The 56,432-nt window shown below is 72.5% G+C and carries 51 protein-coding genes and 1 tRNA gene (2 of these 52 running past the window's edge); 20 read left to right on the forward strand and 32 right to left on the reverse strand.

The window, feature by feature from the left end:
* Positions 1 to 324 carry the 5' portion of a MaoC family dehydratase gene (locus ASD48_RS15055; RefSeq protein WP_057602094.1) on the reverse strand. It extends 138 nt beyond the left edge of the window, so the window shows 324 of its 462 coding nt (coding positions 1-324); its start codon is at positions 322 to 324; the stop codon falls past the left edge of the window.
* 130 nt (positions 325 to 454) lie between these two features.
* On the opposite strand from ASD48_RS15055, the gene soxR reads away from it, so the two are divergent.
* Positions 455 to 1,075, forward strand: a complete 621-nt coding sequence (gene soxR, locus ASD48_RS15060; protein ID WP_242432592.1) for a redox-sensitive transcriptional activator SoxR — start codon at positions 455 to 457, stop codon at positions 1,073 to 1,075.
* Positions 1,076 to 1,117: 42 nt separating this feature from the next.
* On the opposite strand, the gene ASD48_RS15065 is transcribed toward soxR, so the two are convergent.
* From ASD48_RS15065 to ASD48_RS15075, 3 genes are all read right to left on the reverse strand, one after another.
* Positions 1,118 to 2,185, reverse strand: coding sequence for an RNA ligase (ATP) (locus ASD48_RS15065; protein ID WP_057602095.1), 1,068 nt, complete (start codon positions 2,183 to 2,185; stop codon positions 1,118 to 1,120).
* A gap of 124 nt (positions 2,186 to 2,309) precedes the next feature.
* Positions 2,310 to 3,020 (reverse strand): 3-keto-5-aminohexanoate cleavage protein, encoded by a 711-nt coding sequence (locus ASD48_RS15070; protein WP_057602096.1) that lies wholly within the window; start codon positions 3,018 to 3,020, stop codon positions 2,310 to 2,312.
* 178 nt (positions 3,021 to 3,198) lie between these two features.
* Positions 3,199 to 3,801 carry a hypothetical protein gene (locus ASD48_RS15075; protein WP_057602097.1) on the reverse strand — a complete coding sequence of 201 codons (603 nt, stop codon included), beginning with the start codon at positions 3,799 to 3,801 and terminating at the stop codon, positions 3,199 to 3,201.
* Between the two features lie 210 nt (positions 3,802 to 4,011).
* On the opposite strand from ASD48_RS15075, the gene ASD48_RS15080 reads away from it, so the two are divergent.
* Entirely contained in the window at positions 4,012 to 6,798 is a 2,787-nt protein-coding gene (locus ASD48_RS15080; protein WP_057602098.1) for a penicillin acylase family protein, read from the forward strand.
* A 121-nt stretch (positions 6,799 to 6,919) separates the two neighbouring features.
* Here the strand turns inward: ASD48_RS15080 and ASD48_RS15085 are convergent, their stop codons facing one another.
* Positions 6,920 to 8,200 carry a hypothetical protein gene (locus ASD48_RS15085; RefSeq protein WP_057602099.1) on the reverse strand — a complete coding sequence of 427 codons (1,281 nt, stop codon included), beginning with the start codon at positions 8,198 to 8,200 and terminating at the stop codon, positions 6,920 to 6,922.
* A gap of 222 nt (positions 8,201 to 8,422) precedes the next feature.
* Here ASD48_RS15085 and ASD48_RS15090 point away from each other — a divergent pair, with 222 nt between their 5' ends.
* From ASD48_RS15090 to ASD48_RS15100, 3 genes are all read left to right on the forward strand, one after another.
* Positions 8,423 to 9,187 (forward strand): SDR family oxidoreductase, encoded by a 765-nt coding sequence (locus tag ASD48_RS15090; RefSeq protein WP_057602100.1) that lies wholly within the window; start codon positions 8,423 to 8,425, stop codon positions 9,185 to 9,187.
* Positions 9,184 to 10,857, forward strand: coding sequence for an AMP-binding protein (locus ASD48_RS15095; RefSeq protein WP_057602101.1), 1,674 nt, complete (start codon positions 9,184 to 9,186; stop codon positions 10,855 to 10,857). The genes ASD48_RS15090 and ASD48_RS15095 overlap by 4 nt, the downstream gene beginning before the upstream one ends.
* A gap of 75 nt (positions 10,858 to 10,932) precedes the next feature.
* Positions 10,933 to 11,526, forward strand: coding sequence for a TetR/AcrR family transcriptional regulator (locus ASD48_RS15100; protein ID WP_020128252.1), 594 nt, complete (start codon positions 10,933 to 10,935; stop codon positions 11,524 to 11,526).
* Between the two features lie 59 nt (positions 11,527 to 11,585).
* Here the strand turns inward: ASD48_RS15100 and ASD48_RS15105 are convergent, their stop codons facing one another.
* The 3 genes from ASD48_RS15105 to ASD48_RS15115 all read right to left on the reverse strand — a co-directional run bounded on the left by ASD48_RS15105 (position 11,586) and on the right by ASD48_RS15115 (position 14,416).
* The gene (locus ASD48_RS15105) at positions 11,586 to 12,800 is read right to left on the reverse strand and encodes an acyl-CoA dehydrogenase family protein (protein ID WP_057602102.1); all 1,215 of its coding nucleotides are present in this window, start codon (positions 12,798 to 12,800) and stop codon (positions 11,586 to 11,588) included.
* A 5-nt stretch (positions 12,801 to 12,805) separates the two neighbouring features.
* Positions 12,806 to 13,837, reverse strand: a complete 1,032-nt coding sequence (locus ASD48_RS15110; RefSeq protein WP_057602103.1) for a phosphotransferase family protein — start codon at positions 13,835 to 13,837, stop codon at positions 12,806 to 12,808.
* Between the two features lie 282 nt (positions 13,838 to 14,119).
* Positions 14,120 to 14,416: a hypothetical protein gene (locus ASD48_RS15115; RefSeq protein WP_057602164.1), complete on the reverse strand. Its 297-nt coding sequence runs from the start codon at positions 14,414 to 14,416 to the stop codon at positions 14,120 to 14,122.
* 114 nt (positions 14,417 to 14,530) lie between these two features.
* On the opposite strand from ASD48_RS15115, the gene ASD48_RS15120 reads away from it, so the two are divergent.
* Positions 14,531 to 15,490 (forward strand): NADP-dependent oxidoreductase, encoded by a 960-nt coding sequence (locus ASD48_RS15120; protein WP_057602104.1) that lies wholly within the window; start codon positions 14,531 to 14,533, stop codon positions 15,488 to 15,490.
* A gap of 96 nt (positions 15,491 to 15,586) precedes the next feature.
* On the opposite strand, the gene ASD48_RS15125 is transcribed toward ASD48_RS15120, so the two are convergent.
* The 4 genes from ASD48_RS15125 to ASD48_RS15140 form a co-directional block, all read right to left on the reverse strand.
* The gene (locus ASD48_RS15125; RefSeq protein WP_057602105.1) at positions 15,587 to 15,913 is read right to left on the reverse strand and encodes a DUF202 domain-containing protein; all 327 of its coding nucleotides are present in this window, start codon (positions 15,911 to 15,913) and stop codon (positions 15,587 to 15,589) included.
* A complete protein-coding gene (locus tag ASD48_RS15130) occupies positions 15,910 to 16,302 on the reverse strand; it encodes a DUF202 domain-containing protein (RefSeq protein ID WP_057602106.1) in 393 nt (130 codons plus the stop codon). Before ASD48_RS15130 ends, ASD48_RS15125 begins: the two co-directional genes overlap by 4 nt.
* A 70-nt stretch (positions 16,303 to 16,372) precedes the next feature.
* Positions 16,373 to 16,888, reverse strand: coding sequence for an NUDIX domain-containing protein (locus tag ASD48_RS15135; RefSeq protein ID WP_057602107.1), 516 nt, complete (start codon positions 16,886 to 16,888; stop codon positions 16,373 to 16,375).
* A 37-nt stretch (positions 16,889 to 16,925) separates the two neighbouring features.
* A complete protein-coding gene (locus ASD48_RS15140) occupies positions 16,926 to 17,819 on the reverse strand; it encodes a DMT family transporter (protein WP_057602165.1) in 894 nt (297 codons plus the stop codon).
* Between the two features lie 452 nt (positions 17,820 to 18,271).
* Between ASD48_RS15140 and ASD48_RS15145 the strand changes: the two genes are divergently transcribed.
* Together ASD48_RS15145 and ASD48_RS15150 are read left to right on the forward strand one after the other, a co-directional pair.
* A complete protein-coding gene (locus ASD48_RS15145; protein ID WP_057602108.1) occupies positions 18,272 to 19,042 on the forward strand; it encodes a molybdopterin-dependent oxidoreductase in 771 nt (256 codons plus the stop codon).
* Positions 19,026 to 19,649 carry a cytochrome b/b6 domain-containing protein gene (locus tag ASD48_RS15150; protein WP_057602109.1) on the forward strand — a complete coding sequence of 208 codons (624 nt, stop codon included), beginning with the start codon at positions 19,026 to 19,028 and terminating at the stop codon, positions 19,647 to 19,649. Before ASD48_RS15145 ends, ASD48_RS15150 begins: the two co-directional genes overlap by 17 nt.
* A gap of 106 nt (positions 19,650 to 19,755) precedes the next feature.
* Here the strand turns inward: ASD48_RS15150 and ASD48_RS15155 are convergent, their stop codons facing one another.
* From ASD48_RS15155 to ASD48_RS15170, 4 genes are read right to left on the reverse strand one after another with little or no spacing between them, the layout of a single operon-like run.
* On the reverse strand, positions 19,756 to 20,796 hold the full coding sequence (locus ASD48_RS15155) for an L-idonate 5-dehydrogenase (RefSeq protein ID WP_057602110.1): 1,041 nt from the start codon (positions 20,794 to 20,796) through the stop codon (positions 19,756 to 19,758).
* 16 nt (positions 20,797 to 20,812) lie between these two features.
* Positions 20,813 to 21,571 (reverse strand): SDR family oxidoreductase, encoded by a 759-nt coding sequence (locus ASD48_RS15160; RefSeq protein ID WP_057602111.1) that lies wholly within the window; start codon positions 21,569 to 21,571, stop codon positions 20,813 to 20,815.
* Between the two features lie 37 nt (positions 21,572 to 21,608).
* Positions 21,609 to 23,006 carry a gluconate:H+ symporter gene (locus tag ASD48_RS15165; RefSeq protein WP_057602112.1) on the reverse strand — a complete coding sequence of 466 codons (1,398 nt, stop codon included), beginning with the start codon at positions 23,004 to 23,006 and terminating at the stop codon, positions 21,609 to 21,611.
* Positions 23,007 to 23,056: 50 nt separating this feature from the next.
* Positions 23,057 to 23,572, reverse strand: a complete 516-nt coding sequence (locus tag ASD48_RS15170) for a gluconokinase (RefSeq protein ID WP_057602113.1) — start codon at positions 23,570 to 23,572, stop codon at positions 23,057 to 23,059.
* A 140-nt stretch (positions 23,573 to 23,712) separates the two neighbouring features.
* Between ASD48_RS15170 and ASD48_RS15175 the strand changes: the two genes are divergently transcribed.
* Positions 23,713 to 24,414 (forward strand): FadR/GntR family transcriptional regulator, encoded by a 702-nt coding sequence (locus tag ASD48_RS15175; protein WP_057602114.1) that lies wholly within the window; start codon positions 23,713 to 23,715, stop codon positions 24,412 to 24,414.
* A 4-nt stretch (positions 24,415 to 24,418) separates the two neighbouring features.
* Here the strand turns inward: ASD48_RS15175 and ASD48_RS15180 are convergent, their stop codons facing one another.
* From ASD48_RS15180 to ASD48_RS15190, 3 genes are all read right to left on the reverse strand, one after another.
* Positions 24,419 to 24,829, reverse strand: a complete 411-nt coding sequence (locus ASD48_RS15180; RefSeq protein ID WP_057602115.1) for a YchJ family protein — start codon at positions 24,827 to 24,829, stop codon at positions 24,419 to 24,421.
* A 195-nt stretch (positions 24,830 to 25,024) separates the two neighbouring features.
* Positions 25,025 to 26,377 carry a M1 family metallopeptidase gene (locus tag ASD48_RS15185; RefSeq protein WP_057602116.1) on the reverse strand — a complete coding sequence of 451 codons (1,353 nt, stop codon included), beginning with the start codon at positions 26,375 to 26,377 and terminating at the stop codon, positions 25,025 to 25,027.
* A 77-nt stretch (positions 26,378 to 26,454) separates the two neighbouring features.
* Complete coding sequence (locus ASD48_RS15190) at positions 26,455 to 30,321, reverse strand: Pls/PosA family non-ribosomal peptide synthetase (protein ID WP_057602117.1); 3,867 nt, start codon at positions 30,319 to 30,321, stop codon at positions 26,455 to 26,457.
* 624 nt (positions 30,322 to 30,945) lie between these two features.
* On the opposite strand from ASD48_RS15190, the gene ASD48_RS15195 reads away from it, so the two are divergent.
* The gene (locus ASD48_RS15195; protein ID WP_242432593.1) at positions 30,946 to 31,824 is read left to right on the forward strand and encodes an ABC transporter substrate-binding protein; all 879 of its coding nucleotides are present in this window, start codon (positions 30,946 to 30,948) and stop codon (positions 31,822 to 31,824) included.
* 80 nt (positions 31,825 to 31,904) lie between these two features.
* Here ASD48_RS15195 and ASD48_RS15200 read toward each other — a convergent pair whose 3' ends face one another.
* Both ASD48_RS15200 and ASD48_RS15205 read right to left on the reverse strand, forming a co-directional pair.
* Positions 31,905 to 34,685, reverse strand: a complete 2,781-nt coding sequence (locus tag ASD48_RS15200; protein ID WP_079073769.1) for a SpoIIE family protein phosphatase — start codon at positions 34,683 to 34,685, stop codon at positions 31,905 to 31,907.
* 219 nt (positions 34,686 to 34,904) lie between these two features.
* A tRNA-Leu gene (locus tag ASD48_RS15205) sits at positions 34,905 to 34,989 on the reverse strand.
* Positions 34,990 to 35,197: 208 nt separating this feature from the next.
* Between ASD48_RS15205 and ASD48_RS15210 the strand changes: the two genes are divergently transcribed.
* From ASD48_RS15210 to ASD48_RS15220, 3 genes are all read left to right on the forward strand, one after another.
* A complete protein-coding gene (locus ASD48_RS15210) occupies positions 35,198 to 36,526 on the forward strand; it encodes a M20/M25/M40 family metallo-hydrolase (RefSeq protein WP_057602120.1) in 1,329 nt (442 codons plus the stop codon).
* A gap of 177 nt (positions 36,527 to 36,703) precedes the next feature.
* The gene (chpH, locus tag ASD48_RS15215) at positions 36,704 to 36,937 is read left to right on the forward strand and encodes a chaplin ChpH (protein ID WP_028806602.1); all 234 of its coding nucleotides are present in this window, start codon (positions 36,704 to 36,706) and stop codon (positions 36,935 to 36,937) included.
* A 188-nt stretch (positions 36,938 to 37,125) separates the two neighbouring features.
* On the forward strand, positions 37,126 to 38,031 hold the full coding sequence (locus ASD48_RS15220) for a chaplin (RefSeq protein WP_057602121.1): 906 nt from the start codon (positions 37,126 to 37,128) through the stop codon (positions 38,029 to 38,031).
* A gap of 69 nt (positions 38,032 to 38,100) precedes the next feature.
* Here the strand turns inward: ASD48_RS15220 and ASD48_RS15225 are convergent, their stop codons facing one another.
* Positions 38,101 to 38,289: a DUF5703 family protein gene (locus tag ASD48_RS15225; protein ID WP_005485166.1), complete on the reverse strand. Its 189-nt coding sequence runs from the start codon at positions 38,287 to 38,289 to the stop codon at positions 38,101 to 38,103.
* Positions 38,290 to 38,336: 47 nt separating this feature from the next.
* Between ASD48_RS15225 and ASD48_RS15230 the strand changes: the two genes are divergently transcribed.
* Positions 38,337 to 39,041: a hypothetical protein gene (locus ASD48_RS15230; protein ID WP_057602122.1), complete on the forward strand. Its 705-nt coding sequence runs from the start codon at positions 38,337 to 38,339 to the stop codon at positions 39,039 to 39,041.
* Positions 39,042 to 39,174: 133 nt separating this feature from the next.
* Here the strand turns inward: ASD48_RS15230 and ASD48_RS15235 are convergent, their stop codons facing one another.
* Complete coding sequence (locus ASD48_RS15235; protein WP_057602123.1) at positions 39,175 to 41,565, reverse strand: helix-hairpin-helix domain-containing protein; 2,391 nt, start codon at positions 41,563 to 41,565, stop codon at positions 39,175 to 39,177.
* Positions 41,562 to 42,548, reverse strand: a complete 987-nt coding sequence (locus ASD48_RS15240) for an aldo/keto reductase (RefSeq protein WP_057602124.1) — start codon at positions 42,546 to 42,548, stop codon at positions 41,562 to 41,564. The genes ASD48_RS15235 and ASD48_RS15240 overlap by 4 nt, the downstream gene beginning before the upstream one ends.
* Positions 42,549 to 42,747: 199 nt before the next feature.
* Here ASD48_RS15240 and ASD48_RS15245 point away from each other — a divergent pair, with 199 nt between their 5' ends.
* Both ASD48_RS15245 and ASD48_RS15250 read left to right on the forward strand, forming a co-directional pair.
* Complete coding sequence (locus ASD48_RS15245) at positions 42,748 to 43,803, forward strand: LLM class F420-dependent oxidoreductase (protein WP_057602125.1); 1,056 nt, start codon at positions 42,748 to 42,750, stop codon at positions 43,801 to 43,803.
* 241 nt (positions 43,804 to 44,044) lie between these two features.
* Positions 44,045 to 44,833, forward strand: a complete 789-nt coding sequence (locus tag ASD48_RS15250) for a ferritin-like domain-containing protein (protein ID WP_057602126.1) — start codon at positions 44,045 to 44,047, stop codon at positions 44,831 to 44,833.
* Positions 44,834 to 44,924: 91 nt separating this feature from the next.
* On the opposite strand, the gene corA is transcribed toward ASD48_RS15250, so the two are convergent.
* A complete protein-coding gene (corA, locus tag ASD48_RS15255; protein ID WP_057602127.1) occupies positions 44,925 to 45,920 on the reverse strand; it encodes a magnesium/cobalt transporter CorA in 996 nt (331 codons plus the stop codon).
* Positions 45,921 to 45,982: 62 nt separating this feature from the next.
* Between corA and ASD48_RS15260 the strand changes: the two genes are divergently transcribed.
* The 4 genes from ASD48_RS15260 to mshC all read left to right on the forward strand — a co-directional run bounded on the left by ASD48_RS15260 (position 45,983) and on the right by mshC (position 49,528).
* The gene (locus tag ASD48_RS15260; RefSeq protein WP_057602167.1) at positions 45,983 to 46,669 is read left to right on the forward strand and encodes a histidine phosphatase family protein; all 687 of its coding nucleotides are present in this window, start codon (positions 45,983 to 45,985) and stop codon (positions 46,667 to 46,669) included.
* 111 nt (positions 46,670 to 46,780) lie between these two features.
* Positions 46,781 to 47,371 (forward strand): DUF3090 domain-containing protein, encoded by a 591-nt coding sequence (locus ASD48_RS15265; RefSeq protein WP_057602128.1) that lies wholly within the window; start codon positions 46,781 to 46,783, stop codon positions 47,369 to 47,371.
* Complete coding sequence (locus ASD48_RS15270; RefSeq protein ID WP_079073770.1) at positions 47,335 to 48,168, forward strand: SCO1664 family protein; 834 nt, start codon at positions 47,335 to 47,337, stop codon at positions 48,166 to 48,168. Before ASD48_RS15265 ends, ASD48_RS15270 begins: the two co-directional genes overlap by 37 nt.
* Positions 48,169 to 48,298: 130 nt before the next feature.
* Positions 48,299 to 49,528, forward strand: coding sequence for a cysteine--1-D-myo-inosityl 2-amino-2-deoxy-alpha-D-glucopyranoside ligase (gene mshC, locus ASD48_RS15275; RefSeq protein ID WP_057602130.1), 1,230 nt, complete (start codon positions 48,299 to 48,301; stop codon positions 49,526 to 49,528).
* 85 nt (positions 49,529 to 49,613) lie between these two features.
* Here the strand turns inward: mshC and ASD48_RS15280 are convergent, their stop codons facing one another.
* From ASD48_RS15280 to ASD48_RS15310, 7 genes are all read right to left on the reverse strand, one after another.
* Positions 49,614 to 50,549, reverse strand: coding sequence for a PAC2 family protein (locus tag ASD48_RS15280; RefSeq protein ID WP_057602131.1), 936 nt, complete (start codon positions 50,547 to 50,549; stop codon positions 49,614 to 49,616).
* Between the two features lie 192 nt (positions 50,550 to 50,741).
* Complete coding sequence (locus ASD48_RS15285; RefSeq protein WP_057602169.1) at positions 50,742 to 51,413, reverse strand: FadR/GntR family transcriptional regulator; 672 nt, start codon at positions 51,411 to 51,413, stop codon at positions 50,742 to 50,744.
* A gap of 114 nt (positions 51,414 to 51,527) precedes the next feature.
* Positions 51,528 to 52,823, reverse strand: coding sequence for an amidohydrolase (locus ASD48_RS15290; RefSeq protein ID WP_057602132.1), 1,296 nt, complete (start codon positions 52,821 to 52,823; stop codon positions 51,528 to 51,530).
* Positions 52,820 to 53,578, reverse strand: coding sequence for a nucleoside phosphorylase (locus tag ASD48_RS15295; RefSeq protein WP_057602133.1), 759 nt, complete (start codon positions 53,576 to 53,578; stop codon positions 52,820 to 52,822). Before ASD48_RS15295 ends, ASD48_RS15290 begins: the two co-directional genes overlap by 4 nt.
* Positions 53,575 to 54,441: an ABC transporter permease gene (locus ASD48_RS15300; RefSeq protein WP_078890338.1), complete on the reverse strand. Its 867-nt coding sequence runs from the start codon at positions 54,439 to 54,441 to the stop codon at positions 53,575 to 53,577. Before ASD48_RS15300 ends, ASD48_RS15295 begins: the two co-directional genes overlap by 4 nt.
* Positions 54,441 to 55,487: an ABC transporter permease gene (locus tag ASD48_RS15305; protein ID WP_057602135.1), complete on the reverse strand. Its 1,047-nt coding sequence runs from the start codon at positions 55,485 to 55,487 to the stop codon at positions 54,441 to 54,443. Before ASD48_RS15305 ends, ASD48_RS15300 begins: the two co-directional genes overlap by 1 nt.
* Positions 55,484 to 56,432: the 3' portion of an ABC transporter ATP-binding protein gene (locus ASD48_RS15310; protein ID WP_057602136.1), read on the reverse strand. The gene runs 584 nt beyond the window's last position; only the last 949 of its 1,533 coding nucleotides appear in the window; its start codon lies beyond the right edge, outside the window; the stop codon is at positions 55,484 to 55,486. Before ASD48_RS15310 ends, ASD48_RS15305 begins: the two co-directional genes overlap by 4 nt.

The raw sequence follows: 56,432 nt of genomic DNA on the forward strand, positions 1-56,432 counted from the left end.
GCGCGAGCCCACGGGTACCGGGGCGGGGAAACGGACCTTGTTCGTCCCGTAGTTGACGCCCATCTTCACGTTCTCGACCTTGATCAGCTGCGGGCCGAAGAGCGGCAGCAGGGAGAGCGTGAGGTAGCCGTGCGCGATGGTGGTGCCGAAGGGGCCCGCGGCGGCCTTCTCGGGGTCGACATGGATCCACTGGTGGTCTCCGGTGGCCTCCGCGAAGAGGTCGACCCGCTTCTGGTCGACCTCCAGCCAGTCGGTGTACCCCAGCTGCTCGCCCACCGCCGCCTTCAGGTCGTCGGCGGACGTGAAGATCCTCGGCTCTGCCATGTCTGCTGCCCTCTCGCCTCACTAGCTGCCCATGTCACCATGCCATAGGTCTAAGCGACTGCTTAGCATGGTCGGGAGCCGGGCCGATGTCAACGGACCCGGGGACGAGGCGATGGGTAGGCTTCCAGGGGTGCCCCAGATTCCCGAGAAGATCCACGAGCTCACGGTCGGCCAGCTCGCCGCGCGCAGCGGCGCCGCCGTCTCCGCCCTGCACTTCTACGAGACGAAGGGGCTGATCAGCAGTCGTCGTACGGCGGGCAACCAGCGCCGCTACCACCGCGACACGCTGCGTCGCGTCGCCTTCGTCCGCGCGGCGCAACGCGTCGGCATCCCGCTGGCCACGATCCGCGAGGCCCTCGCCGAACTCCCCGAGGAACGCACCCCGACCCACGAGGACTGGGCCCGTCTCTCGGCGGCATGGCGCACGGAGCTGGACGAACGCATCAAGCAGCTCAACCGACTCCGCGACCACCTCACCGACTGCATCGGCTGCGGCTGCCTGTCCCTCGACACCTGCGTCCTGTCCAACCCGGACGACGCCTTCGGCGAACGGGCCTCCGGCTCGCGCCTGCTGGTGGAGAAGAGGACGGGCGAGAAGAAGGCGGCCGAGCGGCGGTCGGGGGACCGGCGGCCGGAGGGGCGGCGGCCGGAGGGCCAGCGGCCGGGCGACCCGCGGCCGGAGGGGCGGCGGTCGGGGGACGAGCGGCCGGAGGAGCGGCGGGAGCGGGAGGAGGCGGCCGGCTGCTGCTGAGCAGGGCCGTGCCTCCGTCCTCTCGCACCCACACCCGGTTGCTCACTCGTACTCGGTTCCGCCCTTGCGGGTCAGATACGCGCCGCTCACCGCCTTGGCGATCGCCCGTCCGCCCGTCACCGGGCTGTACCGCTCGACGGCCGGCCGGATCACCACACCCTCGCGCAGGTGCAGTCCGCGTCCGGACACCGTCTCGCGGCCGGTCGCGATCTCCAGGACCCGCTCGCTGTCGTAAGGACCCTCGAACAGGCGTGGGACGAGAGGCAGTTCGCCGTCCAGCAGCTCCGCCGCGTCCAGCCAGCGCACGACGCCGTCGATCTCGGCGGACACGTCGAACACCGCGTATCCGAGGGTTTCGCGTCGGCCGTCCGCGCCGTACGTCAGGTCCTGCACACCCGCTCCGTACACCTCCGCGAAGACACCGATCCGGCGCGCGCCCAGCCGCTCGGCGAGACGGGCCGCCGCCTCGGGGACGCCGTGGGCGCGTACGGCCCGCCAGTACAGGTTCCTCGGATCCTCCGTCAGGGCGAGGGACTTGGAGCCGAAGCCCTTCGAGGAGACGTACACCCGCTCCTCGTCGGCGACATACGTCAGCAGGCACGCCGTCCCGTGCAGTTTCTCGGTCAGGACCACCGGCTCGCCGGGTTCGAAGATGCCGGGGTAGCGCTGGATGTTCTCGATGTCGACCCAGGGCAGCAGATCCGGCGCGGCCTCGACGTCGCCGCTCATGGTCGGCGGGATGGGCGGCACCCACTTGACGATGCCCAGTCGCTCCGCGAAGTCCGTGCCCTCCGCGGCGGCCAGCGCCAGGTCGACGCCGGCCAGCGCCTCGGGCCGGCACACGATCCCCTGGGACAGCTCGCCCCGCAGCCGTACCGCCTTCACCCGGTCCGACCTGCTGCCCGCCAGCCGCCCGGTCAGCCCCAGTTCCTCGACGAGCCCGGCGGGGAGCACCGACTGTTCGGGGATGTACACGGCGGCCTCGCCGGTGCGGTACGCGCCCTTGGCGACGACGGCCCGGTACAGGCCGACCTGGGCCAGTTCGAGGGCGTCGGCGTTGGGGTGTTCGTGGACGGTCAGCACTTCGGCGGTGACGCGCAGCGTCGACATGAGGGCTCCTTCAAGTCCTGCGGGGCCTGGCCCGGTGGGGTTTCATCCCCTCGACTCTCCCCGCCGGAAAAGGCTGGAGCGACCCGATTTCCGGCTGGTAGCGTCGCTCCTCCGGCCGGCGGTCTCACCCGTGCCTGGCCAGTGCCTCCGTCACCAACTGGGCGTTGGAAAGCGCCCGTTCGCCGTTCGGCAGGGTCAGAGTGTCCTCCAGGCCCACTCGGGTCGGCAGACCCAGCCGCGCCGCCAGCCGCAGGACCGGCCAGGCGCCGCCGTCCTCACCGTGCAGCAGAACCGGACGGCCGGACGCCGTGCCGAGCTCGGTCAGAAGAGCGCGCGCCGTCGACTCGGCCGTGTCCGGGGCGGTGTCCGTCACCTCCGCGAGCACCCGCAGCACCCGGGGGCCGAGGGTTGAGCGGGCGAACCGCGCCGCCCCGTCCGTGCCGGACCAGATGCCGGCCTCCACGCCCACGCCTCTGCGGAGAAGGGCGGTGGCCAGCTCCTCCGCGCCCGGCTCGTGCCAGTTGACGGAGGCGTGGTCGGGCAGCACCGTCCAGTCGCGCACCCGGGTGAGCCGGGCCGCCGGGTCCGGGTACGCCCAGGCGCCGGTCGTCACACCGACCGGCACCGCCACCCGCGCCCGGATCGCGTCGAGGGTCGCCGCGACCACCCGCGGCGACATCGTGTCCCGGCCGCACGGCGTCTTGGGATGGACATGGACATCCGTGGCCCCCGCCGCGACGGCCTCGGCCGCCGCGTCCGCCATCGCCTCGGGCGTCAGGGGTACTACCGCGCCGTCCGCGGCGCCGCGCGCTCCGTTGAGACAGACCTGCACCATGTCCCGATGGTGACACCCGCCACCGACAACGCCTTCGGCCAACGCCTTCGGCCAACGGCGTCGGTCAGGGGACGGCCGACCGTTGCACCGGCAAAAAGGGGGTGCGGCATCCCCGGCGCACCCCCGCCGTGCTCTCAGGCCGGCCGTGGGCCGACCTTGGGCAGAGCTCGGGCCGGTGTCAGGCCGACACCAGGAGTCGTCCGCTCCTGGCGTTCGCCAGGGCCTCGGGCGTAAGCACGGGGCGCGGTACGAGAATTCCGCAGTCCGCGCAGACCGGGCCGGCCGACGGCTCGTGATCCAGGTCGTACTTCCACGGCAGTCGCTCGCCGCCGCACACCGGGCAGCCGGAACCCGGTGCGCGCTCCAGCGCGGCGATCAGCTTGCGCAGCACGTCGGCCAGCGGCTCACGGGGGTGGAGCCGCGGATCGTCGCACCAGGCGACGCCGAATCCGCCCCAGGTCAGCCGGTGCCAGTCGTCCACGGTGCCGGGCCTGCGCAGCCCGTCGTGCTTCTCCTTCTTGCGGCGCTCGGCGAACTCGACCTCGTAGGCCAGCCATACCGCCCGTGCCTCCTCCAGCTCGTCCAACGCGGCCACGAGCCGCGCCGGATCGGGGGAGCGGTCCTCCGGACCGAACCCGGCCCGGGAGCACAGGTGGTCCCAGGTCGCGCGGTGTCCGTAGGGGGCGAACCGTTCAAGGCACTTGCGCAGTGAGTACCGCCGCAGTGCCAGATCGCACCGGGGGTCTCGCACCTGTCTCGCCAGACTCCGGAAACCGGCCATCGCCTTGCACCTCCGTCACATCTGCATCTGCACTTCGGTCACTTCGGCGTCGTCGTACGGACGTCGTCGAATAGACGTATCGACATGCGATTCGGCTCCATCCGATTTCCGAGGACCTCCCTCTGCCGAAAACTTGACGCATGTTCATCTTCAATCCCGGGGATACCGGCGGTAACCTTCCGCCGACCCCCCCGTCGCTAGGAGCAGCCGATGCCACGGCGAACCCCCCGCTTCACTCTCGACAAACTGAGAACTCCCGGCAGATTCCCCGGGTTCCTGAAGACAGCCTCCGTATGCGCCCTGATTGCCGGTCTTTTGTCGCCGCTTTCCCAAGTGGCGGCAGCCGCCGAGGTCACGGCGGCGAACGACTACTGCGGCGGCCAGTGTTCCGACATCCTGCCGCCCGGCGAGAACGGCAACGCGACCCTGGCGCAGATCCTCCTCAACCAGGCCTTCGGCACCCAGCCCGACCACGCCGAGGACCAGCTCGGCCCCTACGCCAACCTGGCCAAGGGCTACCCCACGCTCACCAACGCCACGATCAACACGTTCTTCAACGACGCGTCGTTCGGTGTCGCTTCCGATCAAGTCGCCTCCACCCTGAGTCCCGCGGGCCGCAGCGACGTGACGATCGTCCGCGACAAGAAGACGGGCGTACCGCACATCACCGGTACCACGAGATACGGCACCGAGTTCGGCGCCGGGTATGCGGCGGCCCAGGACCGGCTGTGGCTCATGGACGTCTTCCGGCACGTCGGCCGTGGCCAGCTCACCGCCTTCGCGGGCGGCGACCCCTCCAACCAGGGTCTTGAACAGCAGTTCTGGCGCAACGCTCCGTACACCGAGGCAGACCTCCAGGCCCAGATCGACAACGCGGTGGCCACCAACGGCACCCGCGGCCAGCAGGCCCTCGCCGACGCCAACGCCTACCTGGCAGGCGTCAACGCCTACATCGACGCCTCCGACAGCGGCCGCTACTTCCCCGGTGAATACGTCCTGACCGGACACAAGGACTCAATCACCAACGCGGGTACCATCGACCACTTCAAGATCACCGACCTGGTGGCGCTGGCCTCGGTCATCGGCGCGCTCTTCGGCTCGGGTGGCGGCGGCGAGGTCAACAACGCGGTGTCGCTGCTCGCCGCGCAGGAGAAGTACGGGGTGGAGCAGGGCACCCAGGTCTGGGAGGCGTTCCGCGAGCGCAACGACCCCGAGGCCGTGCTCACCCTCCACAACGGCCAGAGCTTCCCCTACGCCGGCAAGCCCGCGAGCCCGCAGGGCGCGGCACTGCCCGACGGCGGCTCGGCGACGGCGGAGCCGCTGATCTACGACGCCACGGGCACCGGGGCCGACGCCTCGGCCACCGCCACCTCCGCCACGGCGACCGCGACCGCGCTCAGCTCTGCCAGGCGCGGTATGTCCAACGCCCTCGTCGTCAGCGGCCAGGCCACCGCGAGCGGCCACCCGATCGCCGTCTTCGGCCCGCAGACCGGCTACTTCGCCCCGCAGCTGCTCATGCTCCAGGAGATCCAGGGCCCGGGCATCAGCGCCCGCGGCGCCTCCTTCGCGGGTCTGAGCATGTACGTCGAACTCGGCCGCGGCCAGGACTACGCGTGGAGCGCCACGACCTCGGGCCAGGACATCATCGACACCTACGCGGTCGAACTCTGCCAGGACGACTACCACTACCTGTTCCACGGCACCTGCACGGCCATGGACGTGGTGGAGCAGAAGAACGCCTGGAAGCCCACCACCGCCGACGGGACGGCCGCCGGTTCGTACACGATGCGCGTGTACCGCACCAAGTACGGCCCCGTGGAGTACCGGGCGACGGTGGGCGGCAAGAAGGTCGCCTACACGACGCTGCGCTCCTCCTTCATGCACGAGGCCGACTCGATCATCGGCTTCCAGATGCTGAACGACCCGGACTACGTGAAGAGCCCGCAGACCTTCCAGAGCGCGGTGCAGCACATCAACTACACCTTCAACTGGTTCTACGCCGACTCCACGCACACCGCGTACTACAACAGCGGCGACAACCCGGTGCGGGCGAGCGGCGTCGACGCCGAGTTCCCCGTGTGGGCGCAGTCGGCCTACGAGTGGAAGAGCTGGGTGCCGGCCACCAACACGGCCGCGTACACACCGGCCTCGGCGCATCCCAACTCCATCGACCAGGACTACTACATCTCCTGGAACAACAAGCAGGCCAAGGACTACTCGACGGCGTCCTGGGGCGACGGTTCCGTGCACCGCGGCAACCTGCTGGAGGACCGGGTGAAGAAGCTGGTCGCGGCCGGCGGCGTCACACGCGCGTCCCTGACGAAGGCGATGGCGGAGGCGGCCCTCGCCGACCTGCGCGCCGAGGACGTCCTGCCCGACCTGCTGAAGGTGATCAACAGCTCCACGGTCACCGACTCCACGGCCGCGGCCGCGGTGGCCAAGCTCCAGACCTGGCTGACGGCGGGCGGCAGGCGGACGGAGACGACGGCCGGCTCCAAGACGTACGCCGACGCCGACGCGATCCGCATCCTGGACGCCTGGTGGCCGCTGCTGGTGAAGGCCGAGTTCGAACCCGGCCTCGGCACAGGCCTGTACACGGCGTTCACCGCGAACCTTCCGATCGACGAGGCTCCTTCGGCCGCCCACGGCCCGACCGGGGCGCACGCCGGAAGCTCCTTCCAGTACGGCTGGTGGAGCTATGTCGACAAAGACATCCGGGCCGTGCTCGGCGAGTCGGTGCAGGGCGCGCTGCCCCAGAAGTACTGCGGCGGCGGCACCGTCGCCGGCTGCCGGGACATCCTCATCAGCACCCTGAAGACGGCGGCCGGCAAGACCGCGGCCCAGGTCTACCCCGGCGACACCCTGTGTGCGGCGGGCAACCAGTGGTGCGCCGACTCGATCGTCCAGCGCACCCTGGGCGGCATCAAGCACGGCAACATCAGCTGGCAGAACCGGCCGACCTTCCAGCAGGTGGTGGAGTTCACCTCACACCGGTAGTCACGCCACGGCGGTAGTCACGTCACGCCGGTAGCCACGCCACACCGGTGGTCGTGTGACACCGGTGGTCACGTCACGGCGGTCGCTCGACGCCGTCGGTCCCCGCGGCGGCGGGTCGCGTCTAGCGGATCCGGCCCGCCGCCAGCACCAGCCGCGCCAGCTCGGGGTGCACGATGTCACTGTGCGCCCCGGCCGGCGCCCCACCGCGCCGGACCACCGCCGCCGCGTCGACGTTCACGCACCCCGACGTCGGCAGCGGCCGGGACAGCGCGTCGGCCAGCACGCGCGCGTGGGTGCCCGGCACGGCCTGCACCCCGTCGTATCCCAGGGCACCCCACTCGGCCCCCAGCACCTCCCCGACGAGCCCCCGGGCGTCGCCCGCCATCCGCGAGGCCAGCGGGTACATCGTGCGCAGCGCCTGGTCGAACCGCGAGTAACAGCACACCAGGGGGCCGTCGATCCGGTTCTGCTGGCCCTGGAGCACCCCTCGCGGGGCGAACGCGTAGTGCGAGAAGGCCCCTTGGAGCAGCGTCACGGACTTCACCGTGCGCACCCCGTCGGGCAGCCCCCGCAGCGCGAACGACACCAGCCGCCCGCCGAAGCTGTGCCCCACCAGATGCACCCGGACGGCCGGCGCCACCGCCGCCAACCGCCCGACGAGCGGGCCGAGTCCACGCTCGCCGACCGTCCCGGCGCGCCGTTTCATGGCGTAGTACGTCGCCTGCCGCAGCAGCTCGTGCGCCCCGTCCCACGGGTTGGGCAGCGCGAACTCCCCGGCCCCCGGTGCGGAGTCGAGGCCGGACAGGGCCCGCGCGAACTGCTCGCAGGCCACCGCCGTCGGACAGGCGAACATCTCCGGCTCGTCCTGCGGCACACCCTCCGCCAGGGTGTCCGCCCCGAACGGGGCCTGCGGTCCCGGCGGCACGACGTCCACCAGCAGCCGCACCAGCCGGCCGAACTCCTCGAGCTCGGCCTCCTCGGGCGGCCGCTGCTCCAGCAGCCGGGCGATCCGGTCGACCACCGTGGCCCGGCCGGGGAACGTCTCGAGGAGCGCGTGCCGGGTGTCCGCGTCCAGGGCCGGACGCCGGCACTCCTCGGCGGCCGCGGAGTGCGGGAAGTCGGGGATCGGCTCGTCCGAGAACCGCATCGACGGCCACACGACGCCCACGTAGCCGATACGGGCCGCCGGGGCCAGCGCGGGGATCGGGGCGAAGAAGCGGCTGTAGAGCCGGGTCGCGCCGGTGCGGTCGCTGTTCCAGCCGTGCGAGAAGACGATCAGGTCACGGACACCGCTCCGCCTCACCCCGGTCAGCAGCCGGTCCCGCCGACCGCCGTCGGCGTCCCCGTCGGCGTCGAAGGCCAGCTCCCAGTAGGGAGTCACGCTCATCGCCGGATCCGCCATGACAGGCCCCCTCGTTCCCCGAGCGGTGCGCCAAGTGCGCGTATCGTCCTGCGAACGGGGGCAATTGGCCATACGTCACGGCTCATCCGTACAAGAGGCAATCCCGTCCCGTCCGCCGGAACAGGTCCGAGCGGATCCAGGGCACCCCTTCCGTCGCAACATACCGACCGGTTAGTCTGGCGGGAGAGCCGATTCGTGCCGCAGTCGCGTCGAAGGAGACCGATGGTGGAAGCCGTGCAGGATGCCGGAGTGGTCGTGACCGGAGCGGGAGGCGGTATCGGGGCCGCGCTGGCCCGCCGCTTCGCCGAGGAGGGAGCCCGGGTCGTCGTCAACGACCTGGACGCGGACCGGGCGCACGCCGTCGCCGACGAGATCGGCGGGATCGCGGTCCCCGGCGACGCCTCCGAGATCGTCGACCGGGCCCGGGAGGCGCTCGGCGGCACCGTCGACGTGTACTGCGCCAACGCCGGAGTCGCCTCGGGCGGCTCGGAGTCGGCCGAGGAGGCCGTCTGGGCGCTCGCCTGGGACGTCAACGTCATGGCCCATGTCCGCGCGGCCCACGCGCTGCTCCCGGACTGGCTGGAGCGCGGCCGGGGCCGGTTCGTGTCGACCGTGTCCGCCGCCGGGCTGCTCACCATGATCGGCGCCGCCCCGTACAGCGTCACCAAGCACGGCGCGTACGCCTTCGCCGAGTGGCTGTCGCTGACCTACCGCCACCGGGGGATCAAGGTGCACGCGATCTGCCCCCAGGGCGTGCGCACCGACATGCTGGACGCCACCGGCAGCGCGGGCGACCTGGTGCTCAAGCCGACCGCGATCGAGCCGCGGGACGTGGCGGACGCCCTGTTCAAGGGCATCGCCGAGGACCGTTTCCTGATCCTGCCGCACCCCGAGGTCGCCGGGTACTACCAGGTGCGGGCCGGGGACCCCGACCGCTGGCTGACCAACATGAACCACCTCCAGCAGAAGTGGGAGACCGCCGAATGACCGGGCCCGCCTCCCGCTACGCGGCCCGGCCCTGGGTGGCCCTCCTCGACGAGGCCCAGCGCGCCCCGATCGACCCCGCCGACTCCCTCGTGCACGCCTTCCGCAGGTCCGTCGCCGAGGCCCCCGACCGCACCTGCCTCGCCTACTTCGACGGGCGGCTCAGCTACCGCGAGGTGGACGAGCTCAGCGACTCCGTGGCCGGTCACCTCGCCGCCCGTGGCCTGGAGCCCGGCGACCGGGTCGCCGTGCTGCTGCAGAACTCCCCGCTCTTCGTCCTCGCCCTGCTCGGCGCCTGGAAGGCGGGCGCGACGGTCGTCCCCGTCAACCCGATGTACAAGTCGGGCGAGGTCGGCCACGTGCTGCGGGACGGCGAGGTGACCGCGCTGATCTGCTCCGACCGGGCCTGGGAGTCGTATCTGCGCGAGACGGTCGCCGACTCGCCGGTCCGGATCGTGCTCACCGGCTGCGAACTGGACTTCCAGACCCGGGACGACGCGCGCGTGCTGGCCTTCGAGCGGCTCCCGCAGGCACCGGACGCCGACGACCTCACCGCCGTCGCCCGCGCCGGCCACAAGGCCCCCGAGGGCCGCGAGGCCGCCCCCGCCGACATCGCCCTGATCAGCTACACCTCGGGCACGAGCGGCGCCCCCAAGGGCGCCACCAACACCCACCGCAACATCATGGTCAACGCCGAGCGGCAGCGCACCGGGCTGCGCCTGCCCGAGGCGCCCGTCTACTACGCGCTCGCGCCGCTGTTCCACATCACCGGCATGGTCTGTCAGCTCGGCGCCTGTCTGAACAGCGCGGGGACCCTCGTCCTGACGTACCGCTTCGAGGCGGGCGCGGTGCTGGAGGCCTTCGCCGAGCACCAGCCGCACTACACGGTGGGCCCGTCCACCGCCTTCATGGCGCTGGCGGCCCACCCCGACGTCACCCGGGACCACTTCGCGTCCTTCGTGAACATCTCCTCCGGCGGCGCGCCGGTGCCGCCCGCCCTGGTGGAGAAGTTCCGGGCGGGCTTCGGACCGTACATCCGCAACGGCTACGGACTCACCGAGTGCACCGCGCCCTGCGCCTCCGTGCCGCCCCAGCACGAGGCGCCGGTCGACCCGGCCTCCGGGACCCTCGCCGTCGGCGTGCCCGGACCCGACACGGTCGTCCGCATCGTCGACGAGCAGGGCGCGGAGGTGCCCTTCGGCGAACAGGGCGAGATCGTCGTGCGGGGTCCGCAGGTGGTCCCCGGGTACTGGCGCCGCCCCGAGGCCACCGCCGAGACCTTCCCCGGCGGCGAGCTGCGCACCGGCGACATCGGGTTCATGGACGAACAGGGCTGGCTGTACGTCGTCGACCGCAAGAAGGACATGATCAACGCGTCCGGCTTCAAGGTGTGGCCGCGCGAGGTCGAGGACGTGCTGTACACGCATCCGGCGGTGCGCGAGGCGGCCGTCGTCGGGGTGCCGGACGGCTATCGCGGGGAGACCGTCAAGGCGTACATCAGCCTGCGTCCCGGCACCGACGCGGATGCGGATACGCTCGCGGCCTACTGCAAGGACAGGCTGGCGGCCTACAAGTATCCGCGCCAGGTGGAGATCCTGCCCGACCTGCCCAAGACGGCGAGTGGCAAGATCCTCCGTCGGGAGCTGCGCTCCCGTCCACAGGACAGTAAGTGACAATCAGCATCAGGTCAGCAGCACGACAGCCGGTACGGCTCGCCGATGCGGCATAGAGGAAGGCAGGTGGCGGCAGTGCCCAGGACGACGGACGGTGCAGAGGCTCCTGTTCCGCAACGGCTCCTTGCCGCCGCCACCCGGCTCTTCGCCGAACAGGGTTACGACCGGACCTCGGTGCAGGAGATCGTCGAGGCGGCAGGCGTCACCAAGGGTGCCCTGTACCACTACTTCGGATCCAAGGACGACCTCCTGCACGAGGTGTACGCGCGCGTGCTGCGCGTTCAGCAGGAGCGTCTGGACGCGTTCGCGAACGCCGACGAGCCGATCGAGAAGCGGCTGCGGGGCGCGGCGGCGGACGTCGTCGTCACGACGATCGAGAACCTCGACGACGCGTCGATCTTCTTCCGCTCGATGCACCACCTGAGCCCCGAGAAGAACAAGCAGGTCCGGGCCGAGCGCCGGCGCTACCACGAACGCTTCCGCGCCCTCGTCGAGGAGGGCCAGGAGGCCGGCGTCTTCTCCACGGCGACCCCGGCCGACCTCGTCGTGGACTACCACTTCGGCTCCGTCCACCATCTGTCGACCTGGTACCGCCCGGACGGTTCCATGGGTCCGCAGGAGGTGGCCGATCATCTGGCGGATCTGCTGCTGCGCGCGCTGCGGCCGTGAGCGGGCAAGCCGACGGGTAAGGGGCGGTCGCCATGGCGACCGCCCCTTACCGCGTGCCCCTACAGGTACTTCTTCAGTTCCCGCCGCGCCAGCGACCGCTGGTGCACCTCGTCCGGCCCGTCGGCGAGCATCAGGGTGCGGGCGCTCGCGTACAGCTCGGCCAGGGGGAAGTCCTGGCTGACGCCGCCCGCGCCGTGCAGCTGGATCGCACGGTCGAGGATGTCGACCACCGCGCGGGGCGTCGCGATCTTGATGGCCTGGATCTCCGTGTGGGCGCCCCGGTTGCCGACGGTGTCCATCATCCAGGCCGTCTTCAGGACCAGCAGCCGCAGTTGCTCGACGGCGACCCGCGCGTCCGCGATCCAGTTCTGCACCACGCCCTGGCGGGCCAGCGGCTTGCCGAAGGCTTCGCGGGAGACCGCCCGGCGGCACATCAGCTCGATCGCCCGCTCCGCCATGCCGATCAGCCGCATGCAGTGGTGGATGCGGCCGGGGCCGAGCCGGGCCTGGGCGATGGCGAAGCCGCCGCCCTCCTCGCCGATCAGGTTCGTCACCGGCACCCGCACCCGGTCGAAGACCACCTCGGCGTGGCCGCCGTGGGAGTGGTCCTCGTAGCCGAACACCTTCATGGCGCGCTTGACGGTGACGCCGGGTGTGTCGCGCGGCACCAGCACCATGGACTGCTGACGGCGGATGTCGGCGCCGTCCGGGTCCGTCTTGCCCATCACGATGAAGATCCTGCAGTCCGGGTTCATCGCCCCGGAGATGTACCACTTGCGCCCGGTGACGACGTACTCGTCGCCGTCCCGTTCGATGAGCGTGGTGATGTTGGTCGCGTCGGAGGAGGCCACCTCGGGCTCGGTCATCGCGAACGCCGAGCGGATCTCCCCGGCGAGCAGCGGCTCCAGCCACTGCTTCTGCTGGCGCTCGTCACCGAACTGGGCGAGCACCTCCATGTTCCCGGTGTCCGGGGCGGCGCAGTTCAGGGCCGTCGGCGCCAGCTGCGGGGAGCGGCCGGTGATCTCGGCCAGCGGCGCGTACTGGAGGTTCGTCAGACCGGCGCCGTGCTCGGCGTCGGGGAGGAACAGGTTCCACAGGCCCTGGCTGCGGGCCTGCTCCTTCAGCTCCTCGACCACGGCCGGGGTGTCCCACGGCGAGGCGAGCAGCGCGCGCTGCTCCTCGGCGACGGGCTCGGCCGGGTACACGTACTCGTCCATGAAGGCGAGCAGCTTGGCGCGGAGCTCCTCGGTGCGTGCGTCGAACGCGAAGTCCATGCCGGTCAGCCTTCCTGGAGAGTGGTCAGTCCGTGCTCGATGAAGACGGGGACGAGCTCCCCGATGCGGTCGAAGCCGCGCCCGACCGTCTGGCCGAGCGTGTACCGGTAGTGGATGCCCTCCAGGATCACGGCGAGCTTGAACCAGGCGAACGCCGTGTACCAGGAGACCGCCGAGACGTCCCGCCCCGAGCGGGTCGCGTACCGCTCGATCAGCTCGGCGGGCGACGGGTGCCCGGGCGCCGAGGCGGTCGTGGAGATGGGCGAGTTCGGGAGTTCCAGCGGCACGCTGTACATCACCAGCAGGCCCAGGTCGGTCAGTGGGTCGCCGAGCGTCGACATCTCCCAGTCGAGGATCGCCCGGATCCTGTCGTCGGTCCCGATCAGGACGTTGTCGAGCCGGTAGTCGCCGTGCACGACCGCGGGGGCGGCGGAGCGCGGCAGCCCACGGCCGAGCGCCGCGTGCAGCTCGTCGATCCCGGGCAGGTCGCGGCTGCGGGAGGCGTCCAGCTGCTTGCCCCAGCGGCGCAGCTGCCGGTCGAGGAAGCCCTCGGGCCGGCCGAAGTCGGCCAGACCCACCGAGGCGGGGTCCACCGCGTGCAGCTCCACCAGGGTGTCCGCCAGCGACAGGACCGCGTCCCGGGTGCGCCGCTCACCGAGCGGGGCGAGTTCGTCGGCGGTGCGGTAGGGGGTGCCCTCGACGAACTCCATGACGTAGAAGGGCGCTCCGGGCGCCGCCCCGTTGTCGGGGTCCTCGCACAGCAGCACCGGGCGCGGCACCGGCACGCTCGTCGGGTGCAGGGCGCTGATCACCCGGTGCTCGCGCCGCATGTCGTGCGCGGTGGCCAGGACATGCCCGAGCGGAGGGCGCCGCACGACCCACTTCGCGGTGCCGTCGGAGACCGCGTAGGTGAGGTTCGACCGTCCGCCCTCGATCAGCCGGCCGGTGAGGGGACCGTCGACCAGACCGGGACGCTCGCGCTCCAGCAGGGCGCGCAGCCGGTCGAGATCGAGTCCGGGCGGGTGGTCGGGGCTCATGCGCGGCTCCTGCGGAAGGGACGGGTAATCAGCATGCGCACTATGATGCCGACCGGTCGGTATGCCGTCCAGTGGTCACGCCCAACGTGATCGGGGCCACGATAGGCCGAAGGCTCCCCGGGCAGTACCCGGGGAGCCTTCAGGGGCCTTCGTCGGCGCCGGTGTCGGGGCGGTCGGCGGGGCGGTTCCGGGCCGCCGCCCGCCCGGCCGCCCGCCCGCCCGGCCGCCTGCCCGACCGCCCGCCCGGCCGTAGTCCTCCGGGGCCGTCGTCCTCCGGACGCGTCAGTGGTCGTCCCAGTGACCGTCGTGCTCGGCGTGCCGGTGTCCGTCGTGCAGGTAGTCCACGTGGTCGCCGTGGCGCACGCGCGCGTGTCCGCAGTCCTCGCCGTGCCGGTGCTCGTGCCCGTCGTGGGTCACATGCCCGCCCGGCTCGCACTCGTCCCAGTGGCCGCCGTGCTCACGGTGCAGATGTCCGTCGTGGACGTAGTCGACGTGGTCGCCGTGCCGCACCTCGGTGTGCCCGCAGTCCGGGCCGTGCGTGTGGGCGTGGGCGGAGTGCTCGAGATGGAGGGTGGTCATGCTGCTCACCTTCGAAGCCGCGGGGGTGATGACGTCGCACAGGGTGCCACGCGAACTGCGCATATCGGGTCATTCGGCTTGCGTGGCGTCCGGGTACGCCCGAGGGTCGGACCCATGAAGGCCATCAGCTACTCACGCTACGGCGGCCCCGAGACGCTCGTGTACGGGGACGTCCGCGAGCCCAAGATCGGCCCCGACTCGGTGCTGGTGAAGGTCCGGGCGGCGGCCGTGAACCCGGTCGACTGGAAGGCCCGCGAGGGATACCTGGACCCGATGCTCGACGCCGTCTTCCCGGTGATCCCCGGGTGGGACGTCTCGGGGGTCGTCGTGCAGCTCGGGGTGTCCGTCGCGGAGTACGCGGTCGGCGACGAGGTGATCGGCTACGTCCGCGAGGACTTCCTCTCCCGCGGCACCTTCGCCGAGTACGTCGGCGCCCCGGTGCGCACCCTCGCCCGCAAGCCGCGCAACCTCACCTGGGAGGAGGCCGCGGGCCTGCCGCTGACCGGGCTCACCGCCTACCAGGTGCTGAACCGGGCCCTCCAGGTGAAGCGCGGCGAGACGGTCCTCGTCCACGCGGCCGCGGGCGGTGTCGGCTCCATCGCCGTTCAGCTCGCCCGCCATCTGGGCGCCCGGGTGATCGGCACGGCGAGCGAGGCCAACCACGACTTCGTCCGCTCGCTGGGCGGCGAGCCCGTGACCTACGGCGAGGGACTGGCCGAGCGGGTACGCGGGCTGGCCCCCGAGGGGGTGGACGCGGCCTTCGACACGATCGGCGGCGACACGCTGAGGGTCTCCGCCAACCTGCTGGCCCCCGAGGGACGCCTGGCGTCGATCGCCGACGGGGATGTCGTCGGGTACGGCGGCCGGTACTTCTGGGTCCGGCCCGACGCCGACGACCTCACCCGGTTGTCGGAACTGGCCGAACAGGGCGTGGTGTCCGTGCACGTCTCCGACACCTTCCCGCTGGAGCGCGCCGCGGACGCCTACCGGCTCAACGAACAGGGCCGCACCCGGGGCAAGATCGTGGTGACGGTGGACTGGACGGACGAGGCCGCCGAGAACCTGGAGCGGTGAGCCCGGCGGGACCCCCGACGAGGTCCTGGACCACCACGAGGGCGACGAGGTCCCGGACCACCGGTCCCGGACCGCCACGAGGGCGACGGCGGCGTCCTAGACCACCACGAGGGCGACGGCGCACACCGCCGTCGCCACCGCGCACAGGGCCGCCGCCGTGGCGTGCCGCGGGCTGAGGGCCGCCGGGGCCGCGGCGGCGGAGAGGGCGTGGATCCGGCGGTGCGCGAGCAGCAGGAAGGCCAGCCACAGGCCGCAGCACAGCGCACCGGTGACGATCCCGGACACCGACACCCCGCCGTGCAGCGCCGCCTTCGCGGCGAGCACGGCGGCCACCGTGCTCGCCAGCGTCGTACGCCGCCAGGCGAGCCGGGTCCGCTCGGGCTGAAGGCCGGGATCACGCACCGGCCGGTCCGCCTCGTTCACCCCTCCCACCCCACCAGCACCACGACGGCCATCGCCAGGGCCACCACCGCGACCAGTACGCCCAGCAGCGCCGGGAAGCGGGTCGCCGGCAGGTCCTCGCCCCGGCGCATCGCCCGCTCGCAGCGCATCCAGTGGTTGACCGCCCGCAGGGAGCACAGCACACCGGCGGCCAGCAGCGCGAGCGCCAGCCCGACCCGCCAGCCCCAGCGCAGATCCGGCAGGAACTGGTCCACCGCGAAGCCCCCGCCGATCAGCGCGAGCGCGGTGCGCAGCCAGGCGAGGAACGTGCGCTCGTTCGCCAGCGAGAACCGGTAGTCGGGTGTGCGGCCCTCCTCCCGGACCTGCTCGGGGGCGAACCACAACCGGACGTTCCGCACGAACTCGATCACCCGCTCGACCCTACCCGCCGACCGGTCCCCGACCCGTTCCCGAGGCCCGGGGGAGCGGTTCCCGCCCTGCTCAGCCGGTCGCGGGGCGCGCTTTCAGCCGCTCGTACGCCGCCAGTCCGTCCGGCACCCACTCCCAGACGGACAGGCGCCGTTCGACCTCCTCCTCGGGGAGGAACTCGTGCCAGGCCACCTCGTCCGCCTGAGGGTGCACCGGCAGCTCGCAGCGGACCTCGTAGACGGCCGACCACCAGCTCCCGGCGGCACCGGCGTCGTACAGGAACTTGAAGAGGAACTCCGGGCGGGGCAGGCCGCTCACGCCCAGCTCCTCCTCGGCCTCACGCAGCGCGGCGTCGTCGTACGACTCGCCCGCGCCGACCACCCCGCCGACGAACATGTCGTACAGCGAGGGGAAGACCAGCTTGGTCGGGGTGCGGCGGTGGACGAAGACCCGGCCCCCGGCGTCCCTGGCCCGGACGAAGACGCAGCGGTGCCGCAGGCCCTCGGCGTACACCTGCCCGCGAGGGAACTGTCCGACCACCCGGTCGTTCTCGTCGACGATGTCGAGGATCTCGTCAGCAGCGCTCATGGGCCCATCCAAGCAGGCCCGCCACCGGTGCCGGCGGCTACTGGGGCTGGAGGTCCGGGACCCGTTCCCGCGGCGCCGTGCCGCGCGGCATCGCCGGGTGCAGCCCGAGGAGCACGATGCCCGCCACGATCGCCGCGAGCCCCGCCGCCTCCCAGGCCAGCGCGCCGGTGTCGGTGTGCAACCGGTCGCCGAGGAAGCCGACCCCGCAGATGATCCCCGCGAGCGGCTGCGCCGCGGTCAGCGCGGGCAGCGACATCCGCAGGGGTGCCGTCTCGAAGGCGCTCTGGACCAGTACGAGGCCGGTCACGCCGAGCGCGAGCACCGCGTACGGCTGCCAGCCGGTCATCAGCTCGCCGAGGCCGCCGGCCGCGAAACGCTGCCCGCTGACCCTGGTCAGCGCGTCCTGGACGCCGTACAGCAGGCCGGCCGCGAGGGACAGCAGCACCGGGCCGGAACTCAGCCGGGAGCGTTTGGCGTACGTGGTGAGCAGCAGGGCCACGCCGATCATCACCCCGATGATCAGCCAGTGCCGCAGCGGATCCGTGACCGCCGTGCCGCCGCGCGGCTCGCCCGCCACGATGAAGGTGGTCACCCCGCCGGCGAGCAGGAGCAGGCCCGCCCAGCCCTGGCGGCCGAGCGGCTGTTTCGTCTGGTGCCGGGAGAGCGCGAGGGCGAACAGCAGATTCGTCGCGAGCAGGGGCTCCACCAGGGAGATCTCCCCCTGCCCGAGCGCGATCGCGCCCAGCGCCATGCCCGCCACCATGAGTCCGATGCCGCCCAGCCAGCGCGGCACCTTCATCAGGTCGAGCAGCAGCCGCGGTGAGAGGAAGTCGCCGAGCGGCGCCCGCTGGGCCGCGTTCTGCTGGAGGACGAACCCGAAGCCCAGGCAGCAGGCGGCGCTCACGGCGAGTACCAGAACCAGAACCGACACGCTGCCTACCTCGATCATCCGGTCGGACCACGGACGGGATGCGTAGTGGCCGACTGTAGCGTCCCAGCGCCCTCGGCGCCCCGAGTACCCGGAACCGGGCGGTCGACCCGGCCGCGGCACCCGGGAACAGGGCCGGGAACACGGGCGGCCCTATGGCCATGGTGTGGGCTGCGGCCGGGCCGCGCCATGGCGTACGCCACACCGGGACCTCGGGACACCCGGCCGCGGGCGGTCCCACCAGCGCCGCTCCGCCACCGGATTCCAGCCGCCGGGCAAACCCGGCACGCCGCCTGCGAGCCCCGGTCCTGCCCGCACCGCGGCCCCCACCGGGCCTTTCACACGGCCCGCGCCGCCGCGCCCGGTCTGAGAGCCGGGTGAGAAGTCATGACGGAAGTCTGACGGCCGCCCGGGATCCCTGGCCCCGGCAGGCCCCCGGGTGCTCGAATGGAACGGTGAACCCCGAACGATCCGAGCCCGCCGAGCCCTCCGAGGCAGCCGGCCCGGACGCAGCGCCCCCGGAACGCGGCACACCCGTCGGCCGCCGGGTCTTCCTCGGCACGCTCGCCCTCGGCGCCCTGGGGGTCGTCGCGGCGCCCCCGCTCCAGCGCGGCATGGAGGCCTTCCTCGGCAGCGCCGCCGACAAGGACCCCACCGGCCTCACCGGTCTGCTCCCCAACGGCGGCGGCTTCCGCTACTACTCGGTGACGTCCTCGGTCCCGCACAGGAACGTCACGAACTACCGCCTCACCGTGGACGGCCTGGTCGACCGGCCCGCCACCTACACGCTCGCCGATCTCAGGGCCCTGCCCCAGACCCGGATGGTCAAGGACGTCCAGTGCGTCACCGGCTGGCGGGTGCCGGGCACCCCCTTCGAGGGCGTCCGGCTGTCCGCCCTGCTCGACGCGGCCGGAGTCCGCGCCGAGGCCGGCGCGATCCGCTTCACCTGCTTCGACGGCGCCTACACCGAGAGCCTCACCCTCGCCCAGGCCCGTCGCGCCGACGTCCTGGTCGCCCTGCGCATGCAGGACAAGGACCTCGGCCACGACCACGGCGGGCCCGTCCGCCTCTATGTGGCGCCGATGTACTTCTACAAGTCCGCCAAGTGGCTCTCCGGCATCACCGTCACCGAGAAGGTGGAGCCCGGCTACTGGGAGGAGCGTGGCTACGACGTCGACGCCTGGGTCGGCCGCTCGAACGGACGGGACGATGAGCCTACGAGCTGAGGCGCCGCCGGCGACCACGGAGATCCCCCGCTTCACCCGCGCCGAACGGTGGGTGCACCGCACCACGGCCCTGCTGATGGGCGTGTGCGTGGTGACGGCGGCCTTCCTGTACATCCCCGAGTTCGCCCAGCTCGTGGGCCGGCGCGAGCTGGTGGTCCGGGTCCACGAGTGGGCCGGCCTGGCCCTGCCCGTCCCGGTCCTGGCGGGCCTCGCCTCCCGCGCGTTCCGCGCCGACCTGCGCCACCTCAACCGCTTCGGCCCGCACGACCGTCGCTGGCTGGGTGCCGCCCTGCGCCGGGACAAGCGCCGGCAGTCGCGTCCGGCGGCCAAGTTCAACGCCGGACAGAAGATCTACGCGGCCTGGATCGCCGGGGCGACCCTCGTGATGGTCGGTACCGGCCTGCTGATGTGGTTCACCCACCTCACCCCGATCATGTGGCGCACCAGCGCGACCTTCGTCCACGACTGGCTGGCCCTGACGATCGGCGTCGTCCTGGCCGGCCACATCGGCATGGCCCTGGGCGATCCGGAGGCCCGCCGAGGGATGCGCACGGGTTCGGTGAGCCGGGAATGGGCCCGCCGGGAACACCGCCTGTGGCGCCCCTAGCCGACCTCTCACCCCGTCACATCGCCCCGCTCACTTCACCCTGCTCGCCTCACCCCGTTCCCCCCACACTGCTCACCTCACCCCGTTCCCCCCACCCCCGCCCGCTTCACCCGGGCCTTCGATCCCCGAAGTCCAGCAGCACCTTGCAGGAGCGGTCCCGGTCCGCCGCGAGCGCGAACGCCGTCTCCGCGTCCCGGACCGGGACCACCGCGCTGATCAGCGCGTCGAACGAGGGCTCGGCCGCGAGCAGTCGCAGCGCCGTGTCGAACTCCGTGTCGAAGCGGAACGCCCCGCGCAGCTCGATCTCCCGGCTGACCACCAGGTTCCCCGCGAACGGGCTCTGCCCCGGCGGCAGCATGCCCAGCTGCACGACGACCCCGCCGCGCCGCACCAGCCGCAGGCAGCTGTCGAGACCGGCGGCCACCCCGGACGCCTCGACGGCCACGTCCACCTCCGACGGCCATCCGGGATCCGCCGGATCGTCGGCCCGTACGACGGTGTCGGCGCCCACGGCACGGGCGTGGCCGAGCGCGGTGGGCAGCAGATCGGAGACGGTCACCCGGGTCGCGCCGGCCGCCTTCGCCGCCGCGACCACCAGACAGCCGATCGGCCCGGCACCGGTGACCAGGACATGCTGCCCGGACACCGCCCCGGCCCGCCGCACCGCGTGCAATGCCACCGACAGCGGCTCGGCGAGCGCGGCCCGACGCGGGCGGAGCCCTTCCGGGAGCGGCCGCACCTGCCCGACGGGGACGACGACCTCGGCCGCGAAGCCGCCCTGCACGTGCGGTGTCCGGGCCGCGCTGCCGAGGTAGCGGGTGTCCCGGCAGACATGGCGCCGCCCGTCCGCGCACTCCGGGCACACCCCGCAGGGAGTGGCCGGGTGCACGGCGACCGGCGTACCGGCAGGGGGACCCGAGGGACCGGGGGAGCCGTACGCGACGACCGTCCCCACGACCTCGTGTCCCAGCACCATCGGCTCCTTCAGGCGGAAGTCACCGACCCCGCCGTGCCGCCAGTAGTGCAGGTCGGAGCCGCAGATCCCGCCGTAGCGGACGGCGACGAGCACCTCGCCCGGTCCGGGCACCGGCGACGCCAGCTCCTCGACGCGCAGGTCGCCCCGACCGTGGATCACACAACCGAGCATCCCTCGTCACGCTCCTTCAGAGCACACTCGTCATACCGCCGTCGACGTACAGCACCTGTCCGCTGACGAAGTCCGCCGCGGGAGAGGCCAGGAACAGCACCCCGCCCACCAGGTCCTCGGTGCGACCCCACCGCCCGGCCGGGGTACGGCGCCGCACCCATGCGCTGAACTCCTCGTCCCGGACCAGGGGCCCGGTCAGCTCGGTCTCGATGTAGCCCGGACCGAGCCCGTTGACCTGGATGCCGTACGGCCCCCAGTCCGCGCACATGCCCTTGGTGAGCATCTTCAGCGCGCCCTTGGTGGCCGCGTAGGGCGCGATGCCCGGGCGGACCACCTCGCTCTGGAGCGAGCAGATGTTGATGATCTTTCCGTGGCCGCGTGCCGTCATCCCGCGGGCGGCCTCCCGGCCCACCAGGAACGCGCTGGTGAGGTTGGTGTCCAGCAGCCGGTGCCAGTCGGAGTCGGCGAACTCCAGCAGCGGGGCGCGCAGTTGCACACCCGCGTTGTTGACCAGGATGTCGAGCGGACCGACCCGGTCCTCGATCCCGGCGATCCCGGCAGCAACCGAGGAGCCGTCGGTGACGTCGAACACGCTCGTGCGCACCTCGCCGGGCAGTCCGGCGGCCGCCCGCTCCAGACGGTCCGCGTCCCGGCCGTTGAGGACCACCGTGCAGCCGGCCTCCGCGAGGCCCCGGGCCAGCGCCAGCCCGATGCCCCGGCTGGAGCCGGTGACCAGGGCGGTCCGGCCGCTGATGTCGAACAGGGGATGACTCATGGTCGTGGTCCTTCTCCTTCCCGCTCCCGCCGTACCGCTATATGACCAGAGAGAGGAGCAGGACCAGGCCACCGGCGACCACGGAGATGATGGTCTCCATGACCGACCAGGTCTTGATGTTCTGACCGACGCTGAGCCCGAAGTACTCCTTCACCAGCCAGAATCCGGCGTCGTTGACATGGCTGAAGAACAGCGAGCCGGCGCCGATGGCCAGGACCAGCAGGGCGGTGTGCGTGGTCGACATGTCGGCCGCGAGCGGCGCGACCAGGCCGGCCGCCGAGATCGTCGCCACGGTCGCCGAACCGGTCGCCAGCCGGATGGTCACCGCGATCAGCCAGGCCAGCAGCAGCGCCGGGATCGACCAGTCCTCGGAGATGTCCAGCACCATCTGGCCCACGCCGCAGTCGATCAGCGTCTGCTTGAAGCCGCCGCCCGCGCCGACGATCAGCAGGATGCCCGCGATGGGCGCGAGGCCCTTCTCGACCAGCCCCGAGATCCGGTCCTTGGCGAACCCGGCGGGCCGGAGCAGGGTGAAGATGCCGACGAGTACCGCGGTCAGCAGCGCGATCAGCGGGGATCCGACGACGTCGAAGACGCGCTGCACGGTGTGCTCGGGGTCGTCCACGACGATGTCGACCAGCGCCTTGGACAGCATGAGGACGACGGGCAGCAGAATGGTCGCGAGGGTGGCGCCGAAACCGGGCCGCTTCTCCAGGTCCTCGGAGGGCCGCTGGGGGATCATGCGGTCGGGAGCGGGGACGTCGACCCAGCGGGCGGCGACCCGCGAGAACAGCGGACCCGCGACGACGACCGTCGGGACGGCGACGAGCACGCCGAGCGCCAGGGTGACACCCAGGTTGGCGCCGACCGCGTCGATCGCGACCAGCGGACCGGGATGCGGCGGGACGAGGCCGTGCATCACCGACAGACCGGCCAGCGCCGGGATGCCGATCCGCATGAGCGAGTAGTTGCCCCGCTTGGCGACCATCAGCACGACGGGGATCAGCAGCACCACGCCCACCTCGAAGAACAGCGGCAGACCGATCACCGAGGCGATGAGCACCATCGCCCACGGCATCGAGCGGCCGCCCGCCTTCGCGAGGATCGTGTCCACGATCTGGTCGGCGCCGCCGGAGTCCGCGAGCATCTTGCCGAGGATCGCGCCCAGCGCGATCAGCACGCCCACCCCGGCGACGGTGGCGCCGAGCCCGGTGGTGAAGGAGGCGATGGCCTTGTCCAGCGGCGCCCCGGCGAACGCGCCCAGCGCGAGCGAGCCGATGGTCAGCGCCAGGAAGGCGTGGAGCTTGAACCGGGTGATGAGCAGGACGATCACGGCGATGCCCGCCAGAACGGCGATGCCCAGCTGCGCGTGGCCGGCCGAGGTGATCGGCTCGACGGCGTCCGCTGCCAGCATCTCGACACTGAGTCTGGTCACGGGTGGATTCCCTTGCAGGTCATGGGGACGGGGAGGGAGGAACGAGGTGTTCAGGCAGGCTGGGGAAGCGCGTCGAGCGCGGCCACGGCCCGCCCGGTGATGGACTCCGGGCTGCCGGAGACGTCGACGACGACGCCCGCCTCGTCCGCCTGGAGCGGCTGGAGCGTGGCGAACTGGGAGTCGAGCAGCGCGGTCGGCATGAAGTGGCCCTGCCGGTGCGCCATGCGGTCCTCGATCAGCGCGCGGTCGCCCGCGAGATGCACGAAGACGACCCCGGGAGCCGTCGCCCGCAGCCGGTCGCGGTACGACCGCTTCAGTGCCGAGCAGCTGACGACCCCGCCGAGTCCGGCCCGCGCGTCCGCCCAGCCGCCGATGGCGTCCAGCCAGGGCCGGCGGTCGTCGTCGTCGAGCGGGGTGCCGGCCGACATCTTGTCGATATTGGCCTGCGGGTGGAAGTCGTCGCCCTCGGCGTACGGAACACCCAACCGGGCGGCGAGCAGGGGACCGATGGTGGTCTTGCCCGTGCCGGCGACGCCCATCACCACGACGACATGGGGGGTACGCATCTCTGCCTCGCTGTCTGCCTCGACGTCTGACGCCAACGGACGCCGACGACACTGAAACCGATTAGGTACGACGAATTCAAGAGTGTGTGACAAATAAGTCTGACTTTTTGGCTCCGTGATCTACCCCGTACTCTGAGTGCATGACCACTCCGGGCCGGGGTCTGCACGGCCGAGTACTGGACGCCCTGGGCCCCGCCATCACCGCGGGTGAGTACCCGCCGGGCAGTGTTCTGCGCACCGACGAACTGGCCCAGCGCTTCGACGTCTCCCGCTCGGTGATGCGCGAGGCCGTCCGCGTCCTGGAGTCGATGCACCTGGTCGAGTCCCGCCGCCGCGTGGGCGTGACGGTCCGCCCCCGGGCCGCGTGGAACGTCTACGACCCGCAGGTCATCCGCTGGCGGCTGGCCGGCGCCGACCGCCCGCACCAGCTGCGCTCGCTCACCGTCCTGCGCTCGGCGATCGAGCCGGTCGCGGCGGGCCTGGCGGCGACACACGCCACGGCGGAGCAGTGTGCCGAACTCACGGAGTGCGCGCTCGGCATGGTGACCAACTCACGCGGCCACCGGCTGGAGGCGTACCTCGTCCACGACGTCGCCTTCCACCGGGTGATCCTCGCCGCCTCGGGCAACGAGATGTTCGCCCGCCTCGGCGACGTCGTCGCGGAGGTCCTGGCGGGCCGCACCCATCACGAGGTCATGTTCGAGGACCCCGACCCCGCCGCCGTCACCCTTCACGTCCAGGTCGCGGAGGCGGTCCGCGAGGGCGACGCGGCCCGCGCGGAACGACTGACCCGGGAGATCACGGTCGGCGCCCTCCAGGAACTGGACATCCTGGCGCCCTAGCGGCTCATTCCGAGCCCTCCGGGAACTCCCCGTCCACGTACACCCACGCCCCGGCCACCCGCTCGAAGCGGCTGCGCTCGTGCAGCGCGCCGCCCCGGTAGGAGGCCCGGAACTCCACGGTCCCGGTCGTGTGGAAGGCGCTCCCGTCCGCCGTCCCGAGAATCTCCAGGCCCGTCCACCGCATCCCCGGATCGAGCTCGAGCCGCTCCGGCCGCGTCCGCGGATGCCACGTCCGCAGCAGATACCCCACGTCCCCCCGCACGAAGGCGCTGTACCGCGACCGCATGAGCTCCTCGGCGGTCGGCGCGGAGCCGCCACCCGCGTGGAAACGGCCGCAGCAGGCCTCGTAGGCCGCGGGCAGCCCGCACGGGCAGCCGACGGGGGAAGTGCGCGGGCGGGCGTTGCGTCGGGCCATGGCCCCATTGTGCCCGCCCCGCCGATCACTTCTGCCGGGGGGGCGCAGCGCCCCGCGAGAGGGAGGTGGGGAACCGCGCGATCGGTCCCCACCGGCCCGCAGGCCGAACACCGCGCCCGCCGGCTCACCACCGGTCGGCTCACCACCGGTCGGCTCACCACCGGTCGGTTCGTCGCCGCGAGCACAGCGGAGCGCCTACGCCGACTCCGCGCCGCGCCCCACCGACGGGACCGGCAGCGGCGGCAGCGCCGTGCCGTGCACCCATGCCTCGAACAGGTCGTCCAGGGGCTCCGGTGCGAACCGGGCCACGTGCGCGGTCAGCGTCGACGTTGTCACCGAACCGCCCCGGTGCAGCCCGAGCCAGGCGCGCAGCATCCGGAAGAAGGCGTCGTCGCCGAGCGCGCAGCGCAGCGCGTGCACGGTCAGCCCGCCGCGCTCGTAGAGCCGGTCGTCGAACATCGACTTGCGGCCGGGGTCGGCGAGGCGCAGGTCCTGCGGCAGCGAGGCCAGTGACCGGTGCGCGACCGCGGCGAGCTGCTGCGCGCTGCGCCCGCCCGACCGCTCCGACCACAGCCACTCCGCGTACTTCGCGAACCCCTCGTTCAGCCAGATGTGCCGCCAGTCGGCGATGGACACACTGTTGCCGAACCACTGGTGCGCCAGCTCGTGCGCCACCAGCCGCTCCGAACCCCGCGCGCCGTCCACGTGGTTGGCGCCGAACAGCGACAACCCCTGCGCCTCGACGGGGACATCGAGCTCCTCCTCGGTCACCACGACCGCGTACTCGTCGAACGGGTAGGGCCCGAAGAGCTGTTGGAAGAGGTGCATCATGCCGGGCTGTCGCGCGAAGTCCCGCGAGAACTCCGCCAGCAGCTCCGCCGGGATGTGCCCGTGCTGGGGGATGCCCCCGAGCCCCGGGTCGCCCAGCAGCACGGTCTGGTACTTCCCGATCGACAGGCCGACCAGATAGCTCGACGTCGGCGCCGCCTGCTCGTACACCCACGTGGTCGTCGAGGCCTTCGTGGTCCGCGTCAGCAGCCGGCCGCCCGCCACCACCGAGTACGCCGACGGCGTCGTGACCGATATCAGGTACGACGCCTTGTCCGCGGGCCGGTCGTTGCACGGGTACCAGGAGGGCGCCCCGACGGGCTGGCTGGCCACCAGCGCCCCGTCGCCCAGCTCCTCCCAGCCGAGGCCGCCCCAGGGGCTGTTCACCGGCTTGGGGTTGCCCGACCAGTGCACCTCGACGGTGAAGGCGGCCCCGGCGCGCAGCGGCTTGGCCGGCCGGACGCGCAGCCGGCCGCCGCGGTGGGTGTAGTGCGTGGGCCGGCCGTCCACCCGGACCCGGCCGATCTTGAAGTCGGCCAGGTTCAGCTGGAACTCCGGCAGGGCCGAGCGTCCCACGATGGCGTTGATCCGCGCCGCCCCCGACAGCCGGTTCGGGGCGGGCCGGTAGTCCAGCGTGAGCTCGTAGCGGTGCACCCGGTAACGGGAATCACCGTTCGCCGGGAAATACGGATCCGGCCCGACCGCCTGCTGAACTGCCACGTCCCCGTCCGCTCCCTGACCTGTGCTCGAACCACCCGCCGCCGGTGCACCGCCCACCGACTGCGAGTAGCCCCTTCTCAGGGACGCCATGCCTCGATCGGATTGCCGAGCCAGCGGGTGTCGTCCGGGACGGACTCCGCGGCCATGACGAGCGACGCGGGACCCAGGGTCGTCCGGGCCCCGATCGTGCTGCCGGGCAGCACGATCCCGCCAGGGCCCAGCGTGGCACCCTCACGGAGGACCACAGTATCCGTCCGCAAGATCCGGTCGTGGAAGAGGTGAGTCTGCAGGACGCACCCACGGTTCACCGTCGCCCCGTCCTCGAGGGTCACCAGGTCCGACTCGGGCAGCCAGTAGCTCTCCACCCACACGCCCTTGCCGATCCGCGCGCCGAGCCCGCGCAGCCACGCCGTCATCACCGGCGTGCCCGGCACGGCGCCCGCCAGCCACGGCACCGCCACGACCTCCACGAACGTGTCCGCCAGCTCGTTGCGCCACACGAAGCCCGACCACAGCGGATGCTCGCCGCTGCGATGCCGTCCGACGAGCAGCCACTTGGCGGCGATCGACACGACGGCCGCCGCGCCCCCCGCCCCGAGCAGGACGAGCCCGGCCAGCAGCGGCGCCCGGACGCCCAGCGCGCACAGCGCGGCCACGGTCAGCACGGCAAGTCCCGCCGAGCAGAACACCGGCACGATCCGGCACAGCTCCACCAGGGCGCGCGCCCACAGCAGCCGCGCGGGCGGCTCGTACGTCCGGCTCTGGTCGCCGTCGGTCGTGTTCCGCGGCAGCTTCACCGGCGGCAGCCCCAGGTAGGAGCTGCCCTTCTTCGCCTTCTTCGGCGTCGCCGACAGCACCCCCACCAGGCCGCCGTCCGGCACGCTCCGCCCCGGCCCGGTCATCCCTGAGTTGCCGAGGAACGCCCGCCGCCCGATCTCCGCCCGCCCGATCCGCATCCAGCCGCCGCCGAGCTCGTACGGCGCGGTCAGTGTGTCGTCGGCGAGGAACGCGCCCTCGCCGACCGTGGTCAGGCTGGGCAGCGCGAGGACGGTCGACACCTCGGCGCCCTTGCCGATCCGCATCCCGAGCAACCGCAGCCACACCGGCGTGACCAGCCCCGCGTACAGCGGGAAGAGGGTCTCGCGAGAGTGGTCCATGAGCTGCGTGACGGTCCAGGCCTGCCAGCCGATCCTGCTGTGCGTGGGATGCGTGCCCTCGCGCAGACCGATGCTCAGCAGCCGGACGGCGACCAGCAGCAGCACGGCGTACGCCAGACCGAACGAGAGCGTGGCCGGGACCAGGGCGAGCGCGGCGCCCCGCAGTGCCTCACCGAGCCCGCCGCCGGGGGCCACGAAGAGGCTCGCCACCAGCAGGGCAGCCCCGGCCGCCAGCACCGGCAGCGAGGTCAGCGCGAAACCGGACAGGCCGTACAGCACACGCCAGGACGTGCCGCGCCCCGGCCGCTCCTTGGGCCAGTTGCGCTTGGCCTTGCCGAGCTTGACCGCGGGCGCGCCCGCCCACCGCTGACCGGTGGGAACCTGACCCGTGACCGCGGAACCCGGCGCCACCTCGGCCCGCTTGCCGACCCGGGCGCCGGGGAAGAGCATGCTGCGCGTGCCGACGACGGCGTGCGCGCCCACCTTGACCGTGCCGAGCTCCAGCCGGTCGCCGTCCAGCCACCAGCCGGACAGATCCACCTCGGACTCCACGGCCGCGCCCCGGCCCAGCTTCAGCATGCCGGTCACCGGCGGCAGCGAGTGCAGGTCCACGTCCGGCCCGACCTTGGCCCCCAGGGCCCGCGCGTAGCGCTCCAGCCAGGACCCGGTCAGCGAGGTCGCCCCGCTGAACTCGGCCAGCCGCTCCGCCGTCCACAGCCGCAGATGGACGCCGCCACCACGCGCGTGACGTCCCGGCCGCACACCGCGCAGCAGCAGCCGTGCCCCGCCCGCGGCGATCGCGAGCCGTCCGGGCGGGCTGAAGAGCAGCAGCGCGGCGGAGACGACCAGCCACCACGGGGCGGTCGGCAGCCAGGCGTACCCGGGCAGCAGATTGCCGGCGGCGACCAGCGGCACCGTCCAGCGCAGCCCCAGCAGGGTGAACAGCGGTACGAGCAGCAGCGTCTGGATCACCTTGGCGCGCGCGGGAACCGGGGCGATGACGCGGGTCGCCCCGTCGTCCTGCGCCGACCTCTCCAGATGCCGGGCCAGCTTGCGCAGGGTGGGCTGCTGGTAGATGTCGAGGACGGCCGCGCTGGGATAGCGGGTGCGCAGCCGTGTCGTCAGCTGGGCGGCGGCGAGACTGCTGCCGCCGATCGCGAAGAAGTCGTCCCGGGCACTGCCCACGGGGATGCCGAGGACCTCGGTCCACTGCTCCGCCAGCCAGGCCTCGGTGCCGTACAACTGCTCGGCCGGGCCGCCCGTCTCCACACCCTCCAGGGGCCAGGGCAGGGCGTTGCGGTCGACCTTGCCCGAGGTGCGGGTCGGCAGCTCGGCCACCGGGGCGAGCAGCGGTACGAGGGCGGCCGGCAGCTCGGCGCGCAGCCGCCGCACGGCGGCCGCCTGGTCCCAGCCGTCCTGCGTCACGACGTATCCGACCAGGAGCTGGTTGCCGCTGCGGGCGGTCCGCACGGCGGCGGCGGCCCCCGCGACACCCGGCAGTGCCTGGAGTGCCGCGTCCACCTCGCCCAGCTCGATCCGCCGCCCGCCGAGCTTGATCTGCTCGTCGGCCCGCCCGAGGAAGACGAGCCCCCCGGCGTCGGCGCGCACCAGGTCGCCGCTGCGGTACGCCCGCTCCCAGCCCAGCGACTTCAGCGGCGCGTACTTCTCCGCGTCCTTCTCGGCATCGAGATACCGCGCGAGTCCGACCCCGCCGATCACCAGCTGTCCGCTGCCGCCCAGCGGCACCGGCTCCCCGGCCTCGTCCACCACCGCCAGCTCCCAGCCCCTGAGCGGCAGCCCGATCCGGATCGGCTCCTCGCCGGACATCAGGGAGGCACAGGCGACGACGGTGGCCTCGGTCGGCCCGTACGTGTTCCAGACCTCCCGTCCCTCCGTCACCAGCCGCTGCACCAGCTCGGGCGGGCAGGCCTCACCGCCGAAGATCAGCAGCCGTACGTCGTTGAGGGTCTCGGGCTCCCACAGCGCGGCCAGTGTCGGCACCGTGGAGACGACCGTGATCTCCTGCTCGACCAGCCAGGGCCCCAGATCGGCGCCGCTGCGGACCTGGGAGCGGGGCACGGGCACCAGACAGGCCCCGTAGCGCCAGGCCAGCCACATCTCCTCGCAGGAGGCGTCGAAGGCCACGGAGAGCCCGGCCATGACCCGGTCGACGGGTCCGATCGGCTCATCGGCGAGGAACAGCGCGGCCTCGGCGTCCACGAAGGCGGCGGCGCTGCGGTGACTGACGGCGACGCCCTTGGGCTTGCCGGTCGAGCCGGAGGTGAAGATGATCCAGGCGTCGTGCTCGGTGCCGGGCCGGGCGGCGGCCGACGTCGGCGTGCCGTGGACGGTGATCTCGTGCCCGGCGCCGACGACGGCCCGTACGTCCGCCTCCCCGAAGACCAGCTCGGCCCGCTCGTCGGGGTCCTCGGCGTCCACCGGGACATAGGCCGCGCCGACGGCGAGGACGGCGAGGATCGCCACGTAGAGGTCGTTGGTGCCGGAAGGGACCCGGATGCCCACCCGGTCGCCGAGCCCGACCCCGGCGGCGGAGAGCCGGCGCCGGAGGTTCTCCACCTCGACGGCGAGGGCGCGGTAGGTGAGGGTCGTGCTGCCGTCGTCCAGGGCGAGCTCGTCCGGGAACGACCGCACGGACGCGTCGAAGATGTCGACGAGGGTGCGGGGGGAGGTGGCGGGGCCGCCGGAGAAGCGGGCGGTGTCGCCGAGTTGTGCGCGGATTTCTTCGTCGAGCAGGCCGAGAGCACTGCTCTCGTCGATGGCTGCCATCGGTCCTCGCGTCTCGATCCCGGAAGCCTCCGGGGAGCCGGCGGGCCCGCAGGTCTGCCTGGGGTTGTCCGGTCCAGCTCCGTAACAAGCCGGAAATTTTAGTACGACGCTAGGCGCGCCCGGGGGGCCCGGCCACCCGGGAAGGCCGTCCGGGGCGCCGAGGAAGATCAACGGCACCGTTCTGACCTGGAGGCTTCGCGCTGCGGCGAGACTTGCCCCACATCGGCGGGAAGGACGCCTTCGCCGACCTGATGTCCCGGTTTGAGCTGCGCACCCTGAGCGCGGTCGGCGTCGACGACGAAGGGTGCGCACACCGCGTGTCGGCGGCGGCCTCGTTGCGGAGCGCCGAGGGGCCGCGTCCCGTGGGCGACCCGCTCCGTGGCCGCTTCCGGCAGCCGCCCGGCCGATCAGGCCGGGCGCGGCACGGCCGGGACGCGGTGCGGCGGGGGCATGGCTCGCGCTTCCGCCCGGCCACTGCCGCACCGACGGCAGGCCGGTGGCCCGACCCGCGCAGGCCGGTGGCCCGACCCGCGCCCCGGAGTCCTCGCGCGCGGCTCCGGCAGTCGTATGGTTCATGGTGTTTTATGGTGAATCGAGGAGCATGCCCCTACCGGAGGTGCAATGATGCGCGCCGCGGCAGCGATCGGCTCTCTGACTGTCGGCCTGGCGCTCATCGTCGCGACATCGGCCTGTGACCAGGGCGGGTCGCAGTCGCCGAATGCCCACTACGGCGACTGCCCGATCTCGGGACATTACGGGGAGTTCCACCTGTCACCCGAGACGGCGGGCGCCCTCACGGTCAAAACCACCCTGCCCGCGCCCGGCTGGTGGAACGGCCGCACGCCGGACTCCATCAAGAGCGGCTACGAGTACTGCATGGCCGCCAACATCGCCTATCGATCCGGGCTCGACCGGGTGAAGGTCGAGAACGCCCCTTTTCCGGAGGTCGTGTCCGGCCGGACCAAGGACTTCGACCTGGCCCTGGCGCAGATCACGATCACCCCGGAACGGAGCAAGGTGGCCGAGTTCTCCCCGCCCTACCTCTCCTCGACCCTGGGAGTGCTGATCAGGGACGAGGAGAAGATCGACGAAGCCGACATCCGTGACGTCCGCATCGGAGTGGCCGAGGGCACCACGGGCGAGGAGTTCGTCAAGAAGCGCCTCAAGCCGACCAAGCCCGTCACCGCGTTCCCCAACGACCCGGAGATGGTCACGGCGCTGGAGGAGGGACGCATCGACGCGGTCGTCCACGACACGACGATCCTGCTGGCGTATCCCCAGAAGCGGGAGGGCAAGGTGCGTCTCGTGGGCCAGTACAGGACCGACCAGGGTTACGGCGCCCTCTACCCGAAGGGCTCACCCGAAAAGGACGAGCTGGACCGGATCATCAGGCAGCTGATCGACGACGGAACGCTCACCAAGCTGTCGGCCGTCTATCTGGGGGCCGCCTTCGGCCAGGACCCGGCCAAGATCCCGTACTTCACGGTCGGCGGCGGCTCCTGAACGCTCCGGGTGTCCCGCGCGCGGCGCCCGACGCGCCCCGCGCGGGACACCCGGAGCGGCGGTCCGGTTGCCGTCCCGCCTCACAGGTCCGCCATCAGGACACCGCTCAGGTCCCCGGCGGCTCCGGCGTCGAGCGCCTGCTCAGCCCAGATGATCTTGCCTCGGTCGGTGTACCGGGTCCCCCAGCGGCGGGACATCTGCGCGACCAGGAACAGACCACGACCCCCCTCGTCGGTGAAGGCCGCGCGGCGCAGGTGCGGGGAGGTGCTGGTGCCGTCGGAGACCTCGCAGATCAGACTGTCGCGGTCGCGCAGCAGCCGCAGGCTGATGGGACTCGCTCCGTACCGGATGGCGTTCGTCACGAGTTCGCTGAGGATCAGCTCGGTCGTGAACGCGGCCTCGCCGAGCCCCCAGGATTCCAGCCTGCGGGTGGCCTCGGCGCGGATCCGGGAGACGGCCGCCGGGTCGTCGGGCACCTCCCACTCCTCGACCTGCGCCGGGTCGAGCAGCCGGGTGCGTGCGACGAGCAGCGCGACATCGTCACTGGACCTGGTGCGCAGCATCGCGTCGAGCACCGCACGGCAGGTGTCGTCCGGGGTGGTGCCGTCCGTATGGGCGAGCGCCTGCCTCAGCATGCCGAGGCCGGTGTCGAAGTCACGGCCCCGGGCCTCGACCAGGCCGTCGGTGTAGAGGACCAGTCGGCTGTCGGCCGCCAACCGGAGCACGGCCGTCTCGACCGGCAGACCTCCTCCCACGCCGAGTGGCGGAGCGACGGGGATGTCGGGGAAGGTCACGGAGCCGTCGGGCGAGACCAGCGCCGGCCCGGGATGACCGGCCCGGGCGAGGACACACCGCCCGGAGACCGGATCGTAGACCGCGTACAGGCAGGTCGCACCGGACACGGCCTCGGTGTTGCCCTCGGCCGCCGCGTCCTCGTCGATCCGGGTGATCAGCTCGTCCAGGTGCGCCAGAAGCTCGTCCGGAGGCAGGTCCAGGGCGGCGAAGTTGTGCACCGCGGTCCGCAGACGACCCATCGTCGCGGCGGCGTGCAGGCCGTGTCCGACGACGTCGCCGACCACCAGGGCCACCCGGGCCCCCGGCAGCGGGATGACGTCGTACCAGTCGCCGCCCACCCCCGCCTGGGCGGGCAGGTACCGGTGCCCGACCTCCAGGGCGGACAGCTCGGGGAGCGCGCCGGGCAGCAGGCTGCGTTGGAGGGTGACGGCCGTGGTGTGCTCGCGGGTGTATCGCCGCGCGTTGTCGATGCACACGGCCGCCCGGGCGGCGAGTTCCTCGGCGGGGGACAGGTCGTCCGGCTCGAAGGGGTCCTGCTCCGAACGCCAGAACTCCACGACACCCAGCAGCTGGCCTCGGGCCTGGAGCGGCACAGAGATCATGGAGTGGATACCGAAATCGATGACCTTCCGGGCCCGCTCCGGGTTCTGGACCCGCCATCCGTCGGCCATGGCGAGGTCCGCCACCAGGACCGGCCGGCCGGTGCTCATCCCTATGGCCACGGGGTTGTCGGGCGCGTAATGCATACGCCTCCCGACGGGGTAGAGGGGCACGTCGTCCCGGATGCCCTCGGCTGCGATACGGCGCATCTTCCTACTCGCGCCCGTCGGTTCGCCCCCTTGCAGCACGGGCTCCATCAATTCGACGGTGGCGTAGTCGGCGAAGCGCGGGACCGCCACCTCGGTCAGTTCCTCGGCGGTGCGCTGCATGTCCAGGGTGGTACCGATCCGTGTGCTGGCCTCGTAGAGCAGTTGCAGGCGCCCGCCGGCCACGTCCGCCCGGCCCGCGAGGGCGCGCAGCTCCGTGGTGTCACGCAAGGTGGCCACGCTGCCCCCCTGTGAGCCCACCAGCCGCACGCTGACCGCGAGCAGGATGTCCCCGGCCAGGAAGACCTTGTCCGTGGCCGCCCGGCCCGATGCGAGCAGCTCGGCCAGGGCCGGGCTCAGCCCGAGTGAGGTGACCGGGCTGCCCTCGGCCTCCGGCGGCAGTGCGAGCAGCCGGCGCGCCTCGTCGTTGACCAGCAGCAGCCTTCCCTCACCGTCCAGAATGATCACGCCTTCGCGCACCGCGTGCAGCACCGCGTCGTGGTGCTCGTACATGCGGGTCATCTCCACCGGCCCCAGGCCCCGGGTCTGGCGCCGCAGGCGCCCGCTGACCAGTGCCGACCCACCCGCGGCCAGCAGCAGTGCGACACCGCCTGCGGCGAAGATCACCGGCAGTTGGTGCTGCACCACACTGGTCACCTTGTCCACCGTGACTCCCACGGTGACCAGGCCGACCGCGGTTCCCTTCTCGTCGAAGACGGCCACCGTCGAGTCGACCGCCTTCCCCAGACTGCTGTCGAACGTGGTCTGGTGGGGCTCGCCTTCGAGCGCCTGGCCGTAGGAGGTGGAGACGTGCTTCCCGATCTGGTCCGGGTCCGGGTGGGTCCACCGGAAGCCGTAGGGGCTCAGCGCCACGACGTAGTCGACGCCGGTCCTCTTGCGCACCGCCTCGGCGTGCGGCTGGAGCGCCGCCGTCGGGTCGTCGCTCTTCATCGCCTCCGCGGTGCCCGGGGCGTTCGCGAACGACTCGGCCGCCACCAGTGACCGGTCGCCGGCTTCCTGGATCGCCCGGTTACGGTCCTGGAGCACGAGCACCACCACGGCCGTGACGATGAGCAGGAGGACGACCACCAGTTGCAGCAGGAAGACCTGACCGGCGACGCTGCGCGGTTTCCGCAACGACAGCAGACGTCGGCCGGCCGATTGGTGACGGGCCGCCGGGCCGGTCTCCGGTGGCCCGCCCCTCGGTGGCACGCGGTCGGCCTGTCGGCTCGCTGGGGCATGTTGCCCGAGTTTGCCCATTTTCCCAGTATCAGTGACCGGCCCGGAGGGCGCGGCCCGGACCGACGTGGCCCGAAGCCGACCGACCCGAGAGGCGCGGGAACCCCGGCCGTGACACCCGGCCCGCGACACTCGAAGGCTCCAGGAACGACGAAGTGCCGGTGAGTCCTATGACTCACCGGCACTTCGTGAACCCGTCGAAGGCGATCTTCCGAACGCCCCGCTCCGGTTCTTCTTCTGTGTCCGAGGGGGGACTTGAACCCCCACGCCCGATAAAGGGCACTAGCACCTCAAGCTAGCGCGTCTGCCATTCCGCCACCCGGACAAGGTGTCTGTCGTGCGGGGTTTCCCTCGCGGCGACGTCGTAAACATTACCAGGCTTTCCGGGGTGCCCGATCACGGGCCAGCCGCCCCGCCGGCCGGCCGCGTCTCGCGTGAACGGCGTGTGTCGGGCCGGGACCGGCCTTGGGCGGGGAGCGGGGGAGAGGGAGGATGAGGGGGACCCACCAGCAGTGACAGCGGGAGGAACCAGCGTGAGCGCGACCGACGGCACGGCCAGGAGCGTCACCGGCGAGGACGAGGTCGTGGACCTCTGCCGCGAGCTGATCCGGATCGACACCAGCAACTACGGCGACCACTCGGGTCCGGGTGAACGCAAGGCGGCCGAATGGGTCGCAGAGAAGCTCGCCGAAGTGGGACTCGAACCGAAGATCTTCGAATCGCACCCGGGCCGCGCCTCCACCGTGGCCCGCATCGAGGGCGAGGACTCGTCCAGGCCCGCGCTGCTCATCCACGGTCACCTCGACGTCGTGCCGGCCAACGCGGTCGACTGGACCCACCACCCCTTCTCCGGCGAGGTCGCCGACGGATGTGTGTGGGGCCGGGGCGCGGTCGACATGAAGGACATGGACGCGATGACGCTGGCGGTCGTCCGCGACCGGCTGCGCTCCGGGCGCAGGCCGCCGCGCGACATCGTGCTCGCGTTCCTCGCGGACGAGGAGGCGGGCGGCACCTACGGAGCCCGTCACCTCGTCGACAACCACCCCGACCTCTTCGAGGGCGTCACCGAGGCGATCAGCGAGGTGGGCGGGTTCTCGTTCACCGTGAGCGAGGAGCGGCGGCTCTACCTCATCCAGACGGCCGAGAAGGGCATGCACTGGATGAAGCTGACCGTGGCCGGCACCGCCGGACACGGCTCGATGATCCACCGGGACAACGCCATCACCGAACTCTCCGAGGCGGTCGCGCGGCTCGGCCGGCACACCTTCCCGGTACGGGTCACCAAGACGACCCGCGCCTTCCTCGACGAGCTCGGCGACGCGCTGGGCACCCAGCTGGACCCCGAGGACATGCAGGCGACCCTCGCCAGGCTGGGCGGGATCGCCAAGCTGATCGGCGCGACGCTGAGCAACACCGCCAACCCGACCCAGTTGGGCGCCGGCTACAAGGTCAACGTCATCCCGGGCGAGGCCACCGCGCACGTCGACGGGCGGTTCCTGCCCGGGCACGAGGACGAGTTCCTCGCCGACCTCGACCGGATCCTCGGCCCGAAGGTGCGCCGCGAGGACGTGCACTCCGACAAGGCGCTGGAGACCTCCTTCGACGGGCCGCTGGTCGAGGCGATGCAGTCCGCGCTGCTCGCCGAGGACCCGACCGCCAAGGCCGTCCCCTACATGCTGTCCGGCGGCACGGACGCCAAGTCCTTCGACGACCTCGGCATCCGCGGCTTCGGCTTCGCGCCGCTGAAGCTGCCGCCGGAGCTGGACTTCGCCGGGATGTTCCACGGCGTGGACGAGCGGGTCCCGGTGGACGGGCTCCGGTTCGGCGTGCGCGTGCTCGACCGGTTCATCGACGCGTCCTGAATTGTCCCGGTGAAACGAGAATCCACCGGGCGGAGAACGGACGAAGATAATCGGCCGCCTGTACGGGCGGGACTGGGAAGAGTGAATGCGCCGATAAGCGCGTAGCCTCATTAATTCCCCCTCGTTACTGGTGATGCGATCCGCTGCTTGGGATCGCATTGCCAACAAGGAGGAATAATGATCAAGAAGGTCGTCGCTGCTGCGGCTGCCACTGGTGGGCTGGTTCTCGCGGGCGCGGGTCTGGCTGTTGCCGATGCCGGTGCCCAGGGTGCTGCCGTGCACTCCCCGGGTGTCGCCTCGGGCAACGTGATCCAGGTGCCCGTGCATGTCCCGGTGAACGTCTGCGGCAACACGATCTCGGTGATCGGGCTGCTGAACCCCGCCTTCGGCAACACCTGCATCAACAAGTGACGTCGACCCGCTGAGGGGTCGTACGTCCACACCGTCGGCCCCGGAGCGCGCGCCATGCGCTCCGGGGCCGACCGGTCTTTTTCCGAAGGAAAAGCCGAAGAAGTCGAAGAGCCCGAAATGAATCGAACAGCTGCCATGATGCGAGCGCATTCGGGACGAATGACGAGATCGAAAGCAGGGATTCAGCAATGCGACAGGTCACCCGTAAAAGCCTCATGACCGTGGCGGCGGCGACGGGGGTGATCGCCGCCGCGGGCGGCTACGCCCACGCCGACTCCGGTGCGCACGGCGGCGCCACGGACTCGCCCGGCGTCCTGTCGGGCAACTCGGTGCAGGCGCCCGTCAACGTGCCGGTGAACGTCTGCGGCAACACCGTCGACGTCGTCGGGGCGCTCAACCCGACCTTCGGCAACTCCTGCGCCAACAAGGGCGGCGGTGCGCGGTCGGGCGGCTACGGCGATCAGCGCGGCGGCGGTCACGGCGACCACCGGGGCGGTGGCTACGGCGACCATCAGGGCGGTGGCTACGGCGACCACCAGGGCGGCGGTGGCGGCCGGGGCGGAAGCCACGGTGGCGGCCACGGAGGGAACCACGGCGGCGGCCATGGCGGCTCCGGCACGCACGGCGGCTCCGGGGGCGCGCACGCGGGCGGGCACACCGGCGGATCGCCCGGTGTCGGCTCCGGCAACCACGTCCAGGCGCCGATCGACGTGCCGGTCAACGTGTGCGGCAACAGCATCGACGTGGTGGGGATCCTCAACCCGTCCTTCGGCAACGACTGCGCCAACGACAGCGGTACCGGCCCCCACACGCCCCCCTCCCGCGGTCACGAGACGCCGGGCAAGCCCGGAGAGCACGGCCCCGGCAAGCCGGGCGAGCACGGACAGTCCAACCCGTCCCGGCCCGGGGGCGTGCCGTCCACCTCGGATCACGTGACCCCGGCCGGCGCCGCCGCCGTCCACCGGCCCGCCGCCCACGCCGCGCAGCTCGCGCACACCGGCAGCGGGCTGCCGATGGGCCTCGCCCTGCCGGCCGGCGCGGGCGCGCTGCTCGCGGGCGCGGTGCTCTACCGCAAGGCGCGCCCCTCGGCGTGAGCCGCCGGGGTGCCCACGACGGAGCGGGCCCCGCCTCGGCGGGGCCCGCTCCGTACTCGTGGGGTCATCTCACCAGGTGGCCCGCACCTGGCGGATGATCCGCCGGCGCAACCGCACCCTGCGGCTGCCGTCACGCAGCAGGCTCAGGCGGTCCAACTCCCAGTGTCCGTACTCGGCATGGTCGGTCAGCAGTCGGGTCGCGTCCTTGCGGGAGACCCCGCGCGGTACGTAGACGTCGACAAATTCGTATTCCGGCATCGCATCTATTGTGCGGTCTGGGGTCGGGTACGGATAGCGTCTGCACTATGTCTGATGCTGCGCAGCCCACCGCTGCCGAGGTACGCGCCGCCGCCGAGGCGGTCAAGACCGCGCTCGACCGCCACCTGGCCGCGGTCGAACGCAGGACGGGGGAGGACGACCCGGCTGTCTACGAGGCGTTCAACGAGCTGGCCGCCGCCGCCGAGGTCTACGACGAACTGCTCTACGACCGGTATGACGAGGTCACGCCCTTCGAGATCCCCGGCGCGGAGGACTCCCTGCCGCCGTACGCGGGTCCCGAGGAGCCGAACGCGCTGAGTGTGCTGATCCGACGCGACTACGCCGTCGCCGAGCCACAGCGGTTGCTGGCGCATGCCCAGCGGATCGAGGCGGCGGACGACGAGGGAGTGGGTGGGGCGGTCTCGGACACGGTGCACGGGGCGCTGGGCATACTGTTCGGCGAGTTCGAGGCGGACGAGATCGCCTCCCGGCACAAGGAGTTCGGCCTGGAGGAGGGCGACTCCACGCTGTGGGTGCTGGCGGCCGACGAACCGGCCGAGCCGGGCGAGTGGCTGGAGACACCCTTCGAGCAGGCCGACCTCGGGCGGGTGGTCTGCCGCTTCGACGTGAGCTCGGTGTTCGACGACCTCGACGACGGTGACGACGAGGGTGACGACGGCGACGACGAGGATCTCGTGGACGACGTCGAGGACGAGGAACTGGAGCCGCTGGACGCCGACCGCCGTCGCTGACCGCCGGCCGGCAACGGCATGCGGAAGCGGCGTGCGGAAGCGGCGTACGGGAAACGGGAAGCGGAGGCTTCCGGGTCCGCGCAGGACGGCGGCGGTCCCGAGGGGGAGACCCTCGGGACCGCCGCCGTTCGCGCTACTCGGCCGCCGGGACCTGCGCGCGCAGCAGCAGCGGAAGCCGGGTCGTGCGGGGCTTCGCCGGGACCTCGGCGACGGCCTTCGGCAGGGCCTGCTCGACGCCGTGCACCACGGACAGATGGCGCTCCCCCCGGCCGAACGCCGTGTACACCCAGGGGCGTGAGAGCGCCTGCCCGGCGTCCCCGGGCAGGACCACGACCGCCGCGGGCCACCGGCTGCCCACGGCCTGGTGGGCGGTCAGCGCCCACCCGTGCCGTACGGACTGCTCCACCCGTTCCCTCGGCACGACCACCGGGCCGTCGGCGCAGGACAGGTGCAGCCCCTCCGCGTCGGCCGTCACCACCCGGCCGGGCACCGTACGGCCCGGCGCGGGCGAGTAGGCGATCCGGTCGCCGGGGTCGAAGCCGCCGAACCGGCCGGGGCCGGGATTGAGCCGTTCCTTGAGGGCGGCGTTCAGCGCGCGCGTGCCGGCCGCGCCGCCGTGCCCCGGGGTGATCGCCACCGTCTCCTCGGGGGTGATCCCGAAGGCCCGCGGCACCGAGTCGGCTACGAGCTGCACGGTCCGGTGCACGGCCTCGCCCGCCTCCCGCACGGGCACGATCACGATCTCCTTGCCGGGCGCGTCGACCTGGTTCAGCTCGCCGATGCCGACGCCGGACACGAGTTCGCCGATCGGCCCCGGGTCGGGTGTGCGCGAGGCGACCTGCGGACAGGCGCGCGCCGCGAGCAGATCGGCGAAGACCCGGCCGGGGCCGGCCGACCAGAGCACCGCCGGGTCGCCGCTGAGCACCAGCCGCGCCCCGTCCGGCAGCGACTCCACCAGCATCGCGGCGCTCTCCACGTCCAGTTGCGGCGCGTCGAGCAGGATCAGCAGGTCGAGGGCGAAGGCCCCCTCGGCGTCCCGTCCGGGACCCTCGGTACCGGCCAGCAGCCCCGGGACGGTCACGACGGCGCCGTCCGCTGCCCGCTCGCCGAGCAGAGCGGCGAACCGCTGCCGTCCGTCCGGCGTGTGGCAGGCCGCGACCGCGCGCAGGCCCAGCGTCCGGGCCGCGGTGAGCAGCGCCGCCGGTTCGGCACGTGAGGCGTCGCCGCCGGTGTGCAGCACCAGGCCGTGTCCGGCGACGGCGCGCAACAGTTCGGCCGTGCTGCCGGACGCGCCGGCCGTCACCGAATCCCACCGCGCGGAGGCCTCCTTGGCCAGGGAGTTGACCACCCGGGCCAGCGCGTCGGCGAGGCTCTCCTCGGCCAGCGCGTACCGCTCCAGGCCCACCAGGACACGGACCGGCCGGGACTCCTCGCCGTCCTGACCGCTCTCGCCCCCGTGGTCCTCGCCGTTCGCGCTGTCCTCCGTGGGCCTCTCGGGCTGAGCGGGGCGGGCGGCGTCCACCGTGTCCAGGGCGTCCTGGAAGACGAGGGCCTCGCCCTCGGCCAGCGCGCTCTGCACGGCCGCCTCGGCGTCCGGCACGGACTGCCGGACGAGGGCGGCGGTGAGCGTCGGCAACTCCAGGGCGGTGTGCCCGGCAAGGGCGGCCTGTTCCAGCAGCCAGACCGTCACCGCGCGGCCGCGCCGTTCGTCGTCGGGGGCGCACTCCGGGCCGAGCAGCGCCCGCGCGAACCCGTCGGCCTGCTCGGGACGCACGCCGGGGACGCGCAGCAGCTGCCACGGGTCCTCGCGCAGCAGATCGTCGGCGCCCTCACCGAGCGCGGCGGCGGTCTGCGGCGCGAGGGTCTCGGGCGCGCCGCCGTCGGTGAGCACGCGCCGCACGCCCTCGACGGCCTCCGCCGCGGGTGCCGGTGCGGCAACCGCCGCCGGTACGGGGGGCACGGGCTGGGGACGGCGTACCGGTTCCGGGGCGGGGCGGCGCGCGGGCGCCGGCTCGGCGAACACGGTGGCCGGGGGCTTGGCCCCGCCCTCCACCGCACGCACCGCCGCCAGCAGGTCGGCGGCCTTCCCGCTCAGCTTGGTCCCGCTGGCGATGGGCTCCGCCTTCTCGGCCCGGCGCCGCTCGATCCGCTCCCGCTCGAGCTTCTGCGCGGCGAGCTCGGCCTGCGCCTCGGAGAGCTGCGCGGCCGCTTCGGCGGCGGCCTCGGCCTCGCCCGCCTCGGTACCTGCCCCGGTACCTGCTTCCGTTTCTGCTTCGGCCTCTGTGGCCGGGTCTGCGTCTGCGGCTGCGGCCGCGGCGAGCGTCTCCTCGCCCTCGCCCTCGCTCACGCCCTGCGCGTCGCGCGCGGCGGGAGTGTCGTCGTCGCTCGTCGAAGCGCTGTCGGCCGGTGCCGGTTCGGGCTGCGCCGGCGCGGTGTCGTCCGGGGTCCCGGGCTCCTCGGCGGCGTCCGGCGTCGCCGGTCCGGCGTTCTCGGTGCTCTCCGGGGGAACCGGCTCCGTGCTCACAGCGTGCTCCAGTCGTGATCGGGATAGCGGTGCACGGGCGCCGACACGTCGTCGAGGGCCCGGCAGATCTCGTCAGGAAGACTAAGGGCCTCCACTGACAATGCGGCCGTGAGCTGCTGCGCGTTGCGCGCGCCGACGATCGGGGCGGCCACGCCGGGCCGGTCGCGGACCCAGGCGAGGGCGACCTGGAGCGGGGTCACCGCGAGCCCGTCGGCGGCGGTCGCGACGGCGTCCACGATGCGGCTCGCGGTGTCGTCGAGATACGGCTCGACGAAGAGCCCGAAGTGGTCCGAGGCGCCGCGCGAGTCGGGCGGCAGGGCGTCGCCCCGGTACTTGCCGGTGAGGACGCCGCGGCCCAGCGGGGAGGAGGGCAGCAGACCGATGCCCAGGTCCAGGGCGGCCGGCAGCACCTCGCGCTCGACTCCGCGTTGCAGCAGCGAGTACTCCATCTGTGTCGCCGCGAGCCGGGTCCGGGTGCCCGGCGCGGAGAGCTGCCAGGTGGCCGCCTTGGCGAGCTGCCAGCCGCAGAAGTTGGAGACCCCGGCGTATCTGGCGCGGCCGCTGGTGACAGCGATGTCGAGCGCCTGGAGGGTCTCCTCCAGCGGGGTGTCGGGGTCGAAGGCGTGCACCTGCCACAGGTCGACGTGATCCGTGCCCAGCCGGGCCAGCGAGGTGTCCAGGGCGGCGAGGAGGTGCCCCCGGGAGCCGTCGTAGCGGCGGTCCGGGTCGGGGACGCTGCCCGCCTTGGTCGAGATGATCAGGTCCCGGCGCGGCACCAGGCCCTCCATCAGCCGTCCCAGCAGGTACTCGGCGTCCCCGTCGCCGTACACGTCGGCCGTGTCGACGAGGGTCCCGCCCGCCTCCCAGAACGTCTTCATGACGTCCGCGGCGTCGTGCTCGTCGGTGTCGCGGCCCCAGGTCAGGGTGCCGAGCCCGATGCGGGACACACGCAGGCCGGTGCGGCCGAGATGCCTCTGCTCCATGGACGCCGAGATTACTGGCCATAACTGGGCAGTGGGTTGCCTGTGGATAACCGAATCCGCGGGAAGGGGAGCCGAGTTCCGCAGGCCGGGACCCCGGCTTGGATCCGCGCGACCCTCGCCACACCGCCCTCCCGGGCCCCCTGCCCCCGCGCTATGGTCTCCGCAACAGCGTCGTTACTGATCAGTAAGGGGATCGGCCATGCAGCTCGGGATCAACCTCGGCTACTGGGGTGCCGGAATGGACGGCGACAACCTCGCCGTCGCCCAGGAGGCCGACCGCCTCGGATACGCCGTCTGCTGGGCCGCCGAGGCCTACGGCTCCGACGCGGCCACCGTGCTCACCTGGGTGGCCGCGCAGACCGAGCGCATCGACGTCGGCTCCGCGATCTTCCAGATCCCGGCCCGCCAGCCGGCGATGACCGCGATGACCGCCGCCACCCTCGACTCGCTCTCCGGCGGCCGTTTCCGCCTCGGCCTCGGCGTCTCGGGACCGCAGGTCTCCGAGGGCTGGTACGGCGTCAAGTTCGACAAGCCGCTGTCCCGCACCCGCGAGTACGTGGAGATCGTCCGCAAGGCGATGACGCGCGAGCGGCTGTCGTACGAGGGTGAGCACTGGACGCTGCCGCTGCCGGGCGGCCCGGGCAAGCCGATCAAGCTGACCGTGCACCCGGAGCGCGAGCACATCCCGCTGTACATCGCCGCGATCGGCCCGAAGAACCTGGAGCAGACCGGCGAGATCGCCGACGGCGCCCTGCTCATCTTCCCGTCCGCCGAGCACCTCGAGGACACCGCGATCAAGCACCTGCGGGCCGGACGTGAGAAGGCGGGCAAGACCCTGGAGGGCTTCGACGTCTGCCCGACGCTGCCGCTGGCACTCGGCGAGGACAAGGACGTCGAGCGGCTCGCCGACACCTTCCGCCCCTACACCGCGCTGTACGTCGGCGGCATGGGCAGCCGCAAGCAGAACTTCTACAACCAGCTCGCGCGCCGCATGGGCTACGAGGCCGCGGCCGACGAGATCCAGGACAAGTACCTGTCCGGTGACAAGCAGGGCGCCGCGGCCGCCGTGCCGCACGAGCTGATCGACCGGACCACGCTGCTCGGTTCGGTGGAGCGGATCGCCGACCGGATGAAGGCCTACGCGGCGGCCGGTGTCACCACGCTCACCCTCGCCCCGGCCGGCTTCACCCTGGACGAGCGTCTCGCCTCGCTGCGGGCCGGCTCGGAGGCCGTCGAGCTCGCCGGCCTGGCCTAGCCGGCCCGGGGATCCCGGGAGTTTCAGCGGCCGTGGTGGGGGCTCGGGGGTCTTCCCCGCCACGGCCGTCACGCGGAACAACGCGCCACACGGCGCGTGGTTACGCTTGCGGGCCGACTCCTCGGGTACCTCTTTCGGCGGAGTTGTCGGACACAGCTGTTGCACCGCCTTCCGTGCCGCATTTGACTCGTTCCTTGCGGAATGCTGCGGAATCCTGCGCGATGCGGAGAGGTGCCCCACGATGCTTTCGGCCAAGAGTCTGTTCCAGGAGATCATCGACAACGACGAGTCCTTCGCGCTCTTCTGTTCCATCGCCGCAGGCGGGGAGTCGCAGGGAGGCTGGGAGAACTCCCGGATCGCCGCGCTCGTCCCGCCCAGCGAACACCACCTCGCTCCCAAGATCGCCCGGCACGGCGCCGACGAGGACAAGCACGGGCGGATCTTCACCGCCCTGATGCGCAAGCGCGGCCTCGCCCCTGTTCCCGTCCCGCGCGACACCGACTACACGATGCTTCTGGAGCGCGCCGGCATCGGCCTCGCGCACGACCGGCTCCGGGCCGACCACCCGCTGACCGTGCACGACATCGTCACCTACCTCGCCCACAGCCGGGTCACCGAACAGCGGGCCGCCGAGCAGATGGAGCTGCTGCGCAGGCACTTCGCCGACCACCCCGACCTCGGCCGGGCGGTGAGGATGATCTCGAACGACGAGGACAACCACCTCGCCTACTGCCACGAGGAGCTGCTGCGCCTCGCCCGCGCCGGGCACGGCCGCGCCATCCAGCAGACGCTCCGCGCGTGTGCGCTCGCCGAGATCCGGATCTACCGCGACGTGAGCCTCGCCGTGATGGCCCACATGGGGGACATCCTCGGCTGGTCGAGGGCCAGGTCGGCGCTTCTCGCGGGAGGCATCCACGCCGTGTACGCGTGGGAGCGGTTCGCGGGCTGGCGGCGGATGGTCTCCCTGGAGATGCCCGAGCGCCGCGACGCGCTCGGCGGCCCCGCGGTCCCGGCTCCCGAGTACGCCTGAGTGCCTGACCGCGCCGACCGCGCCGACGCGTCGACCGCCCTGGCCGCCCCGGCCGCGCGGGCCGCTCCCGGAGTCGGCCCCGGAGCCGTCCCTAGAGCCATCCCCGGTGCTTGAACAGCCGGTACAGCAGCACCTCGAGCACCGCCATCAGCGCGATCACCGCCGGATACGACCACACCCACCGCAGCTCCGGCATGTGCTCGAAGTTCATGCCGTAGATGCCCGCGATCATCGTGGGGACCGCGGCCATCGCCGCCCACGCCGAGATCTTCCGCATGTCGTCGTTCTGCCGGACGCTCATCTGCGCCAGATGCGCCGACAGGATGTCCGTGACCAGCCGGTCCAGCCCTTCCACGGACTCGTTCACCCGCATGAGATGGTCGCTGACATCACGGAAGAAGGGCCGCGCCCGGTCGTCCACGAAGGGCACCCCCGGGCCGGACAGGCTGGTGCCCGCCAGCCGGGTCAGCGGCGGTCCCAGCGGGCCGGTCGCCCGGCGGAACTCCAGGATCTGCCGCTTGAACCGGTAGATCCGCGACGCGGTGTGCCGTGAGCCGCCGTCGTTCGGCGAGAACACCTCCGCCTCCAGCTCCTCCAGGTCCGTCTGGAGTTCCGTCGCCACGTCCAGGTAGTGGTCCACCGTGGCGTCGGCGATGGCGTACACCACCGCCGTGGGGCCCTTGGCGAGCAGCTGCGGCTCGTGCTCGAGCCGGTGCCGTACGGCCGCCAGCGGGGCGCCCTCGCCGTGCCGGACGGTCACCACGAAGGCGTCACCGAGGAAGACCATCACCTCGCCGGAGGAGACCGCGTCGCTCTCGGGCTCGTAGACGACCGGCTTGAACACCAGGAAGAGCGAGTCGTCGTAGATCTCCAGCTTGGGCCGCTGGTGGGCTTTCAGGGCGTCCTCGACGGCGAGCGGGTGCAGGCCGAACTCGTGCGTGACGTGGTCGAACTCCTTCTCCGTGGGCTCGTGCAGCCCGATCCACACGAAACCGCCCGCGGCCCGTGCCTCGGCCAGGGCGTCCGAGAAGTCCTCCGGGCCCTCCGTACGGTGCCCGTCGCGATAGACAGCGCAGTCGACGATCACTCGGCGTGTTCTCCCTTCGGACGCTCATCGGCGCGCACCCGCGTGCGCCTACCCTGGGCCGCATGCCCACGTTGATCCTCGTCCGGCACGGCCGGTCCACCGCCAACACCTCCGGACTGCTCGCCGGCTGGACGCCCGGCGTCGCCCTCGACGAGCGCGGAGCCGCGCAGGCGGCCGCCCTGCCCGGGCGGCTCGACGCGCTGCCGATCGCCGAGGTCGTCGCAAGCCCCCTCCAGCGCTGCCAGGAGACCATCCGGCCGCTCCTCGACGCCCGCCCCGGGCTGCGCGCCCACACCGACGAGCGGATCGGGGAGTGCCACTACGGCGACTGGTCCGGACGCAAGCTCGCCGAGCTGACGGACGAGCCCCTGATGGAGGTCGTGCAGGCGCACCCCTCCGCCGCCGCGTTCCCCGGCGGCGAGTCCATGCGCGCCATGCAGACCCGCGCCGCCGAGGCGGTGCGGGAGTGGAACGCGCGCGTGGAGCGCGACCACGGCGCCGACGCCGTCTATCTGATGTGCTCGCACGGCGACATCATCAAGTCGCTCGTGGCGGACGCCCTCGGACTTCATCTCGACCTCTTCCAGCGGATCTCTGTGGAACCGTGTTCCGTCACCGCGATCCGTTACACCCGGCTGCGCCCCTTTCTCGTGCGCCTCGGCGACACCGGCGACTTCGCGTCGCTCGCCCCGCGCGAGGAGCCGCCGGCCGGGGACGCGACGGTCGGGGGTGGTGCGGGCGCACCGTGATCGTCGGCCGCAGTAGGGTGAAGCGGTCCGCAAACGCGCGCGTACCCGCAGGGACGTTCCCCCACTCGTTCCCCGGCCCACGATGACCCACGATTCCCATGGAGACAGGACGTGTCCCGTCAGGTGTTCCTCTACGACCCCCCGGACCGTTTCGTGGCCGGTACGGTCGGACTGCCCGGGCGCCGTACCTTCTTCCTCCAGGCCACCGCCGGCGCCCGAGTGACCAGCGTGGCCCTGGAGAAGACCCAGGTCGCCGCGCTCGCCGAGCGCATGGACGAACTGCTGGACGAGGTCGTGCGCCGGACCGGCGGCAGCGCCCCCGTGCCCGCGATGTCGCCCGCCGAGAACACCGACACGGCCCCCCTCGACACACCGATCGAGGAGGAGTTCCGGGTCGGCACCATGGCCCTCGCCTGGGACGGCGAGGAACAGCGCATGATCGTCGAGGCGCAGGCCCTCGTGGAACTCGACGCGGACTCCGAGGAGGACCTCGCCGAGGCCGAGGAGAAGCTTCTCCAGGACGAGGAGAACGGGCCCCCGATGCTGCGGGTCCGGCTCACCGGCGCGCAGGCGAGGGCCTTCGCCAAGCGCGCCCTCGACGTCGTCAACGCGGGCCGGCCGCCGTGCCCGCTGTGCAGCCTGCCGCTCGATCCGGAAGGACACGTATGTCCGCGCCAGAACGGATACCGCCGGGGGGCGTGACGACCACCGACCCGGCCGCCGCCGAACTCCTCGCGCGCGGCGAGCTCACCGTGCGCGGTCGCATCCGCGACGCCTCCAACGCGGCCCTGTACTGCACGGTCGCGCACGAGGGCCGCGAGGCCGCCTGCGTCTACAAGCCCGTCGCCGGGGAGCGGCCGCTGTGGGACTTCCCCGACGGCACCCTCGCCCAGCGCGAGGTCGCCGCCTACGAGGTCTCCGAGGCGACCGGCTGGGGCCTCGTGCCGCCCACCGTGCTGCGCGAGGGGCCGTACGGCGAGGGCATGTGCCAGCTGTGGATCGAGACGGCCCCGGAGACCGACCTGCTCGCCCTGGTGGACGCGGAGGAGCCCGAGCCGGGCTGGCGGGCGATCGGCTTCGCGGAGGTCGGCGAGGGCCGCACCGCGCTGCTCGTGCACGCAGACGACGAGCGGCTGCGCCGGCTCGCCGTCCTCGACGCGGTGATCAACAACGCCGACCGCAAGGGCGGCCACCTGCTGCCCACCGCCGACGGCCGGCTGTACGGCATCGACCACGGGGTCACCTTCAACGCCGAGAACAAGCTGCGCACGCTGCTGTGGGGCTGGGCGGGGGAGCCCCTGACGGGTGAGGCCGTCGACGTGCTCAAGGGCCTCAGAAGCGCCCTGGAGCCCGATGGGCGGCTGGCGGTCACCCTGGCCGCGCTGCTCACCCCCGCCGAGGTCGACGCCACGCGCGCGCGTGCCGACGCGCTGCTGGAGGCCGGGAAGCACCCGGAGCCGAGCGGCGACTGGCCGGCCATCCCCTGGCCCCCGGTCTGAACCGTCCGGCGTGCGGGCCGCCCCGCACCGGCCGACACGCATGCCGGACGGAATCACACAAGAGGGCCTTCCCGGCCATCTGGCCTGCTCCGGTTCGTATACGCAACTTCCGTCCGGTTAGGCTCATGACATGCATGCCTGGCCCGCTTCCGAGGTCCCCGCCCTGCCTGGTCAGGGCCGCGACCTGAGGATCCACGACACCGCGACCGGCGGCTTGGTCTCCCTCGACCCCGGTCCCGTCGCCCGTATCTACGTCTGCGGCATCACGCCGTACGACGCGACCCACATCGGTCACGCGGCGACCTACAACGCGTTCGACCTCGTTCAGCGCGTGTGGCTCGACACCAAGCGGCAGGTTCACTACGTCCAGAACGTCACCGACGTCGACGATCCGCTCCTGGAGCGGGCCGAACGCGACGGCGTCGACTGGGTCGCCCTCGCCGAGAAGGAGACGGCGCTCTTCCGCGAGGACATGACGGCCCTGCGGATGCTGCCGCCGCGGCACTACATAGGCGCCGTCGAGGCCATACCCGGCATCGTCCCGCTCGTCGAGCGGCTGCGGGACGCCGGCGCCGCCTACGAGCTCGACGGCGACGTCTACTTCTCCGTCGGGTCCGACCCGAACTTCGGCCGGGTCTCGGGCCTGGACGCGGCCGCCATGCGGCTGCTCTCCGCCGAGCGCGGCGGCGACCCCGACCGACCCGGCAAGAAGAACCCGCTCGACCCGATGCTCTGGATGGCGGCCCGCGAGGGCGAGCCCAGCTGGGACGGCGGCTCGCTCGGCCGCGGCCGGCCGGGCTGGCACATCGAGTGCGTGGCCATCGCCCTGGACCACCTCGGGATGGGCTTCGACGTGCAGGGCGGCGGCTCCGACCTCGCCTTCCCGCACCACGAGATGGGCGCCTCCCACGCGCAGGTGCTGACCGGCGAGTTCCCCATGGCGCAGGCGTACGTCCACGCCGGCATGGTCGCCCTGGACGGCGAGAAGATGTCCAAGTCCCGGGGCAACCTCGTCTTCGTCTCGAAGCTGCGCCAGGACGGCGTCGACCCCGCCGCCATCCGCCTCACCCTCCTCGCGCACCACTACCGGGCCGACTGGGAGTGGACCGACCAGGTCCTCGTCGACGCCGAGGCCCGGCTCGGGCGCTGGCGTGCCGCCGTCTCCCGGCCCGACGGGCCGCCCGCCGAGGCGCTCGTCGAGGAGATCCGCGAGGCGCTCGGCAACGACCTCGACGCCCCGGCCGCACTCGCCGCCGTCGACCGCTGGGCGGCGCTCCAGCAGGAGCACGGCGGAACGGACATCGGCGCCCCCGGCGTCGTCTCGCGGGCCGTGGACGCGCTGCTGGGCGTGGCCCTGTAGCCGAAGGCGCCCGTACACCGGGTACGACGAGGGGCGGTGCGCCGATGCGCGCCGCCCCTCTCGGTTCCCTGTCCTGCCCGGTGTCCTAGTCCTCCGAGGAATCGCTGTCGTCGGAGGCGTCACCGCTCGGCTTCGGCGGCTTCGGGGGCCGGGTCCGCTCCCCGGGGTCCGGCGGGCCGCCGCCGTCCCGGCGCCGCAGATAGCGCTCGAACTCGCGGGCGATCGCCTCGCCCGACGCCTCCGGCAGCTCCGCGGTGTCCCGCGCCTCCTCCAGCGTCTGCACGTACTCGGCGACCTCGCTGTCCTCGGCGGCCAGCTGGTCCACGCCCACCTGCCAGGCACGCGCGTCCTCGGGCAGCTCGCCCAGCGGGATGCGCACGTCGATCAGGTCCTCCAGGCGGTTGAGGAGGGCCAGCGTCGCCTTGGGGTTCGGCGGCTGCGAGACGTAGTGCGGCACGGCCGCCCAGAGGCTCACCGCCGGCACCCCCGCGTGCGTGCACGCCTCCTGGAGGACGCCGACGATGCCCGTGGGGCCCTCGTACTTGGTCTCCTCCAGGTCCATCCGCTGGGCCAGGTCCGCGTCCGACGTGGTCCCGCTGATCGGCACGGGACGCGTGTGCGGGGTGTCACCCAGCAGGGCGCCCAGGATGACCACCAGCTCCACGCCCAACTCGTGCGCGAAGCCCAGCAGCTCGTTGCAGAACGAGCGCCAGCGCATGGACGGTTCGATGCCGCGGACGAGCACCAGGTCGCGCGGCTTGTCGCCGCCGACGCGGACGACCGACAACCTTGTCGTGGGCCACGTGATCTTGCGCACGCCGGCGTCCATCCACACCGTGGGGCGGTTCACCTGGAAGTCGTAGTAGTCCTCGGCGTCCAGTGCCGCGAACACCTCGCCCTTCCACTCCCGCTCCAGGTGCCCGACCGCGGTGGAGGCGGCGTCGCCGGCATCGTTCCAGCCCTCGAACGCGGCCACCATGACCGGGTCGATCAGCTCGGGAACCCCCTCGAGCTCGATCACCCAGCGCCTCCTTCCGACGTGCCCTCGCTTGACCACCCAACCTTACGGCGTTCCGCGGGAGCGCTCGCAGCCCCCTTGCACGGGGGAGTGAACGGATCACTGCCCCGTTCGCCACCCCCGAACACCCCCTGGTGGACCCGACTCACGGCGTCGGCGCACAGGCGGCGCACAGGGTGGGCGCACGCCGCTCGGTCACAGCGTCGAGCGCAGCCACTGCTCCACGCTCGCGATGTGCACCGTCGCCCAGGACCGCGCCGCCTCCGCGTCCCGGTCGCGCAGGGCCGCCAGGATCGCCCGGTGTTCGCGCAGCGTGCCGGCGACCGCGTCCTCCTGTGTCAGGCCGCGCCAGATACGGGCCCGGGTGGTCGGCCCGGACAGTCCGTCGAGCAGCGAGCAGAGCACCGAGTTGCCGGCGCTCTGCACGATCCCCCGGTGGAACTCCAGGTCGCCGGCGACCAGTTCCTCCACCGAAGGCTCCGCCCCGAGCTTGCCCAACTGGGCGTCGAGCGCGTCCAGTTGCTGCTCGCTGATGCGCAGGGCGGCCATCGCGGTGGCGGCCGGCTCCAGGATGCGGCGCACCGCCAGGAACTCCAGGACCGTGTCGTCGCGGTGGAAGTCGACGACGAAACTCAGCGCCTCGAGGAGCAGTTGCGGGTCGAGGCTGGTGACGTAGGTGCCGTCGCCCTGTCGCACGTCCAGGATCCGGATCAGCGACAGGGCGCGCACCGCCTCCCGCAGGGAGTTGCGGGACAGTCCCAGATCGGCGGCCAGCTCGCTCTCCTTGGGCAGCCGGTCCCCGGGGCGCAGCGCACCCGAGACGATCATGCCCTTGATCTTCTCGATCGCCTCGTCGGTGACTGCCATGCCGGCCTCCCTGTCGTTCATCGCCCGGACGTCAGCCCCGGGCAGCGGATCCCGACATCAGATGCAGACGTCAGATCCAGACATCGGATGTCTCAGCGCCATTATGGGGGCAGATCAGAGCAGTGCCTCCAGGTCTGCGATCACCGCCCGCTCGTCGACCGTGGTCAGCCCGCGATCGCGCATCAGCACCCGCCCGTCGACGACGGTGTCCCGCACGTCCGACGAGTGCGCCGCGTACGCCAGCGTCGACCACGGGTCGTGACGCGGCCGCAGATGCGGCGCGTCCAGGTCGACGACGATCAGGTCGGCCCGCTTGCCCGCCTCCAGCGAGCCGAGCCGCTCGCCGAGCCCGAGCGCCCGCGCACCCTCGATCGTCGCCATGCGTACGGCCTGCTCGGCGCCGACCGCCGTCGGATCGCCGGACGCCTTGTGCACCAGCGCCGCCTGCCGTACGGCCCCCAGCACGTCCAGCGAGTTGGAGCTGACGGCGCCGTCCGTGCCCAGCCCCACCGTCACGCCCGCGCTCAGCAGCCGCGGCACGGGCGCGATGCCGCAGCCCAGCTTCAGGTTCGACACCGGACAGTGGGCCACGGCCGTGCCCGTCCGGGCCATCGCCGCGATCTCGGGCCCGGTGAGGTCGACGGCGTGCGCGAGCAGCACATCGGGGCCGAGCAGCCCCAGGGAGTCCAGCAGCTCCACCGGCCGCTTCCCGTGCTGCACCTCGACGGTGGCGACCTCGGTGGCGTTCTCGGCCGCGTGGATGTGCACCAGCGCCCCGAACTCCCGGGCCAGCGCGAAGACTTCGGTGAGCTGCCCGGGGGAGAGGGTGTACGCCGAGTGCGCGAAGACGACCGGCCGGTGCCCGGGCCGGGCGGGCCCGCGCGCCTCGAGGTCGCGCCGCGCCCACCCGAGCCGCTCCTCGTACGCGATGCCGTCCGGCGGCCCGGGCACGTCCATGAAGGTCGGCCCGGTGTGCAGCCGCCAGCCCGCCTCGCGGGCCGCCCGCTCGGCCGCCTCGTGGAACCAGTACATGTCCAGCGCCGAGGTCACGCCTGCCCGCACGCTCTCCGCGACCGCCAGCCGCACCGCCGCCGCCACGTTCTCCGGCGCCAGCAGCTCCGCCTCCCACTTCAGCACCCGCTCCAGGAAACCCTGGAGGGTGACGTCGTCGGCGCGGCCGCGCAGCAGCGTCATCGCGAGGTGGGTGTGCGTGTTGATCAGCCCGGGGAGGACGAGACACCCGGCGGCGTCGATCTCCTCGGCCGCGGTGTAGCGCTCGCGCAGCTCGTCGGAGGGTCCCACGGCGAGGATGCCGCCCCCGTGGACCGCGACCGCCCCGCCCGGGACGACGGTTCCGGCGTCGTCCACCGTGAGGACGTCGCCGCCGTGGATCAGCAGGTCGATGCTCACGCCTGCTCCCCTTCCGCCTCGGCGAGCAGCCGCAGCGCCTCCAGGGAGACGACGGCTCCCCGTTCGACACCGGCCGCGACGACCTCCCGGTGCGGGTCGTAGCCGCCGGTCGCCTGCTCGTCGACCAGCTCGTCGGCGTTCGCCCCGTCGATCACCAGCACACCGCCCGCGACCAGGCCGCGCAGCGAGGCCGTGACCAGCAGCGCGGACAGTTCCATCTCGATGGCGGCGAGCCCGGCGCCCGCGTACGAGAAGAGTGGGAGCAGGCCCGGCTGGAAGGCCGCCCGGGTCCACACGACGCCCCGGTGGTGCGGGGCGCCGGCCTCGCGGGCCGCGCGCCGGAGGGCGAGGACCGCCTCGGGCGCGGACACCGCCGGGTACTCCGGGGGCAGCAGCTGATGGGTGACGCCGTCGTCGCGCACGGCCGCCTCCGCGATGACCAGGTCGCCGTCCCCGATGCCCGGCCTCATCGCGCCCGCCGTACCGAACCGCAGGAAGGTGCGCACGCCCGCGTCCGCCAGCTCCTGGAACAGCAGGATCGCGCCGGGCGCGCCCACCCCGTGCGAGGCGACGACGACCGGCAGGCCCTTCCAGCTTCCCTCGAACACCCGGTACTCGCGGTGGTACGAGACCTCCACGGCGCCCTCGAGGAGGGCGGCGACGGCCGCGGCGCGGGCCGGGTCGCCGACGACCACGGCGTGCGCCGGGAGGCCGGTGCGCGGGATGCGGGTGACGGGCAGCAGGTCCTGCGTCATTGGACGGCTCCGGTGGTACGGGGGCGGCGACGGCGGCGGGCCGTCGTGAGGAACAGGGCGCCGAGCGTGACGACGTACGGCGCGGCATCGGTCGCCTGCTGCGGCAGGCCGAGACCCTGGAGGCGGAACCCGGCCGCTTCGGCGAGCCCGAACAGCAGCGCGGCGAGCAGGACGCCCAGGGGCGCGGCGCGGCCCAGCATGACGGCCACGACAGCGATCCAACCACGGCCGGCCGTCATGTTCTCCGTGAACAACGTGACGTTGCCGAGGGCGAGCTGGGCGCCCGCCAGACCGCACAGCACTCCCGACAGCAGGATCGCGCCGTACTGGTACTTCGCCGGGCTCACCCCGAGGGTGGCCGCCGCGTCGGGCGCCTCGCCGACCCCGCGCAGCCGGAGCCCCCACACATGGCGCGACAGCAGCAGGGCGGCGACCGCGACCGCCGCCCACGACAGGTAGGCGAGCGGGGTGAAGCCACCGATCAGCGGCAGCCCGGCGAGGGAGGGATCGTCGAAGGTGCCCTGCACGCCGAAGACGGTGCGCAGCAGGAAGCTCGTCAGGCCGACGGCCAGGAGGTTCATGGCGATGCCGAGGACCACCGCGTCCCCGCGCAGGGTGACCGCCCCCACGGCCAGGACCAGCGAGTACGCCGCCGCCGCGAGGGCCGCAGCCAGCACGCCGAGCCAGGGGCTGCCGGTGAACCAGCTGGTGGCCACGGAGGTGAAGCAGCCCATCAGCATCATGCCCTCGAGGCCGATGTTGAAGACCCCGGCACGCTCGCACAGGGCGCCGCCGAGGGCCGCCAGCAGGATCGGGGTCAGCGCGCGCAGCGCCGACATGAGGAGATCGGAGTCGAGGAACATCACACCGCCTCGCTTTCCCGCGTGCGACGGCCCAACCAGCGGCCGGGGAACCGCAGCCGGGCCGCGAGGAACACGATCACGATCGCCTGGAGCACCTGGGTCAGTTCGCGCGGCACCTCGGTGGTGCGCTCCATCGCCAGTCCGCCGACCTGCAGGACGGCGAAGAAGAACGCGGCGACCACCGTGCCCAGCGGAGCCGCGGCGGCCAGCAGGGCCGCCGTGAGGCCGGTCCAGGTGTAGCCGGGGGCGGTGAGCGAGCCGTCCACGAAGCGGTAGGGGAAGCTCAGCACCCCGATGGCGCCCACGAGTCCGGCGAGACCGCCGGAGAGCGCCATCAACTTCAGGGTCAGGCCACGGCGTTCGACGCCCGCGTACGCGGAGAAGCGGGGGTTGAGGCCCGTCATGCGGATCTCGTAGCCGACGGCGGTGCGCCGGTCGGTGAACCAGTACGCGGCGGCGGCGATCGCGACGAGGACGAGCCCGAGGGTGACCGTGGAGTCGCCGAACGCGGGCAGGGCCACCCCGTCGGGCAGCGCACGGGTCTGGGGCAGGCTGGAGCCCGGCTCCTTCAGCGGGTAGCGCGCCAGGTAGGAGGCCAGCGACACCGCCGGATAGCTGAGCAGCAGGCTGCTGACCAGCAGCGGGACCCCCAGGCGGTTCTCGCACAGGGCGGCCAGGACGGCGTACCCGGCACCCGCCGCCATCCCGGCGAGCAGGGCCAGGGCCACGGTGAGGGGCGCGGGGAGCGGCGCGTAGAGACCGGTGACGGCGGCCGTGATCCCGCCGAGCACCATCTGCCCGTCGCCGCCGAGGTTGATCAGCCCGGCCCGCAGCGGGATCGCCAGCGCGAGCGCCAGACCGAGCACGCTGGTGCCGGTGGTCAGGGTCGAGCCGATGCCGTCCGCGCCGAGCGCGCCGGTCACGACGGCTCGGTAGGCCGTGACCGGGTCCGCGCCGGTGCCGAGCAGGAACAGCGCGCCGATGACGAGGCCCGCGAGGACGGAGAAGGTGAGGGGGGAGCGCAGGGCTCCGGATATGCGTGTCATGTCAGTGGGTTCATGTCGGTGGCCTCCACGGGAGCGCCCGCCATCGCGAGGCCCAGCGTCCGCTCGTCCGCCTCTTCCTTGGTGTACGAGGCCGCGACCCGGCCCTCGTACATGACGAGCACACGGTCCGCGAGGCCGCGGATCTCGCTCAGCTCGGCCGAGACGAGGAGGACGGCGTGACCGGCGTCGCGGTAGGCGATCAGCTGGTCGTGGATGTTCTGGATGGCGCCGATGTCGACGCCCCGGGTCGGCTGCTCGACCAGCAACAGCGGTGCGTCGTGGGCGAGTTCGCGACCGATGAGCAGCTTCTGGAGATTGCCGCCGGACAGCGCGGAGGCCGGGACCTCGGTGGTCGCCGCCTTGATGCCGAAGCGCTCGACGAGCTGCCGGGCGTGCGCGCGGACGGCCGCCGGCGGCAGCAGGCCGCGAGCGGAGAGGGTGGTGCGGTGATGCCCCATCGCCAGGTTGTCCGCGACCGAGGCGGCGGGGGCCGTACCGACCGCGTGCCGGTCCTCGGGAACGTAGGCGAGCCCCTTCGCACGGCGCTCGGTGGCCGAGGCGTGCGTGATGTCGTCGCCCTGGAGCGTGACCTGTCCGGCGGCGACGGGACGCAGTCCGGCCAGCGCCTCGACCAGCTCGCTCTGGCCGTTCCCGGCGACGCCCGCGATGCCGACGATCTCACCGGCGTGGACGGTGAGGTCCACATCGTGGACGGAACCCGTGCGGAAACCCGTGACCCGCAGCACGGCCGCACCGGGCGTTCCCGGTGCGTGGACCCGGTCCAGTTCCACCGCGCGGCCGGTCATCGCGGCGGCGATCTCGCCGGCCGTCGTGTCGGGGGTGACCAGCCGGGCGGCGACCCGGCCGTCCCGCAGGACGGTCACCCGGTCGCTCCCCTCCAGCACCTCGCGCAGCTTGTGGGTGACGAGGACGACCGTACGGCCC

Source organism: Streptomyces sp. Root1310, from assembly GCF_001426425.1.
Taxonomy (GTDB): domain Bacteria; phylum Actinomycetota; class Actinomycetes; order Streptomycetales; family Streptomycetaceae; genus Streptomyces.

Bases quoted from the DNA above. Each gene is read 5' to 3' on its own strand.
- ASD48_RS15065 (WP_057602095.1), bottom strand. From the start codon at position 2,185: ATGTCGACGCTGCGCGTCACCGCCGAAGTGCTGACCGTCCACGAACAC.
- ASD48_RS15070 (WP_057602096.1), bottom strand. From the start codon at position 3,020: ATGGTGCAGGTCTGTCTCAACGGAGCGCGCGGCGCCGCGGACGGCGCG.
- ASD48_RS15075 (WP_057602097.1), bottom strand. From the start codon at position 3,801: ATGGCCGGTTTCCGGAGTCTGGCGAGACAGGTGCGAGACCCCCGGTGC.
- ASD48_RS15080 (WP_057602098.1), top strand. From the start codon at position 4,012: ATGCCACGGCGAACCCCCCGCTTCACTCTCGACAAACTGAGAACTCCC.
- ASD48_RS15085 (WP_057602099.1), bottom strand. From the start codon at position 8,200: ATGGCGGATCCGGCGATGAGCGTGACTCCCTACTGGGAGCTGGCCTTC.
- ASD48_RS15090 (WP_057602100.1), top strand. From the start codon at position 8,423: ATGGTGGAAGCCGTGCAGGATGCCGGAGTGGTCGTGACCGGAGCGGGA.
- ASD48_RS15095 (WP_057602101.1), top strand. From the start codon at position 9,184: ATGACCGGGCCCGCCTCCCGCTACGCGGCCCGGCCCTGGGTGGCCCTC.
- ASD48_RS15105 (WP_057602102.1), bottom strand. From the start codon at position 12,800: ATGGACTTCGCGTTCGACGCACGCACCGAGGAGCTCCGCGCCAAGCTG.
- ASD48_RS15110 (WP_057602103.1), bottom strand. From the start codon at position 13,837: ATGAGCCCCGACCACCCGCCCGGACTCGATCTCGACCGGCTGCGCGCC.
- ASD48_RS15115 (WP_057602164.1), bottom strand. From the start codon at position 14,416: ATGACCACCCTCCATCTCGAGCACTCCGCCCACGCCCACACGCACGGC.
- ASD48_RS15120 (WP_057602104.1), top strand. From the start codon at position 14,531: ATGAAGGCCATCAGCTACTCACGCTACGGCGGCCCCGAGACGCTCGTG.
- ASD48_RS15135 (WP_057602107.1), bottom strand. From the start codon at position 16,888: ATGAGCGCTGCTGACGAGATCCTCGACATCGTCGACGAGAACGACCGG.
- ASD48_RS15150 (WP_057602109.1), top strand. From the start codon at position 19,026: ATGAGCCTACGAGCTGAGGCGCCGCCGGCGACCACGGAGATCCCCCGC.
- ASD48_RS15155 (WP_057602110.1), bottom strand. From the start codon at position 20,796: ATGCTCGGTTGTGTGATCCACGGTCGGGGCGACCTGCGCGTCGAGGAG.
- ASD48_RS15160 (WP_057602111.1), bottom strand. From the start codon at position 21,571: ATGAGTCATCCCCTGTTCGACATCAGCGGCCGGACCGCCCTGGTCACC.
- ASD48_RS15170 (WP_057602113.1), bottom strand. From the start codon at position 23,572: ATGCGTACCCCCCATGTCGTCGTGGTGATGGGCGTCGCCGGCACGGGC.
- ASD48_RS15175 (WP_057602114.1), top strand. From the start codon at position 23,713: ATGACCACTCCGGGCCGGGGTCTGCACGGCCGAGTACTGGACGCCCTG.
- ASD48_RS15180 (WP_057602115.1), bottom strand. From the start codon at position 24,829: ATGGCCCGACGCAACGCCCGCCCGCGCACTTCCCCCGTCGGCTGCCCG.
- ASD48_RS15190 (WP_057602117.1), bottom strand. From the start codon at position 30,321: ATGGCAGCCATCGACGAGAGCAGTGCTCTCGGCCTGCTCGACGAAGAA.
- ASD48_RS15195 (WP_242432593.1), top strand. From the start codon at position 30,946: ATGCGCGCCGCGGCAGCGATCGGCTCTCTGACTGTCGGCCTGGCGCTC.
- ASD48_RS15200 (WP_079073769.1), bottom strand. From the start codon at position 34,685: ATGGGCAAACTCGGGCAACATGCCCCAGCGAGCCGACAGGCCGACCGC.
- chpH (WP_028806602.1), top strand. From the start codon at position 36,704: ATGATCAAGAAGGTCGTCGCTGCTGCGGCTGCCACTGGTGGGCTGGTT.
- ASD48_RS15220 (WP_057602121.1), top strand. From the start codon at position 37,126: ATGCGACAGGTCACCCGTAAAAGCCTCATGACCGTGGCGGCGGCGACG.
- ASD48_RS15225 (WP_005485166.1), bottom strand. From the start codon at position 38,289: ATGCCGGAATACGAATTTGTCGACGTCTACGTACCGCGCGGGGTCTCC.
- ASD48_RS15230 (WP_057602122.1), top strand. From the start codon at position 38,337: ATGTCTGATGCTGCGCAGCCCACCGCTGCCGAGGTACGCGCCGCCGCC.
- ASD48_RS15240 (WP_057602124.1), bottom strand. From the start codon at position 42,548: ATGGAGCAGAGGCATCTCGGCCGCACCGGCCTGCGTGTGTCCCGCATC.
- ASD48_RS15245 (WP_057602125.1), top strand. From the start codon at position 42,748: ATGCAGCTCGGGATCAACCTCGGCTACTGGGGTGCCGGAATGGACGGC.
- ASD48_RS15250 (WP_057602126.1), top strand. From the start codon at position 44,045: ATGCTTTCGGCCAAGAGTCTGTTCCAGGAGATCATCGACAACGACGAG.
- ASD48_RS15260 (WP_057602167.1), top strand. From the start codon at position 45,983: ATGCCCACGTTGATCCTCGTCCGGCACGGCCGGTCCACCGCCAACACC.
- ASD48_RS15270 (WP_079073770.1), top strand. From the start codon at position 47,335: ATGTCCGCGCCAGAACGGATACCGCCGGGGGGCGTGACGACCACCGAC.
- mshC (WP_057602130.1), top strand. From the start codon at position 48,299: ATGCATGCCTGGCCCGCTTCCGAGGTCCCCGCCCTGCCTGGTCAGGGC.
- ASD48_RS15285 (WP_057602169.1), bottom strand. From the start codon at position 51,413: ATGGCAGTCACCGACGAGGCGATCGAGAAGATCAAGGGCATGATCGTC.
- ASD48_RS15295 (WP_057602133.1), bottom strand. From the start codon at position 53,578: ATGACGCAGGACCTGCTGCCCGTCACCCGCATCCCGCGCACCGGCCTC.
- ASD48_RS15300 (WP_078890338.1), bottom strand. From the start codon at position 54,441: ATGTTCCTCGACTCCGATCTCCTCATGTCGGCGCTGCGCGCGCTGACC.
- ASD48_RS15305 (WP_057602135.1), bottom strand. From the start codon at position 55,487: ATGACACGCATATCCGGAGCCCTGCGCTCCCCCCTCACCTTCTCCGTC.